Genomic DNA, 57,671 nt, shown 5'->3' with positions numbered 1-57,671 from the left:
CAAAGTTGAGCTTCTTTTTCCAGATCAGCGAATCGGGGTTTTGGGCAATGGTGGCGAGAGGCATAAGCAGGGCCACAAGCAAAAATGCCCTCAGGGACATACTACGTTTCATATCATTGGTTTAAAAAATCCCTAAAAAAGGAATACCACACCAACCTATGAAGCCTCAGATGTTATTCAGTTTGATCTCGTCCAGCGCAACCTCAGTGAGGGGTTTGGTAATGAACTTGATGACGTGATTGTTGTTGACGATCTTATCGATGTCGCGTTTGTTATCGGAGCTGGACAGGATGATCACCTTGCATTTATTCCTGACGAGCTCATTGAACTTTTCAAATTCATAGAGAAATACAAAACCATCCACAATGGGCATATTGATATCCAGGAATATCAGGCTCGGCAGATTCTCCGAGGTATTTTGATTTTCGCGCAGATAGTCCAGGGCGGCCTTCCCTGATCCTTTTACTTCCACCCTTTTGGCAAACTTGGTGATCTCGATAATACGCTTGCTGATAAAATTATCAGTGTCGTTATCATCAACAAGCATCACTAAGTCTATTGCTTTTGTATCAGTTTGCATTAACGTTCAGTAAATCGGGACCTCTCACATTCGATCGCAAGCCACAAAAATATTCTTTTTTATAAAATATGGTAATGTGGTCGTGAAATTTGGGCGTCTCCGGGTAATAAAATCGTCATAAAACGCCAAAAAACTTCATTGGCGCTGTTGAATTTTCAATTTTTCACCCACGGCCAGCGAAAAGTCCTTCTTTTCATTCCAGTCCATGATCTCTTTTATGGTGACTCCATATTGGCGGGCAATGCTGTAAAGGGTGTCTGACGATTTCACTTCGTGCACTACTTCCGAGGCGGTTTTTGAAGGCGCCGGCGTATTTTTAACCGGTTGATTTTCAGTCAGCTTTAGCACCTGGCCCGGTTTAATGCCCTGCTGGAGGTCAAGGTCATTCCAATTCACGAGGTCCATCACGCCAATATTGTACATCCTGGCGATGGCATACAGGGTTTCTTTGGGCTGAACAGTATGCGTCGTTTTCCTCACCACCTGAACCGGTTCCGTGTTTTGAGGTCTGGGATCTGCCTCTGCCAGCACAGAAGTGTCTGTAATTACAGGCTCCTGTAATATTTTAACTGAATCTAATGGTTTCTGAACTGGCTCCTCGGGTTCTGTAAGCACTACTGTCTTCACCGGAGGGGTCACCCGCTCTGCCGGAAGCGTGACGGTGTCTTTATGCTGAACGGGCGCTTTTGTTTCTTCGGCCTGCCAGTTGAACACCTCTTCATTGGTAACACTGACGGCATTCTCAACCGGTTTTTGAACCGACTCGGACCTCGGCCTGGTAGAAGCCAGCCAAAGCATGGTACCCGCGGCTGCTTCTTCATCCGCCGAAAGGCGATTATACTTGCGCAGCTTTTTTAACTGCACGCCATAACGCTGGCTTACCGACCATAGATCCTCATCCGCGGCAAGCTTGTGAAAGTTCTCAACGGCCCTTACCCTTTTACGCGCCAGGAAATAGAATTGTCCCGGTATGAGCGGCTGATTTTCCGAAAGGTCATTCCACTTTAAGAACTTCGAGACCTCCACACCCGCGCGCGAGGCCAGCGCTTCGGCACTTTCTCCCTGCTGCGCCTGAACGGTTTGAATGCCGTTCACTTTTTTCCTGACGGCGATGGCAGAAACACCACTTGCCGGCGGCGTGATGCGCGGCTCAGGTTTACCAGCATGGCTTGCGATGGCGGAGGGAAGGGTGATTTCAGTTTTATTTCCAGTGGTGAGCGGCACCAGCACCACATACGTTCTGTCTGCCGGTACGGTACCTTTTTTACACCACTTGTTGTAGTTGCGCAGTTCTTCCTCATCCACCGAGATCTCTTTGGCCAGCGAGGCGAGCGATTTGCCATTGTTATTCTGGTAAGCGAGCACCTCCACCATACCTTTGCCTTTTACGCCGGGCTCATAGGCGATCTTGTGCGCCAGGAATTTTTTCACATACCAATAAGTATGGCTGTTGATCTCCATACGTGTGGCTCCGCTTTGGTTGTCTTTCACGGTTTTCATTACACCGCCCGCACCCATCTGGTAAGCCTGGAGGGCATATACCCAGTTGTCGAAGAAGGTATTGTTCTTTTTGATATACCGCGCGGCGGCCCGTGACGAGGCAACGATGTTGAGGCGCTCGTCGATCTCTTTATCCACCCGCAGGCCCATCTCGATGGCGGTAAAATCCTTGAACTGCCAGAAACCTACGGCATTGGAAGAAGACACGGCGTCTGCGATGAGCGCGCTTTCCTGCAGCGACAGATATTTGAAGTCGTCCGGTACCTGCTCTTCGGCGAAGACCTTCTCGATGATGGGGAAGTATGTTTTGGCCCGCTCGGCTTTGATGTTGTAGTGCCGGGGCGACTGCGTGAGGGCATCCACGTCTTTCTGGATCTCGCGCCGGGCATCGTCGCGGATCACCAGCGTAATGCCCGCGAATTCCATCTTGTGTGGTACTTGCGGGTTTTGCGCGGCTGCCGGAAAAAGGGCAGCAAAAAATAGCGCAGCAAATATCTTTATCATATAAAAAAATGTTCTACTGTCTGATCTTGCGCATCATTGTAATGCCATCGCGCACGGGCAACAACACATTTTCAACACGCGGGTCTCCGTCTACTTTCTTGTTAAAGTCGAGGATGGCCCTGGTGTCCTTGTCCGGTTTCTCATCCAGCACCTTGCCGCTCCATAATACATTGTCGGCCAGGATAATACCGCCCAAAGTTACGCTATCTATCACCAAATCGAAGTAGCGGGCGTAGTTTTCTTTGTCGGCGTCGATGAATACGATGTCAAACTTCTCTTTCAGCGTTGGAATGATCTGCAGGGCATTGCCGATCCGGTAGTCGATCCGTTCCGTCAGCCCGGCTTTCGCGATGTATGCACGCACCGTACCTTCGAGCTCTTCGTTGACATCGAGGGTGATGAGCTTCCCACCTGGCTGAAGACCCTCGGCAAGACAGAGGGCGGAATAACCGGTGTAGGTGCCGATCTCGAGGATACACTTCGGTTTCACCATGTGGCTGATCATGGACAACAGGCGGCCCTGCAAATGCCCCGACAACATCCGCGGCCGCATCACCTTGGCGTGTGTTTCGCGGTTGATGTGCTTCAGAAGCTCGCTTTCCTGTGACGTATGCTTTTCGGCATACTGCTGAATTTCATCGTCTATAATATCCATGCACTAATAGTTTCAAATTGAAAGTTTAAGGTTGAAAGTTACCCGGCTCAACTTGAAACCTGAAACTTCAAACTTTAAACTTCTTTCCCGTTGCTGCCGTGACCGTTCATTTTATCGGGTTCCATGATCAGGTAGCTGAATGTCTTTTCGTCGAAGATCTCCTGCGCGATATCTCTCAGCTTTAACGAATCGGTTTCGTCTATCTGATAATAGATCTCCTCCAAAGTAGGCACTCTGCCGAGATCCAGGACGCTTCGTCCCATCATCAGCATCAGGCTCAGGTTATTTTCTTCCGCCATCGCCAGCTGTCCTTTGATCTGCTCTTTGGCCGAATCGAGCTGGCGGCGTGTGAGTGGTTTTTCGCAAAAACGGTTCAGCTCCTTTTTCACCAGTGAAATGCAGCGGTCGAGCTGCTTGGGCTCGGTGCCGAAGAACACAGCGAACATTCCCGTGTCGGTATACGGGATGTAGTGCGCATCGATCGAATAAACAAATCCATACTTCTCGCGCAGCGCCAGGTTCAGTCGTGAGTTCATGCCCGGGCCACCGAGCATGTTGGCCAGGATAAAAAGCGGGATCCGGTTCTCATGCCGCATCGGGTAAGCGTCACGGCCGATAGCACACTTGGCTTGTTTGATAGTGCGTTTGAGGATCTGCTCGTTCGCTTTATATTTCCTGAATCCTTTTCTGCGCACCAGCGCTTTCCGCGTTACGATGCCTTCAAAATATTTGCGCGCCAGCCGCTCAACCTGGTCTACCGAAATGTTGCCCACACAAGAGAAAACGATCTTGTCGGTGCTGAGCGTATTTTTGAAGAACGAGAGGAAGTCGCGCTTGCGGAATGACTTTACCGTTTCAGGTTTTCCCAGGATGTTCATTCCCATGGGATGGTCCTTATAGACGATGGCTTCGAACTCATCCTGCAATGACTCATCCGGGCTATCGTGATACATGGCCATTTCTTCCAGGATCACACCGCGTTCTTTTTCGATCTGGTTCTCGGGGAAAACGGAGTGAAAGGTAATGTCACTCAATATGTCTACAGCCTTTTCAAAGTACTCGTCACGAACCGACGCGTAGAACACTACCTTCTCTTTATCAGTATAGGCGTTCAGCTCGCCGCCAACTGAATCGAGGCTGTTGATAATATTGAAAGACCTTCTGCGCCTGGTTCCTTTAAAGGCCATGTGCTCCCAGAAATGTGCTATCCCCTGGTTTTCGGTATTTTCATCCCGGCTGCCAACATCTACGATGATCCCGCAATGCACGATCTTGGTAGTGGCCAGGTGCTGGTGCACTACTTTGATCCCATTAGACAGCTTGAATACCTTAATATTTCTCATCTCTGCTAAGTTATAAATTACTGTTTCAACTGCGAACAGTTTTGACCGAAGACGGGCAAACCCATTGCCAGTATATCTCTCTTTTACGTATAATTAAGTGAAATCAAATGGCATAACTATTGCAAATTTCTTACCGCTATGAGTACACAAAGAGTAAAAACCTGCTTTACCATCACATTTAGTAACGAACAGTATGATCATGCCCGTTCCTATGTGGAGGATATGAAAAGGCACCGCAACCGGGTATACTGGCGCGGCAAAGAAGGCAAAACCGATGAGGAACTGGTCATTGAACAGATCGCTCACCGGATCCTTTCAGGCTTCTATAACGATGACCCCTTCACAGCTGGTAAACACATTATCCGTATGGATAGTGCCGTAAACGGTTAATTCAGGGGGTAATGGGGAGAATTTTACCCCTTCGCAAGGCTCAGATTCTCTCCAGCACTTTTTTAATAAGGGCATCCACGACCTTATTAGGGTCTTTGGAGAATTTGCCTTTTATCCGGTTGGCGATAATAGCATTAACGCTTAAGATCTCGTGTCCGAGGAGCCTTCCCATGGCATAATAACCGGCTGTTTCCATTTCAAAATTCGTGAGCCAGAAATCACTGCTTTTATTGTGGTAATAATTGAGATCCTCAAGCAGGCGGGGGTATTTGGGCGATAACCGCAGCTCCCGGCCCTGCGGTCCATAAAACCCAGGCGTAGTTACTGTGTTGCCCACGATCATATCTCCCGCGATCTGTTTTCTCAGTATTTCCGAGCCCTTCACAACATAGGGAACGAAGGGCAGACCTGTTTTTTTCTGGATGTCTTCACCGATGGCGCGTTCAAAATCATCCTGCTTCAGGTCGTAAAAATTCATCAGGTTATCTAACCCAACAGCATAGTCTGTTACCAGGTGTGAGCCGATGGGGATATCTTCCTGCAGGGCCCCTGACGTACCGATGCGGATGATGCGGAGCTTTTTCTTCCTGCTTTTAGGTTCGCGTGTTTTAAGGTCGATGTTCACGAGGGCGTCGAGCTCGGTGAGAAAGATCTCCACATTGTCTGTGCCCATGCCCGTGCTCATCACGGTAACTTTCTTGCCGCGATAAGTGCCCACGTGTGTGATGAACTCGCGTTTGTTCATTTCAAACTCGATATCATCGAAATGTTCGCTGACGCGGTACACCCTGTTGGGATCTCCTACAGTAATGATGGTATCGGAGATCTGCTTCGGCAGCAGGCTCAGATGGTAGACGCTCCCATCTTCATTCAGGATCAGGTCGGCTTCAGATATCTTCGCCATGCGAGCATGTCAGGCATTAACCTTTTCAGCGGGATTTCCGAACACCGTTTCACCAGCTTTTACGGGAGCGATCACTACGGACCCTGCTCCCACCCTGGCACCCTTACCGATGGTAAGTCCCGAAACAATAACAACACCCGAACCGATGAAGGCTTCTTCTTCGACAGTCACGCCAGGATTGATAATGCTGCCGGCACCGATCTGTACAAAATCCGCTACCCGCACTTCGGCGCCAAGCACAACGTTGGCATGCACCAGGCAGTGATTGCCGATCTCGACACCGGCACCAGCCTTGACACCCACATCTATAAAATTGCCGTGGCCCATGGTGGCAGAGCTGGCCAGCAGCGCATTTTTGTGAATTGCATTTACCGGTTGAACATGGCGCACTTCCTGGATCATCTTCACCAGGTTTTTCCGCACCTTGTTGTCATCAACGGCAACAAACGCCTCGCACTTCTTGCCGATCAGCTTCAGGTAGCCGTCATCATCGGTAGCGCCGAGCACAGTAACATTATCGATCTCTGTGGCGTGGAGATTCTTGTTATCATCGAGGAAACCATAGACAACGTTACCGTTACCTTCAAAAATTTCCTTCGCCGCCCTACCCAGGAAGCTCGCGCCAAAAATGATCACAGGATTATCCATAATATGAGGTATCACGCAAAGGTAGATTTACCTTTTAAACAGAACAAGGCGATTAAATGAACTTTGCAGAATTCTTAGCACCGGGGGCGAACAAAGCAACAGAAATACGAAATAAGGAATGTACCCGCACCTGTATCGCGACAAAGTGCCGAAATTGGGAGTGGAAAGGGTGATAAAAACACAAAGCAACAGGATATACATTCCGGCGCTGAATACCAGCATTCGATGAGGAGATCTTCGGTGAGCCCAGGCTGAAGACAAGGCGATGCAGAACAACACGAACAGGAACAGGTTTTCAACCGCCGCGGCCATCTGAAGCACGTTGTGCGCTTCCCACAAGAACGGACGGAACAATCCGGAAAAAAGAGCCCAGGGAGCGTTGGCCACCATGCTGCCGGCGCCAGGAGAAAGTGTGCTGAAACGGATCAGGTCTTCCGAGGAAGAAATTTTACTGTAAGCATGGTAGTTCTCAACAATAACAGTGAAGATCCTGTCGGGATGAAAGTTCGGGCGCGACGCCATCACAATGCCAAGCGGTATGATAAAGACCACCAGCCAGACCAGCACTTGTGTGCCGAAGCGCGCGGGTCTGAGCACACGGGCCGCTACCTTATAAAGAAGGCCGGCTACGGCAACAGCAAAGAAGATCGCCGCAAAATAATACTTAAGGTTCCAAAGGATCCACGCAGCCAGCAATAGCACCAGCCATTGATAAACCGCCACTTTTTCACCGAACCAAAGTTTCAGGAAAATCCCAGTTAGGAAAAACAACGCTGCCAGGGCCAGGCTTTCCTTGATCACGCCCGAGCTCCAGAACACAGCAGAGGGAACGAACAGGAATGCCATGGAAGCTGCCGGCACCAGGGCAGGAAGCCGCAAGCCGATCTGCCGCACCAGGAACCATGCACCTAAAAAGGAGAGAAAGGAAAAATACAGCGCAATCGTCCAATAGTTGTTAAAGCAAACCAGGCTGAAAAGGCTGACGAGCTTGACCATGAACAGGGCCCGCGGCTCATTGGTCTGCAGCACAGGCCACGGTTGGGCTGGCTGCGACGTCCAGAGAAACTTCAGGTACGCGCCCGGATCATGCTTTGCCACGGCGGCCAGGGCCGCGCCATCCTGGGCGTATGCCAGGGTATCGCCCACGCCGTAATACAGCCAGTACACCAACCCCAGGGCTATACCAGAAATCAGCCTCACGGTGAGTGCTGGCCAGAAAACGCGTTGCAGGCCCGGTTCCTGCAGGCTGATGCGGTACGCGATCCAACCGATCAATAACATGTGGAGCAGCAGGGTGAAGACCGTCATGCGTGTGAAGGCTGAATGATGGAAAAGCCAATGTTACAGTCGAGGCATCTGCGTTTGAGACAGAAGCTATTGTGCAGCTCGATGAGCGCCTGCGAGTCGCCGGCAGAGGTGCTTTTGATGCCGAGCGCCTTCCAGCTCCTGATAATGGCATTGTCTTCGGTAGCCACCTGCTGGAGTATCTCCACGGCACGGTCAACAAGATCCTGCTCGTCTTTTTCTTTGCCATGCGCCACCAGCAACGGAACCACCGTGTTGATGATGATGTTGTCGATGCTCATGGTTCCCATAGACGGAACGGCTTCACTCACCGGTTTAAAGAACTGGTAATGATGCTGCCAGTATGAAGATTGTGCCACCGAGAAGAGGGCATGAAGGTCTGAATAAGAGGCAGCCTCCACTAACTGCGAAAAGATGTTCTTACGGTTGCCGATGAGCGCACTGAGCTGGGCAAGCCGGAGCGTAGGAAAATTGGCTGGTCTCAATCGCATGAATTTCCATTGCGCCCTGTTGAGGCGGCTTGTGTAAAGATTGAATTTTTTTCCCAGCAGCGCATACTCGCGCTTCAATAAAAGAAAATAATCGTCTTCGCCGCCACCATCCAGAAAACCGGCCTGTCCGAAGATCATAGCCTCCACCTGCACGGGCTGGTCGGCGTGCTTGAGCAACACCTTATACGGCAACGACTGCGCCAATTGCTCAAAGGGCTCAGCATTTACCTTAAAGCCAAAGTTCTTACAAAGCATCTGGTAAGTGGTTTCGTCCCAGTCGTTGTTGTTGCGGGCCAACGTGGCTTGAATGCGTGTAGCCTTTGCCTCGAGCCGCTGCATCAGGGCCTTGTCAAGCATGGAGAGCTGTGTGAGCGAAGCAATTCCTGGAAGAAAAGGCGCGCAGGGGATCTGCTGCGGATCGTTGACAAGCTTGCGGTATTGCAGCAGCAGCTTTTCACTGACCCTGTGCTTCAGCTCGATGGTGGGCAGCAATGAATGATCACTTCTTCTGATCTTCTTATCTTCATTCCATACTACATGAAGGATCACATTCTCGTACGCATCATCCTCATCGTGCCGGTGGTCGGTCCATCCAGAAGATTGGATATGGATCTCGGCGCTGCCTGCCCAGTCGATGCCACCGATCCTGACCTTGGCGTTGAAAAAATCCGGTCCGGCATGCGTGTTCCTGTATCCGGCGTTGAAGACAGACACCGGATCTCCATCGGTGGTGCGCAGGTCAGTTTTATCGAAATACTGAAACTGCCAGACGTAGTGAAGAAAAGCTTCGGTCATGGAATTTACGATTTCAGATTGACGACGGATAGTGCGTTTAACCCTTTGAGGGTTGTTCACGAGGTATGCTTGATAACATAGCGCACCAACTCCTGAAAAGCCCTCAAAGGGTTATTCAGCGACAGCCTCGACTGCTTCGTTAGTAAATATAATGCGTAGAAAGGCTTACAGGTACTGGTCGAGGCACTGCTTCATCACATCGTTCACCTTCCGTGCTTCTTCTTCCGCTTTCCGGGAGAAGTCGGTTCCTGAAGAAGCATAAATAATGGCGCGTGCGGAGTTTACCAGCAGTCCGCACTGTTTATTCATCCCATATTTGGATACAAGCTCGAGGTCACCGCCCTGCGCACCCACACCGGGCACCAGGAAAAAATGGTCGGGTACCAGCGCGCGGATGCTTTCGACCTTCTCGGCCTGTGTTGCACCTACAACGTACATCAGCTGGTCCGTTGATCCCCACTCCTTCGACTTCAGGATCACCTCTTCATACAGCTTTCTACCCGTCACCCGGGATTCCATCAGCTGAAAATCGCTGGCGCCGGGGTTGGAGGTATGGGCCAGCAGGATCACCCACTTGTCCTTGAACTTCAGGAACGGTTTCACAGAGTCTTCGCCCATGTACGGAGCAACCGTCACAGAGTCGAAATCCATCTGCTCGAAAAAAGCTTTGGCATATAGCGAGGAGGTGTTGCCAATGTCTCCGCGTTTTGCATCGGCGATGGTAAAAATATCGTCGGGAATATACTCAAGTGTTTTTTGCAGGCTCTCCCACCCTTTCGGCCCGAGCGCTTCATAAAAGGCGATGTTGGGTTTGTAAGCAACACAGAGCTTGTGGGTGGCATCGATGATCTGCTTGTTGAACTCAAAAACGGGATCGTGCAACGAACGCAGGTGGGCAGGGATTTTTTCAAGGTCGGTATCAAGACCGATGCAGAGGTAGGATTGTTTTTTCCGGATCTGACCGAAGAGCTGCTGGGAATTCATGCTTGCAAAAATAGTCGATGGGGTTTAACCGACGATGGCTGCAGCGAGGAAAATGTGGTGTGAATCCAGTCCACGGTCGACGGACCACAGTCCACGGCATGTCGTGTAAATGAGGCATTTTGCCTGCTGTTCATACGTCCCGATAGCTATCGGAATACGAAGTACGGACAGCTGACCTCACACGCTTCGCTGTGGACCGTCGACTGTGGTCTGTGGACTATATTTATCTCAGGTCGATCACTTCAACCCCGGGATATTTCTTCGGGTCGAAGGTAAAATAACTGTCAGCCGGGTTGGCGTTGGCGTTGAACTTGGTGAGCGTGTATTTATAACGGTTGCCACTCTTATCGAACATGGTGAAGCTCTGAACGCTTTTGTCTTTTTTGCTGATGAACATCTTGATCTTGAAATACTGGGCGTCCTTCTTCTCGGGCACCAGGTCAATTTCCTCGCAGAGAACACCGCCTTCTGTTTTATCCTGCAGGTAGAGATACTTGTATCCCTTTTTGTAGGTCTCGTAGATCTTCGAAGGATTGATCTCGTCGGAGTTGGGATCGTAGCTGTCGATGTTCACTTCCTTGGCTTCGGGCAGGTAGGTCCATACCGTGGTGCCGTTGTTGATCACCTCCTGCTCGGGCAGCACCAGCCTGTACTTGTCACCTTTCACGGTGATCTTACCTTTGAACTCTTCGTTTACTTTTTCGGTATCATTGGTCAGGGTGTAGGCGAGGTTGGCCTCAAAAGCGGGGATGCTCTTGTATTTTTTGCTCATGGCATCGAGTGTTTCCAGCGCCCGGGCGTCGTACTGGGCGAAGGTCATTTTAACGAAAACCAATAAAGCGATAGCTAAAAACAATTTTTTCATTATTCTGATGACTTAATTTTTATGCAAAGTTAAGACTGACTGTGCTTTTCCCGCAAACTACTCAATAATTGTTCCAAACTGAGCTCGTCCTTGATTAAAACTTCACGGGCCTTACTTCCTTCAAAAGGGCCAACAACGCCGGCCGCTTCGAGCTGATCAATGAGCCTTCCGGCCCGGTTATAACCCAGCTTCAGCTTGCGCTGGATCAGCGAGGTGCTTCCCTGCTGGTGCATCACAATAAGCTTGGCGGCATCTTCAAACAAGGCATCGCGATCCGAAAGATCGATCTCGTTTACGCCTCCCTCATCGTCACCTTCATACTCCGGAAGCATGTAAGCAGTATCATAACCACGCTGAGAGCCGATGAAATCGCAGACCTTTTCTATTTCAGGAGTATCTACAAAGGGACACTGAAGACGGATCACATCAGATCCCGATGAAAGCAGCATGTCGCCCTGGCCCACAAGCTGATCGGCGCCGCCGGCATCGAGGATGGTACGGGAGTCGACTTTGGAGGTCACCCTGAACGACAGACGGGCGGGGAAGTTGGCTTTGATCACACCGGTGATAACGTTCACGGAAGGGCGCTGGGTAGCCACCACCAGGTGAATGCCGATGGCACGGGCAAGCTGCGCCAGGCGGGCGATGGGTGTTTCCACTTCCTTGCCAGCGGTCATCATCAGGTCTGCAAGCTCGTCGATCACCAGCACGATGTAAGGCAAAAAGCGGTGGCCTTCTTTCGGGTTCAGCTTGCGCGCCACAAACTTGGCGTTGTATTCTTTCAGGTTGCGGGCACCGGCATCTTTCAATATCTCGTAGCGGTTCTCCATCTCTATACAGAGTGAGTTGAGGGTATGAACCACTTTTCTGGTATCGGTGATGATGGCTTCTTCGCTGTTGGGCAGTTTGGCCAGGTAATGCCGCTCCAGGGTACTGTACAGCGACATTTCCACCTTCTTCGGGTCTACCAGCACAAACTTGAGCTGCGAAGGGTGCCGCTTATAAATAAGAGAGGTCAGGATCACGTTCAGGCCCACAGACTTACCCTGGCCCGTAGCACCCGCCACCAGCAGGTGAGGCATTTTGGCAAGGTCGATGATAAGGCCTTCGTTTGAAATGGTCTTGCCCAGCGCAATGGGCAGTTCCTTGTCTGTTTTTGCAAAAGACGGCGTATTGAACATAGAGCGGATGCTCACCATCTCGCGGTTCTTGTTCGGCACTTCTATACCGATGGTGCCCTTGCCAGGGATGGGCGCGATGATACGGATGCCCAACGCTGACAAGCTCAGGGCGATATCGTCTTCCAGGTTCTTGATACGCGAGATCTTGATACCGGCATCCGGAACGATCTCGTAAAGGGTTACGGTAGGGCCGATGGTAGCTTTGATGCTCTGGATGCCAATCTTGAAATTGACGAGCGTGGCTACGATCTTGTCTTTGTTCTGGTTCAGCTCTTCCTGGCTTACCCCCGCCTTGCCACCGTCATATTCGTTCAATAGCTCGATGGGTGGAAATTTAAAACTGCTGAGCTCCAGCGTGGGGTCATACACGCCCTGCTCTTCCACAAGCTGTTCGGCAAGCTTATCGGTATCTACAACTGGTTCTTCAACCGTAAACGTGGGTTCAGCTTTGACCTCTTTTTTAACTGGTTTTTCAATTTCAAGCTTCAGCTCCTGTACCCCGGCGGCAACGGGCTCCGGCACAATGTCAGGTATTTTGGCGGCGATCACCGGCTCAGGGATGATCTCACCTCCTTTCACGATCTCCGGCCAGTTGTCTTTCTCGTCGTTATAAGCCGAGAAGAGCGGATCTTCTCCCTGCTTCGGATCCTCATCGCTTACAATGGCATCGGTGCCCATCGGTTTGGGGTCCTTCGGCTGGAAAGCGGGGATGGCCGTGATGTTGAAGTAAAAGATGATGAATATAAACAAGCTCAGGATCAGGATGAGGAACGTGCCCCAGCCAAACATGCCTTCGCTGAGCACAGCAAGCTGATAACCAAGGCCTCCGCCCAAGAAGCTCCATTCGCTGGTGCCATCATTGACCAGCGTCATGTATCCGAGGAGCAGGCAGAGCCACAGGCCAGAAAAAATGGAGAAGAGGCTAAAGGAAAATACCCGGAGCAGCTCGCGGCTGAACACAAGTTTAAATCCGATGACGAACAGCAGCGGCGGAATAAAGAAAGCGGCGATACCGAACCACTCGAAGATGAAATAATGCGACGTAACAGCGCCGTACAGCCCCAGCCAGTTCTCGGTTTCGCGGCCCGACTCCATCAACGATGAGTCAGACAACGCCTGTACAACGCTCTGGTCGGCTTTTCCTGTGAACAGATAGGATAAAAGTGCAAGGAAGAGATACAACCCCGCGATCATCAGGAAGAATCCACCCGCCAGCTTCAGCCGCGGATCTTTTAAAAACTCGAAATTGAATTTTGACTTAGACGACTTCCCCCGCTTCTCTTTCTCAGACTTTTTGAAGGTGTTAGACTTGTAGGTGTTTTGTGCCATACACTGCGTGCAAAACTAAATAAAAACATTGGAATACGCCCCCCTATAACGCATTTTCCGGCAGAAATTGTCTGACGGGAAAGTTACCGGTTTACCGGTAACAGTTTAAAGTTTAAAATTTAAAGTTTAAAGTTGCCAGCGGTCACTTTAACGGAACAACAATAAGTGGACTCCTTAACTTTAAACTTCTAACTTGAAACTAGAAACTACCTGGTCCCTATGAAAAAAACACTTTGGTCCGTACCACTGCTGGTGGTAACCCTCCTGTTGAGCGCCTGCAACCCCGGCGTGAAAAATGAGACTACCGATATTCAGCCTCCGTCACCCGAAAAAGTCCCGCACGAGCTTACAGCGCACGGCAACAAACGCGTGGACAACTATTACTGGATGAAGCTCACGGACGCACAGAAGAATGCGGAGAAAAAAGATGAGCAGACCCAAAAGGTGCTGGATTATCTGAATGCCGAAAACCAGTACCTCGAAGCGAAAATGAAGCACACCGAGGCCCTGCAAGAGAAGTTATACAAAGAGATCATCGGCCGCATCAAACAGACTGACGAATCGGTTCCCTACAAAGACAACGGCTACTGGTATTATAACCGGTATGAAGCAGGACAGGAGTATCCCATCTACTGCCGCAAGAAAGGTACGCTTGAAGCCCCGGAAGAGATCATGCTCAACGTCAACGACCTCGCCAAAGGCCATGAGTATTGCCAGGTGACCGGCCTCAGCGTAAGCGAAGACAACAACCTGCTGGCCTACGGTATGGATACCGTAAGCAGAAGGCGGTACACGGTCTACATCAAAGACCTTAAGACCGGCAAGATCGTTGACAAGCCCGTTCCCAACACCGAGGGCGATGTGACCTGGGCCAACAACAACAAGACCTTCTTCTACACCATGAAAGATTCCCTGACACTACGTTCGGACAAGATCTATCGCCACACGCTGAATACCGATCCTGCGAAAGATCCGCTGGTGTTTACAGAAAAGGACGCAACGTTCTATACGGGCATCTATAAAACCAAATCCAACAAATACCTGGTGATCTGGTCAGGCAGCACCCTCACCAACTACTACCAGATCCTCAATGCCGATACACCCGACGGCAAGTTCAGGGAGTTCAGTCCGCGCGAGCGTGGTATTGAATACTCCATCGATCACTATGGCGATAAGTTCTACGTGGTCACCAACCTCGATGCCCAGAATTTCAGGCTGATGGAAACACCGGAGACCAACACATCGAAGGAAAACTGGAAAGAAAAGATCGCACACCGCAAAGACACGCTGCTACAGGGCATAGAGATCTTCAAGAACCACCTGGTGCTGAGTGAACGCGCGCAGGCCAATACCCTTATGCGCATCATCGATCAAAAGACCGGCGAAAAACATTATCTGAACTTTGGCGAGCCCGCTTACACCACATTCCCTTCCATCAATACTGAATTCGACACAGAGCTGCTGCGTTACGGTTACTCTTCGCTTACAACCCCCAGCTCCACCTACGACTACAACATGCGCACGCGTGAGAAGAAGCTGCTGAAACAACAGGAGGTAGTAGGTGGTTACAACCCCGCCGACTATGAAACAGAAAGGTTATGGGCTACTGCCGATGACGGAACAAAAGTGCCCATGTCGCTGGTGTACAAAAAGGGAATCAAAAAAGACGGCAACAACAACACGCTGCTCTATGCTTACGGATCGTATGGCTCGAGCACAAATCCTTCTTTCTCTTCTACACGCCTGAGCCTGCTCGACCGTGGGTTCATCTTTGCCATTGCCCACATTCGCGGCGGACAGGAAATGGGAAGACAGTGGTATGAAGATGGGAAGATGTTCAAGAAGAAAAACACGTTCACTGACTTCGTAGACTGTGCCGAGTTCCTGATCGACGAAGGTTATACAAAACCGGAGAAACTTTTCGCTACCGGTGGAAGCGCCGGCGGGCTACTGATGGGCGCCGTTGTGAACATGGCACCACACCTTTTCAAAGGGGTGATTGCCGAAGTACCTTTCGTGGATGTGGTCACCACCATGCTTGATGACGATATTCCGCTCACCACCGGAGAATTTGATGAATGGGGAAACCCGGATGTGCAGGAATCTTATATGTACATGCTCGAATATTCTCCGTACGACCAGGTAAAAGCACAGCCCTATCCCAACATGATGGTCACCACAGGCCTGCACGACTCGCAAGTGCAATACTGGGAGCCGGCGAAATGGGTGGCCAAGCTCCGTGAAATGAAAACCGACAACAACACCCTGCTGCTGCGCACCAATATGGAAACAGGCCACGGAGGCACTACCGGCAGGTTTAAAGTGTACCGGGAAACGGCGCAGGAATATGCGTTCTTCCTGGACCTTGCGGGGATCGCGGAGTAGGGGTAATAGTCGTCGGACCACTGACAGCGCGCATGCCATCGCGCAGTGGTCTGACGACTAAAGGTTTCAAAACCGTGAAGCGGTCAGCTGTACATCCGCATTCTTCCATGCTTTGGAGAAGCGCTTCGTTGTGGCTGCGGCTTCTGTTCTCTTGCCCAGTTTTTCCTGGCAGAGAAGCAGTCCTTTGAGTGCCCATCCGTTCTCCGGATTTTTCTTCAGGTCTTCGAGGTAGATTTTTTCTGCCTCGTTGTACTGACCTGCTTCTAACAATGCCGCGCCGAGATAATGACGCACCGGTATCTTCCAGTCAGGGGGCTCGTTGTAACGAAGGGCATCCTCCGCTTCCATCGCTTTGTGCAGCGCGGCGATGCCATCGGCTACTTTGTTCTGTTTGATCAGCACCTCCCCTTTCAGCAGGTTCAACGGCACCTGTGCAATGGCCGACAACGGATTGAAGGAAAAATAGATCGAGCTCAGGGTATCGAGCTTGCAAAGTGAATCGAGCCTGTGCAATTCTTTTGATGCTGCGTTGACATTGCCGGTCCTCACAAAGGCCATTCCTTTTGCGAAGGAGGCGGCGAGCGTGGCGTAAACGAAGTTTGCATCTGGATCGGGCAAGGAGAGAATATCGTTCCATTTGCCAAACCGGACGAATGCATGCAGCGGCTCAACGGTGAAGTATTGTGCGAAGGCGGGATTGGAAGTTGTGATCAGGCTTCCTTTATAAGCAAGCTTCATCGCAGTTTCTATTCCGAGCTGGCTGCGGCCTCCCATGTATGCGCTGAAGCTAATGAAGTCCACATTGTGTGGGTAATACATCCACCGGTACATACCACGGTTACCGGATTCAGAAAGATAGGTCTCATCTACTACGGCGGCACGCTGGTTGAGCATGATAGACCGGTCATACTGCCCCACTCTCACATAGATATGCGCAGGCATATGCACGAGGTGACCCGCACCGGGCATGGCGGTTTCAAGGAACTGTGCGCTGGGCAGCGCGAGCTCAGGATTGGGCGAAGCTTCTACAAGGTGAATGTAAAGGTGATGCGCTCCCGGATGCTCAGGGAATTTTTTCAGTACACGCTCCAGCACCACCTTCGCTTCTTGTGTTGCAGGTCTCGGTAGTCCGTCTTTCAACCAGTAATCCCACGGCATAGTGTTCATGATGGCATCGGCACAAAGCGTTTGTGCTTCCGCATCGTCAGGGTATTTTTTCGGCACGGCACGCATAGCCGAAGCATAGGCAGCATTCAGCGTATCGCGCACAGCATGTGGCTTGCCATCATACCGTGTGGCCATGGCATCGATCAGGTCTTTTTCCACCGCGGTCAGTGTTGCTTTTTTGCTGATGGCTTTCTGAATAGCGTCGAAAGCGATGCGCTCACGGTCTGCGGGGTTTACATCGTTCAGGTTAGGGCCATACGCCAATGCTAATCCCCAATAAGCCATCGCACAGTCGGGGTCGAGTCGCGAAGCTTCGCGGAACGCCTGGATAGCTTCCCAGTGATTGAATCCATACACGAGCCTGAGGCCCTGCTCAAAAAATTCCTGCGCCTTCGGCGAACGCGTGGAGACCTTGTAGCGAAGGTTGCCAAGGCCTGGCAAGATCCTGGCCTGAGCGTACGTTGTGTCAAACCAGTTCGCAAGTAAAGAACCACACATGGTAACAGGCACTGCAACAGGTTTGGCAAAAGTCACCGGTGGTCTCTCATAGTTTTTCCACGACAATAGTGCTGCAACCGAAAGCAGGATCAAAAGCAAAGCAAGGATCAGTTTGATTGTTTTCATAGCGAGGTTTTTCTGCTTGCATAATACCGGGTCCCGCAAATTCCGCAGACAAGCGCAGATCAATGTGGTATTAAAATCAGCGTAATCAGCGGGAGTTGCATTTTACAGCAACAGTGGGCATCACATTCCGCGTGTGCAAATCCACCCGTGAAGGGCACGATTTTTTGCCTTCCATGCAAAACATGATAAAGATAGTATGAAAGCAATAAACTTATGTGTGGCAAGCCTGTTTTCATTGTTGCTGATCGTATCATGCGATGACAATGACGAAGTATCAGCGCCGATAACAGGTGTATGGAATGGCACTAAAGCCGATTTCAGACTCAATCCCAAAGGCCTTATTCCTCCGTTTACCATAACCGAAGACGACTTCTCCATACGGCTTGAGTTCAAAAGTGATGGCACACTGCTGCTGACCGACAACAGCAACCAGACAACCGCAGGAACCTATGCGCTCAATGGAAGGGACCTGGCCATTAATATCTCGTATGAGTATGAGTTCATAGGTATGGAAGGCACCTACAATGTTGAGGAGCTTACAACGTCTAGGCTAAGGGTGTCCATTGAAAAAGAAGGTACCTACGAGCATCCCGATACGGGCCAGCAGTTTGATGGTAAAGTGAAAGCCACGTTATACTTCGATCGGCAAGCCAATTAGCAGTAGGCAGTAGGCAATTCCCGATCGCAGGCGATCGGGACAGTAGGCAAAGATTGGTGTAATTATCAGCTATGTTCTCCGATCAGGGGAAAGGTCGTGGACGTTTGACTCTCATTGCCTACTGCCTACTATTCCTTTATTAATCGCTTTCGCGAAACCAGGGCCTTCGTAAATAAAACCGGTGTAAACCTGAACCAGGTCTGCTCCGGCGTTCAGTTTTTCAAGGGCATCCGCCGGCGACATGATACCTCCTACGCCGATGATGGGATACGTGGGACCTAATTTTGCGCGCAGGTACCGGATCACATCTTTTGAACGGGCCTCGAGCGGTTTGCCGCTGAGTCCTCCGTTACCGATGCGGTCTGTTTCCGCCTTGCTGGTGATCAGGTTCTCTCTCGAGATGGTGGTGTTGGTGGCGATAATACCATCGGTGCCTGTTGACTTCAGGATCTCCACAATGTCATTCAACTGATGCTCGGTGAGGTCAGGGGCGATCTTCAGCAGCACAGGTTTATGCTTCGGTTTGGCAAGGCTCAGCTGCTTCACATAGGCCAGGAGCTGCCGAAGCGGCTCTTTTTCCTGCAGTTCACGCAAACCAGGGGTGTTGGGCGAGCTTACGTTCACCACAAAGTAATCCACATGCTCATACAACGTTTCGAAGCAGGTGGCATAATCGTTCAACGCCTGATCATTGGGTGTGGCTTTATTCTTCCCGATATTACCACCGACAATAACGGAAGTATTTCTTTTTTTCAATCTTTCCACCGCGGCCAAGGCGCCCTCATTATTAAAGCCCATGCGGTTGATCAGCGCCTGGTCTGCCGGCAACCGAAACAGTCGTGGTTTATCGTTGCCAGGTTGCGGTTTGGGTGTGAGTGTACCGATCTCGATAAAACCAAACCCGAGACATGCGAGCTCGTCTATAAGCCTGGCATCCTTATCAAAACCTGCCGCAAGTCCAACAGGATTGGTGAAAGTAAGTCCAAAAAGCTGGCGGGAAAGAGAGGGGTTCTCATAATGAAAAATCGATCTCAAAAGCGCCTTGAATCCCGGTACGTATCCACCGATCTTCAAAAGCCTGAACACAAGGTGGTGTACGCGCTCTGCGTCGATTGAAAATAGAATTGGGCGAATAAAATGTTTATACATGGCGCAAAGATAACGTTGTTGCCATGGAAATGAAGCTTTCTCTTACATGCCCTTCCAAAGAGTATGGTTTTTTTATAAGTTCGCACGGAGAAATACTAAACTAAAGTTAACCATGAAAAAATTATTTTTACTGGCTACCGTTTCCTTACTGTTCTCGTTCGCATCCAATGGTCAACAGCAGAAAGGAAATTTTTTATTGAATGCAGGCTTTGGTGTCGGTTACTACTACGCCGGTGGTACGACACTGATGGTATCCGGTGAGTATTCTGTTACAGACAATCTGGGTATCGGTGGCTACGTTGGACACACCTCCTGGAATCGGGCTTACTCAGTGTATGATTACAAATACCGGTTCATTGACTTTGGTGCAAGAGCCTCTTATCACTTCAACGAGCTTTTTGGTATCACCAATGACAAGATGGACGTTTACGGTGGTGGTTTCCTGGGCTTCCTGGTTTCCAGCTACGATGGTCCCGGTTCTGGTTACGTAGATGCATATGACGGTGGCGTAAGAGCCGGTATCCACGCTGGTTTCCGCTACTACTTCGCACCCAAGGTTGCTGGTTACGGCGAATTGGGAGCAGGCTACGTACCGCTGTCACTGGGTCTTACCTTCAAATTTTAACAGGATTTTAATCTGCAAAGAAGGCGATGACAATCATCGCCTTTTTTATTTCTTTCTTTGCGCTTTTCTTACTTCATATTTTCTGCCCCCAAAACAATACATTACTCCAGAGGTTTTCTTGACTCCCCCCATTCTGACTCCTTACTCCTGGCTCCTTACTCCTTTTCCCCTCGGATGAAAATCAGTGATCACCTGTCTTAAATAGTCACGATCGAGATGTGTATAGATCTCCGTAGTAGTGATCGACTCATGGCCAAGCATCTCCTGCACGGCACGCAGGTCGGCACCACCTTCTATTAAATGTGTGGCGAAGGAATGCCTGAACGTATGAGGACTTATCGTTTTGTTTAACCCGATGGCCAGCGCCAGGTTTTTGATGATGGTGAAGATCATCACGCGGGTGAGCTTCCTTCCGTTGCGATTGAGAAAGGCATAAGGCTCAAAACCTTTCTGCGCAGGCTTATGTGGTGACCGGCCGCGGATCTCTTCGAGGTAAATGCGCAGGTATTTTAAAGCATCGCGCCCGATGGGAACCAGCCGCTCTTTGTTACCCTTCCCCACCACGCGCAGAAAACCTGTATCGAAATAGATGTTGGTAAGCTTGAGATCCACGAGCTCGGACACGCGCAGGCCGGAGCTGTAAAGCATCTCCAGCATTGCCCGGTTCCTGCCTCCTTCAGCGGTAGAAAGATCGATGGCTTTAAACAGCTCCTCAATTTCAATATAGCTCAGCGTATCAGGAAGCTTGCGCCCGAGGCGTGGCCCTTCGACCAGGGCTGTGGGGTCTTTGTCGATCAGCTCCTCGAACAACAGGTACTTGTAAAAAGCTTTAACGCCGGAAAGGATGCGGGCCTGGCTGTGGGCGCTCATGCCCAGCTCGTTGATGTACTCGATAAATCCCTGCAGGTGCTTCGACGAAGCTTTCACCGCGTTGATGCCCGGGTGTTTCATCTCCATGAACTGCCAGAACTTGTTCACATCGCGCACGTAAGCTTCAACGGAATTGCCTGACAACGAACGTTCCAGTTTCAGATAATTGTTAAAGTCCCTGATCTGCAGCTCCCACATAAAAAAATACGAAAGACGAGGTACGAGGTACGAAGTTAAGGGAAGTAACCGACTTAAAGCTCAACGCTTATTGTTATCTTTCAGTCATGAAAATCCAGATCATCAACGGCCCCAACCTCAACCTGTTAGGCAAGCGCGAAACTTCCATTTATGGCAGCCAGAGCTTTGAAGATTTTTTGGAGACGCTTAAAAAACGGTTCCCCGATGTTGAGCTTCATTACTATCAATCGAACGTAGAAGGAGAGCTGGTGAACAAGCTGCACGAAACGGGGTTCAGCTTCGATGGCATCATTCTGAATGCAGGCGCTTATACCCATACATCGGTAGCCCTCCACGATGCCATCGGTGGAATTAAAACACCAGTGATAGAAGTTCACATCTCGAATGTATACGCGCGGGAAGAGTTCAGGCACAAAAGCCTCATTACTTCCAAGTGTGCCGGCATGATGACCGGCTTTGGTATGGAAGGATACGCGCTGGCGCTGACATATCTCATTCACCGGAAATCAGAGACCACCCAGAAATCATAACCGGCCATGATCAGCTTTTATCCCGGTCCTTCGAGGATCCACGACGACATTCCGCGCTACGTAAAGGAGGCCGCTAAAAAAGGTATCCTCAGCATCAACCATCGCAGCGATGAGTTCATGCACATCTCTGAAAAGACAATCGGTTTGCTGAAAAAGAAGCTCAACATACCTGACGACTACACGCTCTTTTTTACCTCATCGGCCACCGAGTGCTGGGAGATCATCGCACAGTCGCTGGTTGCCAGGAGAAGTTATCACCTTTATAATGGATCCTTCGGCCAGAAATGGTACGACTACACGAAGCGGATCTGTTCAGGTGTGCGCCAGTATCCCTTTGAGCGTGAGGAGCTGGTGAATCCGAAAAAGTACCGCTTTGGCGCCGAAGGTGGTGTGATTTGCATTACCCAGAACGAGACCTCCAATGGCACGCAGGTGAGCAACGAAACGATCAGGCTCGTCAGCGAAAATAATCCCAACCACCTGGTGGCTGTAGATGCCACCTCGAGCATGGCCGGCATTGCGCTCGACTTCGCTGCGGCGGATATCTGGTTTGCTTCCGTACAAAAGTGTTTCGGGTTGCCTGCAGGTCTCGCCGTGATGGTGTGCTCCCCCAGGGCCATGGAGCGTGTTGAAAAGATCGGCGAAAGAGATCATTATAACAGCCTCACCTTCATGGCTGAGATGATGGGTAAATGGCAAACACCTTTCACGCCCAACGTGCTGGGCATTTACCTGCTCATGCGGGTGATGGAAGACTCCAAGTCCATTGAAGCCGTGGAGAAAAAGCTCGTGAAACGATACAACCGTTGGGTGGATTTTTTCGGCAACAGCAGCAACCTGACCCATCTTGTAAAAAATACGGCGGCGCATTCTTTTACCGTGATCCCGGTAGCGGCGCCGGCGGAGGTTGTCACGTCCATCAAGAAGGAAGCCAAAAAGAAGGGGCTTCTGCTGGGCGAAGGTTACGGCGAGCTCAAAGCCTCCACTTTCAGGATCGCCAATTTCCCGGCCATCAAAAAAGAGGAGATAGAAAAACTGCAACGATTTCTGAAATCGTTTGTTTAGTTCAAAAAAACGCCGTCTGTCGCTAATTATTGATTGTTTTTGACTTTTATCCGATTTTATTTAGATCTTTATCCATACGTCCACGCGCTTACTAATGCAGCCAAGAGTGTATAAAGGTCCGATGCGATTCATTCTCCTCCTGATCTCCATTCAGTTCCTTTCGCTCGCCCTCATTGCCGGCGATGGAGGCGAAGCAGCATCCAAAAACCAGCATTCACTCAAGGCCGAACATTCAAGGTCATTGTCGCTGGCAGTTTTTTTAGAAGAAACTAAAACTGCCAAAGAAGGTGAGAGCGAAGACGAAAAGCTTCTCCATTGCGTAGAGATCGCAGACCTTTCATACATCACGCTTGTTCTCAATAAAGTCCATACAGATTGGACTCCTGATCTGTCGATGGCGCAACTTTACGATCTGCGTCCAGCGCTCTTCAAGCTGCATCACACTTTCATTATCTGATCCATCATTCCTGCCAGGCTAATTCCGCCTGCACAAGCTACCGGGTAAACGGTAGTCCCTGACATTTTTATCAGCGCAGTTTATCCGAAGCGATCCGCGAATGCGATCAACAACGTTCCGGGTATTGGAAGATTAATAAGACAAATGAATTGTGTACAGCATTACAATAGAAATTAAACAAGGATACACAAAAGAAAATGAGCACCTGCCGCCTCAGGTCTCATTTTCTGTATCCCTTAAAATAGATATGAGAAAATACAGGGAATCGACCTAGTCTCATCCCGATAGCTATCGGGGCTCAAATCCAAATCCGATAACAAAGGCCGGTAGCGCTGCAGTACCAGGTCTTGTTTTAGCAAGTTAGGTTAAGTTAATGCAGACTAAATGCCGGATGAGAGTCCGGCATTTTTGTTTTAGTTTTGCACCTATGCTTAACCTCAAGGAAATATTTTCTGTAACACTGATCCTGTTCTCGGTCATCGATATCCTGGGATCCATTCCTTTTATTATCCTCATTCGCAGGCGCGAAGGAAAGATCCAGGCTGAAAAAGCCACATTGATCTCGGCTGCGCTGATGATCTCATTCCTTTACCTGGGGCAGTCCATCCTTCAGCTCTTCGGGCTCGATGTTGCTTCCTTCGCCGTGGCCGGTGCCATTGTGATCTTCATTGTTGCCATGGAAATGATCCTGGGCATCACACTCATCAAGGATGATCCGCACGCCAAAGGTTCGGGTTCGATCGTACCGCTGGCTTTCCCACTCATTGCTGGCGCCGGTGCGCTTACCACCATTCTCTCGCTGCGGGCCGTGTACGAGGAAGCAAACATCCTGGCGGGCATCGTGCTGAACCTCGTGATCGTATACATTGTGCTGCGGTCGAGCGCCTGGCTCGAACGGGTGATCGGCGAGTCGGGATTTGCCGTGCTGCGTCGCGTGTTCGGCGTCATCTTGCTGGCGATCGCCGTAAAGATCTTCAAGTCTAACGTTTTCCCCGGATGATCAGAATTTATACAGATGGCGCTGCCCAAGGCAACCCTGGCCCTGGCGGCTATGGCGTAGTGATGAAATACAACGACCTCGTGAAAGAGCTGTCGCAAGGTTTTCGCCGCACCACCAACAACCGCATGGAGCTGCTGGCCGTGATCGCAGGACTTGAAGCCATCAAGAAACAAGGCATCCCCGTCACCATCTATTCAGATTCCGAATATGTGGTGAATGCCGTGGAGAAAGGCTGGCTGTGGAACTGGGAGAAGCAAAACTTTAAAAAGAAAGCCAACGCCGACCTCTGGCAACGATATATCCCGCTGCACAAAAAATACAAGCCTAAGTTCATCTGGATCCGCGGTCATGCTGGCCATCCGGAGAACGAACGGTGCGACTACCTGGCCGTGAAGGCAGCTTCTGGCTTCGACCTCCTGGTGGATGAAGCGTATGAAAGAGAAAAAGGACTGTAAGCAAACAGTCCTTTTGAAGTTTATTCGTCATGTCTCCGGGTCACGGTGAACATCCGGCATCCTATAATTTATAATTTATAACAGACAATTTCCGCGGCGGTTGGCCTGTAATAAATGTAGTTGAAGATCTGGTCCACATCATACTCGGGCTCCTTATCGTTTTTGATATCCACGGCGCTGGCGACCTCGCCATTCGTTTTGTTCACCTGGATCAGCTGGTTGCCTTTCTTCTCCTGGGTGGTCATCATCATCACAAAATTCGGGGTGTTCTGCGAAGCCTTGTAACGCGCATTAAACTCTTTCAGCGCCCGTGACGAGTACGCAAAACCGGCTTGTCCCAACTGGCCGAACCCTTTCGAAAGCTCTTGTCCCATTGCCTTGCCGGCAGCATCGTTGGTCTGGGCCGATGCCTGGGCAAACGCTGCCGAGTAAGCTGACGCCGCAGCACCGATATAGGCCGCACGCACCGCCTCGGCCATCAGCAAGGCCCGCACCAGCGCCGGCTGACGGGGTGCCGGATAGTACTTGCTGTACTTCAGCAATCCATCGAAACCGAATTTCAAAACGTTCTGATCAGAATACAGCAGCACGCCATCAGCAACGACATCGATAGCCTTCGGCAGCTCCTTGCCACCGAATTCAACTTTCGTGCTGGTCATCTTCCTGAAAATACCGGTGGTCTTGTCGATCTCGAACAAACCGTCTTCTTTCGAAGAAAAGACATACAGCTTATCTCCCTTCGATCCGGTGGGGAACGGACGTACCTTTTCACCCGTAAGAGACGTACCCGCCTCGATCGAATTGCCCCACAGCAGGCTTCCCGTGTTGGTGTCAAGAATGTTCACTTCGCGTGTGGTGATGAACAGCAAACCCTTGGGCACCATCTCCGACCGCACCAGGTCACCTTTCAGCTTCACAGATTTTTCGAATTTCAACGTACCGGTGTTGGGATCGAGCAGGTTGAGGTAATACTCTTCGGCTTTGTTGTTCCACGCATTGTCGAAAGCTGTAGTGATGAGAATACCTTTCTCTGTGGTAATATAGCTCACCACGCTGCCTTGCGCTTTCACGCCTTTGCCTTTGTTACCCCACATGGTTTTTCCGGTCTCGTAATCTACCAGGTTGATGGTAGGCTTCTGCGATGAGCGAGGGCAGATGATGATCCCCTTCTCGTGCATGATCACCTGGTTCAGCTTGTCATTTTCCTTGGCGGGTTCTTTCCACAACGCATTGCCTGAAGCCAGATCAAACGCATAATAAAGATTGGTGTAAAATTTTTGCGGTTCCTTATTGTTGGATGAAGACGTTGTCGTGAATCCTGAACCTGTTTCCGACTCCACTTCCGTTCCTATATACACAACATTCTTCTTGAAAGGTGAAAAGTATACCTGGCCGCGTTTGGAAGGTTGTATGCTGTTCTTCCAGAGTACTTTGCCATCGCCTGAATTCAGCCTGATCACATAGTTCGGATGGGTGATGATCATACTCTGATCCTGGAGCTCAACGGGCTCGCTGGTGAGCGACTGAAGATTGCTGAGCTGTTGCCCCATGGCCTGGAGTTTTCCGAGCAATCCCTTGCCACCGGCCTGATCTGCCTTGAAGAGATCATCATTGGCCCACAACTGTTTGCCTGAAGCGATCTCGTACATGAAAAGCGAAGCCGATAACGTGTTGGGGCGTACGCCGATCACCAGCAACCTGCCGGACGAAGGCAACACGTGGCGGCTCAGCACACCGATCTGCTCTTTCTGCGAATCGAACAACACTTTGCCGCCCACCACTTCGATGATGGCCTGCATGGGGATGGTGGAGCTTTTGTCAGTCAGAAAAGAAATGGAGACGAACTCCGTGCCGTCCACTTCCTGAAAACGATCGGCGCTCAATGCCGGGTAATTTTTATTTTCCCAAAGGATTTTTCCATCGCCTGGATTCACACCATACAGTCCGTCATTGGTGCTTACAATGAGGTAACCGAGGGAATGAACCCGCTGCCAGTTGATCGGGCTTTTGAATTTTGCCGACCACGCCGGAGCAGTTTTGGGCTGTGCAAATACGGCAACGGCATACGTACACATCACCGCAAGCAGAAACGTTCGGGTAATTTTCTTCATATCACAACATTTGGTTAGTTAGACGGCTATTAAGCAGAAATGGGGCCAATGGAGGGTAAGTCAATTTACCTTTTTGAAACCGTCACAACAAGCAGATGTAAGATTTACCCCCTGTTCAGCAAGATTGTACAGGCAGCGTATTCCCGATATGTTTACTAGATTATTCTTCGCTGAACACAATGCCGAGCTGTTGCAGCTCAGCGAGCACCGGCTCGTAGAATTCACGCGTAGTGGGGATCACCACACCTTTCGCGGCGATCTTCTTTTGCATGAGCAACCTCGCTGCGATCGCCAGCGGCAGGCCTACTGTCTGTGCCATCGCTGTGTGAACTGAATCTGTACCGGTGGCCACGAGCGATGACTGGATCTGCTTCCGCTTGCCCTGGTGCTCATACACAAAACGATGCCACATCACGATCTGATCTTTATCGGCCGGGTCGAGCTTCCATTTTTTGTTGAGGATGTGCTCCAGCACCTGCGCCGGAGTTCCTTTGCTCAGGCCCACGGGCGCGTCGCTGAAAAGTCCTGACCAGCGCAGGTTTCGGATCTCGGCAGCATCGGCAGCGAGACCGAACCGTTCGCACAACTTCTGGTCTACCGGCACGGAACCGCGGTCTTCGAGGAATGAGTCGATGAAACTTCGGTGGGTCATCTTGTCCACGCCTTCCATCTCATAAGTATCGTCACAGCATCCGAGCTGCACAAACAAATTCCAGGAGGCACAAAAACCGCTGTTGCGCAGTGTTCCGCGCAGCATGGTCCTGATGTCTGCAAGTCCGTACGTATCGATGTATTTCAGTGAATCGCGGTTGGCGTAACCTTCGTAGTTTCCGTGGCCCGGCACCTGCACGGGCGTGATGCGTTTGAACAACTGCTGATAGGGAATGTACTTGTATTTTCCTTCCTGCAGGTATTTGGCAGTGCTCTGCCCGGCCATCACCACATTGCGCGGGTTCCAGGTGAACTTGTAACGCCACGGGTTGTCCGGGTCGGTTTCAGGGGCGATCAGTCCTCCGGTAAACGACTCAAAAGAAGTTAACCTGCCTCCTGTTTCGCGGATGCGATCAATCACCTGCATGGCGCTCATGTGATCGATGCCCGGATCGAGGCCACACTCATTGAGAAAAAGTAGTCCTTTGGAAACGGCTTCCGCATGAAAACCTTTCATCTCCGCCGACACATAGCTGGCATTGAGAAGATGTTTCCCCAGGGCGAGGCAGTGTGATGCTACGAGGGGATGCAGGTGTGCGGGCAGAAGCGAGACAACAACGTCGGCTTCCGCAATGGCAGCAGCGCTCGCCTCCACATCGTTGATATCGAAACGGATCGATCTGCCGCGGGCATGATTTTGTACTTTTTCTGCTGCGGCCTGCGCTGCAAAATCTCCGACGGTAACGTGCCAGTCACCTGCCTGTGCGTGGTTGAGCAGGTACGAGATCAGGGATGAGGATGAGCGGCCAGCTCCGAGCACCAGGATATTTCTCATGGCGGCAAAGTAAACGAAAACTTTTTCATGTAGAATCCCTCTGAAATGAATAACTTAGATTCCCTCACCGGGACCCTTTTTTATGAATAATTTCATCATTGTCGATCACCTGGAAGACCTTGACCTGGAGTCGAAATATCTTACCCACAAGGCCAAAGATGCCACCGGTCACGCCTATGCGCCCTACTCCAAGTTTTTAGTGGGCGCGGCGGTGCTGCTGGAAGACGGTACCATCGTTACGGGAACGAACCAGGAGAACGCAGCGTATCCATCGGGCATGTGCGCCGAACGTGTTGCGCTGTTTGCCGCGGCAGCATTGCATCCTGAGAAAAAGATCACCAAGATCGCCGTGGTAGCCAAACGCAAAGGAGGCAAAGAAACCCTGCCCGCCACCTCGTGCGGCCCCTGCCGGCAGGTGATGCTGGAGTTCGAGCAACGCCAGGAAAAACTGATCGAGGTGATCATGCAAAACCAGGAACACAAGTGGGTGAAAGCTCCCTCTGCCGAATCGCTTCTACCGTTCAGCTTCACCAAGGCCAGTCTTGAGCATCACGAAAAACATTGAAATCAGAAGTCACCCTCCTACGCTATCACCCGCGCCTCCTCCTTCGCTAGCTTCGGCGGGCAAAGGAAGTCAGAAGAAGGAGTAAGGAGTAAGAATTAAGTAGTAAGGATGGTGAGTCAATCCCGGCAATCCAGTAAATCCTTTAATCCTGCTCAATCCTGGTCAATCCTGGTCAAATACTTACGTCGATGAGGTTAGCGACAAAAAAGGCATCCAGTAAATCCTTAAATCCTGTAAATCATGGTCCAAATTTAAGTAGCTTGCTGAATTAAAGCTGCGCTGCTATAAACAAGCACAGGAGTCCTCAAATCGTCAATACTTTCATGATCCGGATCTTTAAAAACAGGTCATTAAAACGCTCAGCGCTTTACCTGCTGGCGGGCATGTTCTTCATTTTACTCGGCGAGTATGTGATCATCCGTTATAAGATCGAGGTGCTGGAAGAAGTCGAGGAGAAGAAAGACTATGCCCGGAGCGCCCAACTGGCCGGGCAGCAGATCGCGTTGCTCATGCAGGAATACCTGAGCGGCCAGCAGCACCTTGCTACCGAAATTGCGTCGAAGCTCGATGAGCAGGACCATGCGCTGAAGGTCCTGGGCGAAGGCGGAAGGATGGATGGCACCGATGTTTTCCTGAAACCCCTGTCGAGGCTTCCGAAGATCACGTACGATCAGCTGCAGGAGTCGTGGAAGAAATACCGCGGCGATGTGCTCACCGTGATCCTCGATCAGTCCACGGCAACAACCGACTCCGCAGCCCAGGTCACACAGGCAGACCAGGCAAAAGCTAAAATGCTCATACCCGCGCACTGGCTTACGCTGAGCAACTGGTATAAAAGACTCGAGATAGACCTGACCGATGAGGCCGACCGGAAAAAAGATTCCGTGGAGACCTGGGTGTTTGTCTTCATCTTCTCGGATCTCATATTGCTCGCCGGACTTTTCTACCTGTTCAACAGGTTTGTGCTGAAGCCTGTGAAACGTCTCGAACAAGATACGTTGAACCAACATCAGAATTTCACCTATCCGGCCAACGAGATCGGCAGCCTTACCCACGAAGTGAACGAGGTGCTCGAGCAGCTCAAAGACGCCACCGATTTTGTGGTGGCCATCGGCGAGGGCAAGCTCGATTTCGATTACAAGAACCTCGACAGCCAGTATGCCCAGGGCAGGAACAAGCTGGCCGACTCGCTCATCTCCATGCAGCAGAAGCTGAAAGACATGAACGTGGACGAGCAACGCAGACAGTGGGCCAACGAAGGGCTTACCAAATTCGTCGACATACTCCGTTCGTCCAATGACAACATCAGCACGCTGGGTGACAAGATCATTTCGGCGCTGGTGCAATACACCGGTTCCAACCAGGGCGGTTTGTACATTCTCAACGATGAGGACGAGCACAATAAATACCTGGAGCTGATCTCGCTCTTCGCTTTCGATAACAAGAAGTTCAACAAACAGAAGATCAGGCTGGGAGAAGGTATTCTCGGCCAGACCTTCCTCGAAAAAGAAACAACCCTGCTCACGGAAATACCCGAAGAGTACATCCGCATTACATCGGGTCTCGGCGATGCCAATCCCAACGCCCTGGTGATGGTTCCGCTCAAGGTAGACAAGCAGGTATACGGCATCGTGGAGCTGGCTTCGTTCAAAGCTTATCAGCAGCACGAGATCGCTTTTGTGGAGAAGCTCGCGGAAACAATAGCGTCAACGTTGGCCTCGGTGAAGGCGGCCCAGAAGAACCGCGACCTCATCGGACAATTCCAGATGCAGGCCGAGCAGATGAAGGCTCAGGAAGAGGAGATGCGGCAGAACATGGAAGAGCTGCAGGCAACACAAGAGGAGATGGCCCGCAAGGAGCGCGATTATATCTCGCGCATTCAGGATCTTGAACGCAATCAATCGCGGCCCGGAGAGGTGGAAGAGCTCCAACGCATCAAAGGAGAGCTTACACAGAAAGAGCACCACTACACGCAGCAGCTCAGGGACCTTGAAAGCAAGCTGGCACAGAAGCCCGCGAAGACCGGAGACTGGGCGCTGGCGGAAGAAGTTGAAAAAACACTGAGGTTCCAGTTAGAAGCGCTCCGCATTGCGCAGGAAGAATTCCCTGGCAAATAGACAATTCACAGACTCACCTTGCTATTGCCAGGTCTGCAAGAGGTTGACCACGGCATAAATGAACAGCATGATACTGAGCCAGCTCAGCGCTCCGAAGAGCTTATGCATTTTTTCATCACTTTGAAAAAAGAGGCATTGTACGATGAATTGCTTTACCATATTATGAACGAATATGTGTGAGCCATCAATCAGGCGGGCTTATCAGATCGATTGCAACTTGCCAAATATAATTTTAAGTGTTTGAACTTGCACCCCCCTGCCTGAAAAATTTTGGCAGGCCCCTGTGAGTTTATAATAATCCCGGGTTTAGTTGTTATAAATGCTTTTTTTTCAGCTATTTAGCACAAAATGCCTAAATTCATTTTCCTCGAAAATGAGCAGGGTACAAGGCGGATGAACATATGTAATATTTACGCCAAAATACCTTCAGAGACGGCAGATTGAAAATTAACTTTGGGTTTTTAAAATGCCCCCTTTCATGCAGGACATTGACATTGCTGATCTGAAACGTATTTCTGAACTCATCCACCAAAAGTACAATTATGACTTTCGGAACTATGCCATGTCATCCTTTAAAAGGCGTGTGCTGCGCATCATGGAGCTCAAGAAGCTCACGGTAGACACCCTGCTCAAAAAGCTTACGGATACTCCTGTATTCATCAATGAATTCCTCGACGAGCTTACGGTAAACGTTACGGAGATGTTCCGCGACCCCAGCTTCTGGCGGGTGATGCGGGAAGAGATCATTCCGGCCATCATGCTTAACCACAAACAGTTCAAGATCTGGCATGCGGGCTGCTCCTCGGGCGAGGAAGTGCTCACCATGTGCATCATGCTGAAAGAGATGGGGATCCTGCAGGATGTGACCCTGATCGCCACAGACCTTGACGTGAATATTCTCGAACGGGCGAAGACGGCGACGTATCCCATTAAAAATATGGAACTGAATGAAAAAAATTACATCCGGTTCCAGGGGTCGGCATCATCGCTGAAAGATTACTACCGGGAGGAGAACGGCAACGCCATCTTCAACCGCGAGCTGTTCGCCAACGTGTCGTTCAGGAAACATGACCTCGTGCTGGGTGAGATCTTCAATAAGTTCGACCTCGTGCTGTGCCGCAATGTGATGATCTACTTCAACCAGTCTTTGCAGAACGAGGTGCTCAAGAAATTCCACGAAAGCTTGTTCAAGTACGGCTACCTGGCCATCGGCTCGAAAGAGTCGCTGATCTGGTGCGATTATGCGAACCGCTTCATTGTGGTGAACAACGAAGAAAAAATTTATAAGAAAATAAAGGATTAAAGGGTAGCTGTCACGGCGCATGAACAAATACAACTTAAATAACAGCTTCAAAGCCGTTGTTATAGGAGGGTCAGCGGGCAGCTTCCAGGGTATGGTGAAGATCCTGTCGCAACTGCCAAAGGGTTTCCCGTTGCCCATTATCATGTGCCTGCACAGACTCAAGCACGTGCGTAATGGATTCGTGGAAGCGCTCTCCATCAAAAGCGTTGTGCAGGTGACCGAACCACACGATAAGGAAAATATAAAAAAGGGTGGTGTCTACCTGGCACCGGCCAACTATCATATGTCAGTAGAGCTCGGACATTATTTCGCACTGTCAACCGAAGAGATGGTCAACAACTCCAGGCCTGCTATTGACATCACCCTGAGCACCTGTGGCTTTGTGTACAAAGAAAAGCTGATCGGCATCCTGCTCTCAGGTGCCAACCGCGACGGCGCGCAAGGTATGAGGGCCATCCATGAGAAAGGCGGACTGACCATTGTTCAGGAGCCCACCGAATGTATGATCGATACCATGCCCAAGGCAGCGCTGGCCGCCACCAAGATCGACCATGTGCTGAGGGTAGACCAGATCGTTGAATTTTTCAAAGAACTTGACAAGCAATACAGATGATTGACCTGTTTAAAGATCGCTATAAGCTGAGCCTCCTCATGGCTGCGCTTTTCCTGGTAGGAATTATGGCTTCCATCTATCAGATCTACCGGCTGCCCTATAACCTCATGATCTCAGACGGGCATCCCGCATTGTTCAACGTCTATCTTGTTCCGGGCATCACCTTTTTGATCGGCGCCTTCACCGTGTGGCATGCGCTCACTTACAAGAACGAAGTGGTGGTGTTCCGCGATAAGCAGACCGACACAACCGATGCCGACGGAAACCGCAGCGACACCGACAAGGCTACCATCTCGCTAGACAACGTGAAAGACAGCCTCAGGCAGGGCGGCACCGAAAAGACGATCATCCAGGCAGGACTGCACGCCATCTGCAAGCAGCTCGACGCCGGGCAGGGTGCTGTTTATACGCTGAAAGAAGAAGAAGGCAAACGTACGTTCGAGCTCAAGGCAGGTTATGCCCTGGCCATCGCAGAAAGTACCGTGATCAGCTACGAGATCGGCGAAGGTCTCATCGGCCAGGCCGGCGCCTCAGGAAAAACATTGTACGTGGATGATATCCCCGAAGGATATGTGAAGATCATTTCAGGACTGGGCAGCGCCTCTCCGCGATACCTGCTCATCGTATCCCTCAAAAAGCAGGAGCAGGTGACCGGCGTGATGGAGATCGCTTCCTTCTCCCCGCTCAATGAACACCAGCGCAAGTTTGTAGAGGATTCCGCTCAATTGATAGCAGACAGAGTTTCAGGCAAGTAAGCATAAACCCCATTGGCGAGAAAGGTCATGATGAAAAGTATCAACATAAGCACAAAGATCACCCTCCTTATACTGCTCCTGTCGCTCGTGGCAGTGACAACCATAAGCTTTTTTACCTACGACTACATCAGGAAGGCTAACCAGGAGAAGTATGTTACCAACCTGGGCGTGGTGGCCGATAACCGCGCAGGATATTTCAGCACTTACCTTGAAAAGTATGTAGCCAAGATCCAGGTGCTGCAGGAGGCCGAGACGATCAAGTCAGGCGGCACCTCCACCCCTGCGCCGGCTGAAGGCGGAGACCTTATGGCGATGATGGTGGCAGACGCTCCCACGGAAAGCACTGAGGCAACATCGGGTGAAGCGCCCGATGAATCAGCGGAAGAAACAACTGGCGCAGCGCCGGAAGGTAATGGCGGCAATCCCCTGAAAGATTTCCTGGTAAAACAGAAAGACAACTTTGGATTTGAACAGATCCTGATCACTTCCCCCACCGGAAGCATCATTACCTCAACCGATGGCAAATCAGGCAACTTTCTCGATCCCGACGGCGCGCTCTTCGCTGAAGCCCAGAAAGGCATCTACTTCAGCACCATCCGCACCGACTCATTAGGATTCCATACATACGCAGGCGCTCCTATCACCACCGCCGCAGGCAACAAGCTGCTCATCGTGAGGCTGAACCTGAGCAAAGGTTTTGATGTGCTGAAAGACCGCCATGGCCTGGGTGAGACCGGTGAGGTGCTGCTGGCCCAATACAATCCGCTCAACGGCAACATCGCCTACGTGAGCCCGCTGCGCAAGAAGGCAACCGTTACCACCTTCAGCCAGAACGACAGAGTGGTTGCCAACATCAAAAGAGCCATTGATAACAAACCGCTGGCCCCCGAGGTAACAGACTATGCCAACACCTCGGTGCTGGAAGTAGCCAGAACCGTTGACCACGCCAACCTGGTGCTGGTAGCCAAAATAGACGCCGCCGAAGCCAATGGCGAGACCAACACGGTGATCAACACACTGACCTACGCAGGGCTTTGCATTGTAGCGCTCACCACGCTGTTGGCGATGACCCTCTCCCGCTCCATCACACGTCCGCTGTACGCCATGCGCAACAAGCTGAGCATGGTGGCCCAGGGCATGCTGCCGGAGAACTCGATCAAGCATACAAGCGACGAGTTCGGCCAGATGGGCTCTAAAGTGGACGAGCTGGTGTACACGCTGAAAGGAAACGCAGAGTTCGCCCAACGCATCGGCGAAGGCAAATATGATACAGCTTTCAAACCCGCCAGTGATAACGACCTGCTGGGGATGTCGCTGATCAACATGCGCAACAACCTCATCGAGAACGAGCGCAGGGACAAGGAACGCAACTGGATCGTACGCGGTGTGGCCGAGATCAGTGAGATCCTCAGGATGCACGACGCGATCGATGACCTGGGAGAAGACGTGATCAAATTCATCATCGACAAGATCGGCGCCATCCAGGGTGCATTCTATGTGGTGAATGAAGACGAGTATGGAAAGCAGCTCATCGAGATGCGCGCCAGCTATGCCTACGGACGTAGGAAATACCTGAAAGCGAAATTCAGGTTTGCCGAAGGCCTCGTGGGCCAGGCTGCTGCCGAAAAAGATACCGTGATGCGCACCGAGATCCCCGATGAATATGTTACCATCACCTCCGGTATTCTCGGCGATCAGCGCCCCAGCTGTATCCTCATCGTGCCGCTGATCACCAACGAAGAAGTTTACGGTGTGCTGGAGTTCGCAGGTTTCAAAAAGTTCGATCCTTCGCAGGTGAAATTCGTGCAGGAGTTGAGCTTGATCCTCGCCCGTACCATCTTCAACATCAAGGTGAACGAACGCACCCGCAGGCTGCTGGCAGAATCGCAGGAGATGAGTAACGAGCTCAAGGAAAAGCAGGAAGTACTGCGCCAGAATGCCGAAGAAATGCAGGCCACGCAGGAAGAGCTGCAACGCTCCAACCAGAAGCTCGAAGAACAGATCGAAGAAGTGAACAGGACCCAGAAACGTATGCAGCTCCTGCTGGAGAACGCCTCTGAGGTTATCACCATTTACGAAGAAGACGAAAGCATCCGCTACATGTCGCCGTCTGTGGAAAGCATTCTCGGCTACGGACAGAAAGAGCTGATCGGCAAGAGCGACATCGATAAAGTACACCCCGACTACCGCAACACGTACAAGGAGTTCTTCCGCAAGATGAAAGAAAGTCCTGATACGAAGATCACGGTACAATACGAATACAAGGCCAAAGACGGAAGTTACATCTGGATCGAATCGCTGGGTACCAACTTCATGTCTAACCGCGTCATTCACGGATACATCCTCAACTCACGCGACATCACCGAACGGAGAAGAGCAGAGCAGGAGCAGCGGATGCGAAGCAAGATGCAGGCGCTGTCAGAAAACTCGCCTGACCTCATCACCCGTCTCGAAGATGGCTCTATCTCTTACATCAACCCGGTGATCGAAGCGTATACGGGCAAGGCGCCGGAGAGCTTCCTCAACAAAAAAGCAAAAGAGACCGAGCTCGACAACGTGATCCTGGAAGGCTGGCTCAGCATCGTAGAGCAGGTGAACGCCACCAACGCCAAAGTTGCCACCGAGATGGACTTCCCTTCGGAGATGGGCAAACGTGTGATGCAGGTGAATGCGATCCCCGAGTTCGACGAATCGGAAAAGCTCGAATCCGTGCTGGTCGTATCGCACGACATCACCGAGCGCAAGATGATCGAGCTCGAGATCCAGAACAAGAACAAGAAGATCACAGAAAGTATCAACTACTCGAAACGGATCCAGACGGCGATCCTGCCCAACACACGGTTGATCAACCGCGCACTGCCCGATTCGTTCATCCTCTACAAACCCCGCGACGTGGTATCGGGTGACTTCCCCTGGTTTGTGCAGATCAAAGACGAGATCTTCATCGCGGCGGTGGATTGTACAGGTCACGGCGTTCCGGGCGCCATGCTTTCGCTCATCGGTTACTTCCTGCTCAACGATATCGTACGAAGCCGTAAGATCACCGAGCCCGGCAAAATCCTCGACCTGCTCGACGAAGGTGTTACTACCACCCTGCGCCAGGACGAAGACTCAACAACGAAAGACGGTATGGACATCGCGTTGTGTAAGATCAACGTGGCCACCTCAGAAGTTGAATACGCCGGCGCGCACAGGCCGCTGTACATTATGAAGAACGGCGCAATGGAAGAGGTGAAAGGAAATAAATTCCCCATCGGCGGAGGTATATTTAAGAACCAAACTAACTTTACCAACACGAAGATCAAGATGGGCAAAGGCGATTCGATCTACTTCAGCTCTGATGGTTTCCCCGATCAGTTCGGCGGTCCGGAAGGAAGGAAGTTCGGTCCTAAGAAGACACGTGAGATCATCGAACAGGTTCACACGTTGCCCATGCAGGAAGCCGTACGCATCTTCGATCAGGCATGGGAGAACTGGCGCGGCGAGACCAAACAAACAGATGATGTACTATTGATCGGAATTAAATTTTAACCCCACAACACTGGCTTTAGCCCCATGTGGTTTAGTTAAAAACTTATAACTTAGCAAACTACAAACTGTAAATCCCTTTTTGACACATGAAATTTATCTATGACCTGCACCGCACCATGATGTCACAGAACCTGATTCTGGTTTACCAGGGTGACTTCACCCAGGAGACCACGAAGTCGATTCTGGCCATGGCCGAGCGTAACATTGATTCATCGGGAGAAGAATCAAACATCAAGCGTAAGGTGTTTAATGTGATGGTTGAATCGCTTCAGAATATTGTGAAACACAGTGATGAATTGGTGGATGGCCAGACGCGGAGCCATGCAGCGATCTTTCTCATAGGCCGGGAAGCCAACAGGTACACCATCATGTCAGGCAACCCCATCCGCAAGGTGAACATCCCCAAGCTGAAAGAAAGCCTGGAGAAGATCAACGCACTTGACAAAGAGGGACTGAAAGAATTGTACAAGGAGATCATCAAGAACACCACGATCTCTGAAAAAGGCGGAGCAGGTTTAGGGTTTGTAGATATGGCAAGAAAATCAGGTGGCAAGCTGGAGTTCGAATTCCCCGAAATGTCAGCAGAGTACTGCTTTTTCAGCCTGAAGGTTAATGTACCCAGAGAGGCAACCGAATAAATTATAAATGTTGAAACAATAAAGCGTATAATACCATGGAAATCTTAAATCTCGAAGGAACAGAAGATACACCCAAAATAATCCTCGATAAAAAGAATGGGATCTTTGAGATCTCAGGACGATCACTGCCGGAAGATTCAGCGGAGTTTTACAGGCCCGTGCTGGAGTGGATTGCCAAATACGGCAGCGAAGCAAACCCTTCAACAGATTTCGTCTTCAAGCTTGAATATTTCAACACCGCGTCTTCCAAACTGATCCTCGATGTTCTCTCTGCACTGGAGGATATCAAAGGCATGAAGATCCATTGGTATTTTCATGAAGACGATGAAGATATGGAAGAAGCTGGCCAGGAATTTTCTGAACTCGTAGAAATACCTTTCGAGTTTAAAACGTACTAAGAAAAGGGATTCTCTTACACATTCGGTTACCTCCCGGTTTTATTAAGCAATAATAAATTGGAAGGTAACCGGCATTTTTTAATACCTTTATCAACTATTTTTAGCCCAACCTGCCTGAAACATGAGTGAGGAAATTCTCAAAGCCCTAACCCAGCTTTTTGCCATTATTACCAAGCAGGATGGCGGGGTTACCGCGAAAGAACGCCAGTATGTAATCACCTTTTTTCAAACAGAGCTCGACCAGGATTCTGTAAAAGAATACCTGGACCTCTATGACCAGTTCTCGGGTTACGGAAAGGCTGACGAAGACGATGGCAGGACCAAGCTCACCTCTGTAAAAGACTCCGTAAAAACCCTGGGGATCTGTAAAAAGATCAACAAGACCCTCACCCAGAAACAAAAAGTGGTTGTGCTGATCAAGCTGCTCGAGCTGGTAGGATCAGACAAGAACTTCTCTCCGCAGCGCAGGGAGATCATCAACACTGTCTCCACGGTGTTTAACATCATCAAAGACGAATACGACCTCATAGAAAGTTTTGTGATTGGCGACCAGGCCGGTACACTGAACTTCTCAGACATACTGCTGGTGAATGCTGCCGAGAAGGCGGGTGATGAGAAAGTGCACAAGCACGTGCACGGCCATATCCATGGCGACCTCATCTTCATGCGCGTGCAAAGCGTTGAAATGTATTTCACCAAGTACCTGGGCGACGAGCTCAACCTGCTCAATGGTTTTACCATGCAGATGAACAGGGTCTATCTGTTCTCGCACGGAAGCACCATCAAGACCCAGGCCGGTGACGCATTGTACTACAGCGACATCGTAGCCAACTTCAACGAAGAGCTCAAAACCACCAAGCTGTCGTTCAACGCTACCATAGACGAGCTGAAGTTTCCCAATGGTGGCATCGGTCTGCGCAACGTGAAGATCGCCGAAGGACCGGGCAAGCTCATTGGTATCATGGGGGCCAGCGGTGCAGGTAAAACTACCCTGCTCATGGTGCTGGCCGGTCTTGTGGAACCTACCCAGGGCCAGATCCTCATCAACGGCTTCGACCTGCACAAACAAAAAGACAAGATCCACGGTGTGATCGGTTATGTGTCGCAGGACGACCTTCTCATCGAAGAGCTTACTGTATACGAGAACCTCTATTACAACGCCAAGCTGTGCTTCGCCAACTTTACGGAGCAGCAGCTTCATGAGCGCGTGATGCAGGTGCTCGAGAACCTGGGCCTCGATCAGCGCAAAGACCTGCGCGTAGGAAATGCGCTTGACAAGACCATCTCCGGCGGCCAGCGCAAACGCCTGAACATCGCCCTGGAGCTGATCCGCGAGCCCGCCATCCTTTTCCTCGATGAACCTACATCAGGACTTTCGTCACGGGACTCAGAAAATGTAATCGACCTTCTGAAAGAGCTTTCCCTCAAAGGCAAGCTCATCTTTGTGGTGATCCACCAGCCTTCGTCAGACATCTACAAGATGTTCGATAAGATGGTGATCATGGATACCGGCGGATACCCTGCCTACTACGGGCCTCCCGTTGAAGCCGTGACCTACTTTAAAAAATCCACGCTCCAGGTAGACGCCAACCGCGGCCAGTGCGAGACCTGCGGTAACGTGAACCCGGAGCAGATCTTCAACATCATCGAGGCGAAGGTTGTGGATGAATACGGTCAGCCTACCAGCAAACGCAAGATCACGCCGCCGCAATGGTACGACCTCTACAAGGAAAGGTTCAAGATCACCAGCGTGGAAGACGTGCGCGAAGAGCCTCCGCACTCCCTCAACCTGCCGAACAAGGCCAGGCAAACGTGGATCTTCACCGTACGCGATACCCTGTCTAAGCTGAGTAACAAACAATACCTGCTCATCAACCTGCTGGAAGGTCCCATGCTGGCGCTGATCCTGGCACTGATCATCAAATACAAGAGCGCCCCCGGTGGCCACGAATACCTGTTCAGGTTCAACGAGAACATGCCCGCCTTCATGCTGATGAGCATCATCGTGGCGTTGTTCATGGGCCTTACCGTGAGTGCCGAAGAGATCATCCGCGACCGGAAGATCCTCAAGCGCGAATCGTTCCTCAACCTCAGCTGGAACAGTTACCTGCTCTCGAAGCTCATCATCTTGTTTGCCCTCTCCGCCATCCAGACCTTCAGCTTCGTGCTGCTGGGCAACCTGATCCTGGAAGTGGAGTGGAGCATGCTGTTGCCGTTCTGGTTTGTGCTGTTCACCACATCGTGTATGGCCAATGTGCTGGGACTGAACATCTCGTCGGCGTTCAATTCGGCCGTGACCGTGTATGTTTTAATACCACTTTTACTGATTCCGCAAATGATCCTGAGCGGTCTGCTGTTCAGCTTCGACAAGCTCAACAACGTGATCAGCACCAAGGGAAAAGTGCCTGTGGTGGCCGATATGATGGCGTCGCGCTGGGCCTACGAAGCCATGGCTGTGTACCAGTTCAAATACAATTCGTACGAGGAGCCCTATTTCGACCTGGACAAGATCGAAGCACAATCGGATTTCCGTTCGTCATTCCTCGTGGATGAGCTGGATAAAAGGCGCAAAACCATTGCCGAGAACATTACCGAAAAAGGTGATTCCGTGAGGGAAGGATTGCAGCAGCGACTGAGCATTATCCAGACCACCATTCAGGGCGACTTCTTTAAAAAAGGGCTGGAGGGTATAGACCTGGCAACCCCCTGGACACTGGAAAAATTCACCCCCGCGTTCGATAAGAAACTCGAGGCCTACTTCAACGGCTACCGGAAGTTCTACCAGGATATCTACAACAAGGCCGTGGCCACCCGTGAAAAGCTGATCGTATTCAAAGAAGCAGACAAGGATGCGGAGTACGACCTCAATTACTACAAAAACCACTATCACAACGAAAGCCTTGCCGACCTGGTAACCAATGTTTCGGAAAAGAACAGGATCATCGAATATAACGGGAAGCTTGTGCAACAGATCAACCCCATATTCCTTGACCCCCAGCCAGGCAATCTGCTGGATTACCGTGCGCACTTCTTTGCACCCCGCAAAAACCTGCTGGGAGCCATGATCAGCACGTATTGGTTCAATGTGCTGATGATCTGGATCATGACCCTGGTGCTTTATGTCACGTTATACTTCGAATTGCTTAAAAAGCTCGTGAATTCGTTCGGGAATATGCCCGGAAAAATGAGCCTACCGAAGGTAGGTTTGCCAAAAAAGAAATAACGCATTTACGTAACGTTTTGGCCGGGAATGCTGAATTTTTAACTTTGTATCCGTATAATTTTATGCTTATGAGAATTATTACTGCGGGGCTGGTCCTTTCGCTCTTCTTCGCTTGCAGTTCCAATAAAAAAACGGAAGAACAAGCTTTCCTGGAAGGCCTCGATACAACCAAAGCCGAAGGCCCCACCATATCAGAAGAAGTAATCGGAGATATTTTGCAAGGAATCCCGGCACCGCTGGAGATCTCTGTGCTTTTAAAGGAATCCGGTAAAAAATACAACGGAGCCTACCTCAACTCCGCCGATAACATCTCCAAGTACAACAGCAACTACAAAAAAGCGCTGAACCTTGGTATTTACGGCACTGACCTGGGCTACACCAACATCTACGAGCAGAACCAGGACGGTATCAAATACATGGCTTCCATCAAGGAGCTCGCCGACGGTCTGAATATCGGCCAGTTCTTCGAAATTGAAACCATCGGGCGTTTGGCTACCAACAGCAAAAATCTGGACTCTCTTTTGCTAATCACCACCCAGAACTTTAACAGGATCAACCATCACCTGCAAACACAGAGCCGGGCCAACCTGAGCGTTCTGTTGCTGACAGGCGGTTGGGTAGAAGCACTGCACATCCTGTGCGAAGTGGCGAAGCTCAATCCTGATAACAAGGAAATGAAAGAGACCATCGGCGAACAAAAGATCATCCTCGAGAATATTATGCTCCTGCTTTCCTTCTATAAAGAAAGCGATCCGAACATGGCAGCGTTATTGAATGATATGGAAGAACTGAAGAAGTCGTTCGACAAGGTGAACATCACGTACACGTATAAAGAATCGACCTTCGAAATTGTAGACGGTGTAATGGTGATCAAAGACAACAGCTCGAGCACCATCGAGATCACACCCAAAGATGTAGAAGACATCAGTTCAATTACGAAAAACATCAGAAGTAAGATCATCAGCTAATATTTTATCAATAGAAGCCACTATGAAAAAGTTACTCATTTTTATTTTTTCTGTCTCTGTTTTCAGTGCCCTTGATGTTATTGCGCAGTGCAATGCAGAAAATCTAAGTACTCAATGTATCCCCAAACTTGCGTCGGGTTTTAACTTCCTGAAAAGCTATAAGATCGAAAAAGGCGGAAAAGAATTTGTTGAATACTCATACGTGTTTACAAAAGGAACGCAATACATGATCAACATCTGCTCCGGCGGCGCCGATACAGATGGCATCGTTGTAAGCCTGTTCGATTCTAACCGCAACAAGGTAGCCAGCAGCAAAGTGAACGGACAGTTCATCTCTGCCATCGCCTACCCCTGCAATACCACAGGCATCTACTACATCCAGTACACCTTCGACGGCTCAACAAGCTACTGCGGAGGAAGCGCACTCGGATTCAAGAGATAATCAATTACCCTGGGCTTAAAGCCCGTGGCAATTGAAAAAGGCTCTCCATTCGAGAGCTTTTTTTATTCCTAAATTTCAGGATGATCGAAAAAGAAGTAAGCTTTTCATTCAGAGCCCGGTATTACAAGCTGGGTGAGATCAATACTTCCACCCGCCAGATCTGGTTCGTGCTGCATGGTTATGCTCAGCTTGCGCAGTACTTCGTGAGGAAATTCAAAGCGCTTGAAGAACACGGCATCTGTGTGATCGCACCGGAAGGACTATCGCGTTTTTACCTGGATGAGCTTCAACCCTCAGGACGTAAGAACGCACGTGTAGGCGCCACGTGGATGACCCGCGAGAACAGGCTCATGGACATCTCCAACTACATCTCCTATCTCAATGGAGTGTATGCAACAGAAGCTGGGCACACCAACATCCCGGTAACGGTGCTGGGATTTTCACAAGGTTCCGCCACCGCCTCCCGTTGGGTGATGAGCGGCCAGGTCACCTTCTCGCGACTCGTCCTCTGGGCCGGCATTTTCCCACCCGACATGGATCTGGAAACTGGCTCAAAGGCACTGCACGATAAGGAAGTTTACCTGGTGTATGGAAAGAAAGACCCGTTCCTGAACGATGAACGTTTTGCTGAAATGCAAACACTGACCCACAAACTAAACACCTCCGTGAAAACAGTCACCTTCGAAGGTGAGCATGAGATGGACGAGCAGACTCTGCTCAGCTTTGTTTAGTCGTCAGACCACTTCGCGCATGGCCTGCACACAATCAGTGGTCGGACGACGCTGCTAGCTTCTCTTCACCAAAGTGCTACTCGCCTGTGCCGTAGGAAACACAGTAATATCGGCCAGCACAACATGCTTGGGTGCAGAGAGCACGTAAAGGATAATGTCAGCAATATCAGCGCCCCTAAGCGGATCGATACCTTTGTATACCGTTGAAGCTTTTTCAGTATCGCCTTTGAATCTCACCATAGAGAACTCTGTTTCCACCAGGCCCGGGTTGATGGAAGTTACCTTGATACCAAAAACATTAAGGTCCATGCGGATGCCGCGCGTTAAAGCATCCACGGCGAATTTGCTGGCGCAGTATACGTTGCCATTGGGATATACTTCTTTTCCGGCGATGGATCCGATGTTGATGATGTGGCCGGCCTTTCTTTCGGTCATGGCGGGAATCACTTCGCGCGACACGTAAAGCAAACCTTTCACGTTGATATCCATCATGGCATCCCAGTCTTCAAGGCTGCCGGATTGAATGGGATCAAGACCGTGCGCATTGCCGGCATTGTTGATGAGCACGTCAATGTTTCTCCAATTTCCGGTAAGGGATTGGATCGCATTTTTGACAGCGTCTTTATCCCGCACATCGAAGGTGAGCGTGGTAACGAGCGTCTTTGCAGAGAGCTCCTGTTTTAATTTCAGAAGCCGGTCTTCCCTCCTGCCACAAAGTATGAGGTTGAAATTTCCGGAAGCCAGCAGTCGTGCCGTGGCCTCACCGATCCCCGAAGTTGCTCCGGTGATCAAAACATTTCTTTTATCCATATTACTGGAAGAGTAGATATACGGTGATGGTATTGGTGTTTAATCGATCAAGGGGTTGGCCGTATTTGTTGGTGCGGTTATCCAGCACATTAAGCATGCCGCGGGAGAAACGGATCTCCGGAGAAAATTTGAACAACGGGTAATAGATGTCAAGGCCGAAGCCGATGTCGAGGCTCAGGTTGGCGCTCGTTACCTCAAGGGTAGTGGTAACATTCTCGATATCTTTTTTGCCCGATGCCTCGATGGCAGGCTTCACACCGCCGATCATGTACATACGCAGGTTCTCCCTTCTTTCAGATTTGAATTTGATCAGCACGGGGAACTCCACCATGGTAGTCTCCACAGTTTGTTCATCGGTTGGAGTATCGTCTGTGTACAGGTAACGAAGCTTGTGCTCGTAAAAGGCAACCTGGGGTGTGAGCCGCAGATCCCAGAGCTCGTCCAGGCGGTAGTTGACAATGAACCCGAGTGCAAAACCGGGTGACCATTTGGGCTCAACGGCATATACCGTGTCGAAGCTTTGTGTTACAAAAGCGTCCGAATATTTAACCTGATAGGCCGTGCTGTGGATACCGATGAGAAATCCGTAGGTGAGTCTGCGGTTGTCGTAATTGGGATTGTTCTTTTTCACCCAGCTCAGTTGCTGGTGTTTCTGAGCCTGCGCCCCGCTGAAGCACAAAATCAGCGCCAGTATGGCCGTTATTTTCGCCCCGTGTAAATAGAGCTTATTCCAAATGTCAGCGGTTTGCATGTTGTATCTTTAAATCCTGTTCTTTTGAGGATGTTTTCAAAATCCGTACCGTCAGGGAAGGCCTCGACAGATTCAGGTAAATACGTGTAGGCCGACCTGTCCTTCGATACCAGCCTGCCTATTTTAGGCAAAATGGTCTTAAAATAAAAATTGTAGACCTGGCGGAAAGGGAACGTACGGGGCCTTGAAAATTCCAGGATCACCAGCAAACCTCCCGGCTTCAGTACGCGGTTGATCTCACGCAGCCCCTTCTCTAGATTCTCAAAATTCCTCACTCCAAAGCCAACGGTAACGGCATCAAATTTATTTTCCTCAAAATCCAGATTTTCGGAATCCCCTCTGTGAAGCTCTATTTTTGCCGACAAACCTCTTTTCTGCAGTTTTTTCCTGCCCGCTTCCAGCATGCCCTCCGAAATATCCACGCCGATAACTTTGTCCGGGTTCAGCACGAGCGCCTGAATGGCAAAGTCGCCGGTGCCGGTAGCTACATCCAGCATTAAACGGGGTTTCTGTGGCGCCAGGAGCCTGATCGCCTTTTTACGCCATAAGCGATCTATACCCAGGCTCAAAAAATGATTGAGGAAATCATAGTGACGGCTGATGTTATTGAACATTTGAGCCACCTGCGCCTTTTTTCCGGCTTCTTCTTCCTTATAAGGTAATACGGTCATCTCCGGGTATTGTCAAAAAACCGGGGCCAAGTTAGAGGGTTTAGCCTTAGCAAAGAAATCTAAGTTAGCCTACTTTGGAAGTCATTCGGGTAACAGTTTCAAGCTGCAGGCTTCGAGGATTTCCCGCAAAGCTCAAAGGCTCAAAACTCATAGCTAATTTGAAAGCACCTTGAATTCCACGCGCCTGTTGAGCTCACGGCCGTCGTCTTCATCGTCGTTGCTGGCCAGCGGCTTGGTTTCGCCATAACCCACGGCCTTGATCCTGCGCGCATCGATGCCCTTTTTGGTGAGGTAATCTTTAACAGCTTCTGCCCGCTTCTGAGACAGGTTCTTGTTGTAATCCCATCGGCCATAAGCGTCTGTATGACCGCTGATCTCAACTTTTATAGACTGGTTCTGGCGAAGCATGGATTCGAGCTTGTTGAGCTCCGTATAAGATTCGGTCTTGAACCGCGCCTTGTCATAATCGAAGTAGATATTCCTGAGAATAGAGCTCACGCCCACGGCAAGCTTGCGCATTTCGATGGTACGCGTTAACGTTTTGTCTTGTGCACCTTGCAGCTTCAGATTCTGGTTGAGGAACACATAACCGTCTATCTCTACAGAAAGCCTGTAATCTTTCGCCGTGGGATTGGTGATCCTGAACTCATACACGCCAGGGCCACCTGACGAAACGGGTACAATGATGTTATCACGCTGCCCCTGAAGCCTTACCTTGGCCGACATGGGTGCCTTGCTTTGCGCATCCACCACCGTGATCACATACTTCAACGGTACAACCTCTTTCTTGGGCTCTTTCTTCGGTTCGGTTTTGGTCACCACCGGGTCTTTCTTCGGCTCAGTCTTAGGTGGATCGTTCTTCGTCACCACAGGATCTTTTTTGGGCGGATCCACTTTGGGTGGATCGTTCTTAGGCTCCGTCTTGGGTGGGTCGTTCTTCACCACGGCCGTGGCAGCCGTATCTTTTTTGGTCTCGGTTACCGGAGGTTTGGCAACCACTGGTGTTGTTTTTTTGATGTCTTCAGACGATGTGATCACATAGATATCGGTATATCCCATCCCGTCTTCACGCACCGAAGAATAGTAGGCGCGTTTGCCATCGGCGGACGTGATGAAATACACTTCGTTATCAGGTGTGTTGATAGGATAACCCATGTTCTGGGGCTCGCTCCAGTCGTTATTTTTTTCGTCGTACTTGCACTTGTAGATGTCGTATCCACCCATGCCGTTGTGACCCTGGCTACTGAAGTAAAGTGTTACGCCGTCGTAGTCGATGAAAGGGCCGTCGTCGTTGAGCGGGGTGTTGATGCGCGGGCCGAGGTTCTTCACGTTAGCCCACTGCCCCTTGGTGTCTTTGGTGGCCTTGTAGATATCCGTGCCACCCAATCCCCCGGGGCGGTTACTGGTGAAATACAAAGTTTTTTCGTCTTTGGATATGGAGATGGACTTTTCCTGGAAGCTCGAGTTGATGATACCTGGCAGGGGCACAGGTTCTCCCCAGCTACCATCAGGCTTGCGTTCGCAGAAAAGAATATCGCCGCCACCTACGTCGTTGTAGATGAACAACGTGTTACCATCGGCAGACAAGGCGAGGCTCGATTCGTGATAAAGGGTGTTGACCACGGGGCCAATGTTGGTGGCGAAGGCCCAGCCATTGCCCGACTTCTTGGCCGTGAAAATATCTTCGTAGGGCAAGTTGTCTTCGAACACGTTTTGGTTCAAGTTGTCGTCACGGCGCCTGGTAGTGAACACGATCTCATCTTCACGTTCACTGAACACGGGGCCATAGTCATCGAATTCGGAGTTGATCTCGCGGCCGATATTGACGATGGAAAAGTTCTGCGGATTGGAAACATACATTTTGCCGTTCTCACATTCCTGGATAGCGCGGGTCAGCGTGTTGGCGTCGATCTTGTCTTTTCCCTGGTAGTTGGGCTTGCGGGCCAGCTTATCCTTGTACAGTCCGTAGTACAGCAACGCCTTGTCGAACTCAAGACCGTACTGGTAACTTTTAGCGATCCAGTATTCGATGTCGAAGCGGTAGTCGGGATCCTGGCGGTATACGCGCATGAAATATTTTACAGCCAACTCCTTTCCGATGGTTCGGATGTGGATGTGACCTGCTTCAAAGTTAGCTTTGACAAAAGTTGTATCGGTTTCAGCGGCCAGCACGTAAAGATCGCGGGCCTGGTCCAACGCTTTTGTAGCTTCAAGGGTTGATTCGGCGAGATCGAAATAATCACGCGCCAGCTGTTTGGGATCCTCCTGAGCAAACCCTTGTATTGAAAACGCGAGCAGAGTCAAAAAAATCAGTACACTCCTGATACTGGACATCGCCTTAAAAAGTTTTAAAAAAATAAAGTTAGGTAAAAAAGTAGTAAACACCGGATGCTAATATAGTAAAAATGCCCCATTTCAGCACAAATTCTAACATCATAAGGTACGCGAAACTTACATTCTTAGTATTTTGCCCTTAAATCTTTACTTTAAGACAACCGATGGAGATCACCCAGGCCGAATTCGTTTCAAGTTATGCTGATGTTAGAAAGTGCCCCGCCCCCGACAAGCCCGAATTTGCCTTCATAGGTCGTTCGAACGTTGGAAAGTCGTCATTGCTCAACATGCTTACCCAGCGCAAGCAGCTCGCCAAAACCTCGGTGAAGCCGGGCAAGACCCAGACCATCAACCACTTCATCATCAACAATGCGTGGTACCTGGTAGACCTTCCAGGCTATGGCTACGCCAGCGTGAGCAAAGACAAGCGGGCCGGTTTTGGCAAGATCATCGAGCAGTACGTGCTGAAGCGGGAGAACCTTTATTGCCTTTTTATACTGATCGACTCACGGCTCGAGCCACAAAAGATCGACCTGGAGTTTATACAGTGGAGCGGCTCGAAGGGGGTGCCCATCGCACTGGTCTTCACCAAAGCCGACAAGCTCAAAAAGAACGAGCTGCAAAAAAATCTTTCCCGTTACGAATCAACCCTGCTGCAGACCTGGGAAGAACTGCCGCCGATCGTGGTCACTTCAGCTACAGAAAAAACGGGAAGGTCTGAGCTATTGACATTTATCGGAAATGCGCTGGCAGAACAGCGATAAAATTGTTTAGTTTTGTCCGCCAACTTTTTAAGCGTATGACTTTAGCAGAAATAGCCACGGTATCGGGTAAGGGAGGATTGTTCAAGGTAGTAGCCCCCACAAAATCAGGTGTAATACTCGAGTCGCTGGATGAAGCGAAAACCAAAATGATCGCCACCACCAGCCACCGCCTGTCGCTGCTGAACGAGATCTCCATCTACACCACCACAAAAGAAGGTACCGTTTCTTTGGAAGACATCATCAAAAAGATCCACAAGGAATTCGGCAACGACCTCGGTGTAGATGCCAACTCCGACCCTGCAGAGCTGCGGTCGTTCATGAAATCAGTGCTGCCCGAATATGACGAAGACCGCGTCTATATTTCTGACATCAAGAAGCTGGTGAAGTGGTATGACGTGATGTTCAAACACGCACCTGAAATATTCACCGCAAAAGAAGAAGCGAAAGAAACAAAAGCAGAAGCTGCGCCTGCAGAAGAAGCTAAAGCAGAGCCTAAGAAAGAATCTAAGCCTAAGGCGAAGAAGAGCAAGTAGAAATGCTTCTTAACCGCAGAGTACGCGGAGAAGGCGCAGAGGGCCGCAGAGTTTTTTGAGGTTGCTTCTACGCCACGCTTGGCATAGCGATTCTTTGTGACTTTACATAAGTAAATATCTGACGAACTTTAATCTGCTCTAAGACGGCTGAGGTCGCTTATATTATTTGCGGTCTTCGCGTTCCTCAGCGTTCTCTGCGTTTATGCATTTGGCATTTCAGAAACTCTCCGCTTTCGTTACCATATTTTTCGATCCTACATAAAAGGGCGTGCGCTCATGCAGATGACGCGGCTCGAGATCGAGAATACGTGCTTTTCCTGACGAAGCTTTGCCCCCGGCCTGTTCTGCGATGAACGCAAGCGCATTGCACTCATACATCAGGCGGAGCTTGCCTTGCGGATCTTTGGCTGTAGCCGGATAGATATAGATGCCGCCCTTCAACAGGTTCCTGTGAAAGTCAGCCACCAGCGACCCGATGTAACGCGCCGTGTAGTTGTTGTCTTTGCAGTGTTGGATGTAATCCTTCACCGGCTTCTCAAATGAATTAGCCGACCCTTCGTTAATGGAGTAGATCTTGCCATCTGCCGGCATCTGCATATCGGGATGTGAGAGAAAATATTCGCCGAGGCTGGGCTCGTAAGTAAATCCGTTCACGCCATGCCCTGTGGTATAAACGAGCATGGTCGACGATCCATACAGGATGTATCCTGCCGCCACCTGATCAGATCCTTTCTGTAAAATATCCTCCTCCTGGATAGGCATTCCTGCGATGCTTTTTCTTCTGTAAATCGAGAAGATGGTTCCGATCGAAACGTTCACATCAATGTTAGAAGAACCGTCCAGCGGATCGATGGCGATAACATATTTGCCTTCGTTGTTGAGATCAACATAAGATTCTGATTCTTCAGAGACCAGCGCACAAACCTCACCACCTTTCATCAGCGCTCGGGTGAACCGGATGTTGGCCAGCACATCGAGCTTCTGCTGCTGATCGCCGGTATTGTTGGTTGAGCCCGCGGCACCCATGATATCGATGAGGCCGGCCTTATTCACCTCACGGTTCACTACTTTTGAAGCGAGGGCAATGTCGCGCAGCAACTGTGAAAGTTCGCCGCTGGCAAAGGCAAACTGGTCCTGGTGGTTTTTGATGAACCGGTCCAGCGCCGTGCCGATAGGCTGAGCGATCCTTGAAGTTTCTATGCTTGTCGAGTAAGCATTATTAATGGATCTTTGCATACTTGTAAAATATTGTTGTAAAGTTAATCCGCAAACGATTTAGTTTATAAAAATGAAGGTTTTTAAATTCGGTGGTGCTTCTGTCAAAGACTCAAAAGGGATAAAAAACGTAGCCTTAATTCTACATTCTCATAGCCGCGGGAATCTTGTTGTTGTTGTTTCTGCCATGGGTCAGACCACCAACGCCCTGGAACGCATCGTAAGCCGCTATCAGTCGCACCAGGACTACACTGCCGAATTTAACCTATTAAAGGAATACCATAGCGGCATTATGCGTGATCTTTTTCCGGAAGGTCACCCTGCATGGAATGTTGTAGCATCGTCGTGGGAAACACTCGCGCAACAATTGCACAAAAGTTACAGCAGCCCTGATCAGCTTTACGACCAGGTGGTATGCTTCGGCGAGATCGTATCCACACAGATCGTATGTCATTACCTCATAGAACAGGAGCTCAAAGCCCAGTGGCTGGATGCGCGCGACTACATTGCCACCGATGATAACTACCGCGAAGGAAAAGTAGACTGGACAACTACGTGCAACAACATCCAGCAGATCAAAAAACTGCAGGAGCAGAAAAACATTGTGATCACGCAGGGATTCCTGGGCCGCACCAAAGACGGATATACAACTACGCTGGGCAGAGACGGCTCTGATTTTTCCGCCGCCATCTTCGCATCATGCCTGCGCGCCGAGTCGGTCACCATCTGGAAAGATGTTCCCGGCATTATGAACGCCGACCCCAAGCGGATGAAAGCTGTTACCGTGTTTGAAGAATTGCCGTTCAGTGAAGCTGCGGAGATGACCTACTACGGTGCCTCAGTGATCCATCCGAAAACCATCAAGCCCCTGGCCACAAAAGGGATCCCGCTGTATGTAAAGAATTTTGATGACCCCGCGCTGCCCGGCACCAAGATCCACGAGTGCCGCGTGGAAAACCTTCCGCCGCTTTTCGTGTTCAAAGACAATCAGTGTTTGATCTCGTGCAAGGTAACGGACTATACGTTCGTCACCGAAGAGCATATGAGCACCATCTTCCATGTGCTTACCGAGCTCAACATCCACATCAACGTGATGCAGAACTCAGCCATCTCATTTTCGTTTTGTATCGATTTTCGTGAGAGCAGGGTAAAGGCGCTCATCGAACGGCTGCAGCAGCAATTTGAAGTGTACTACAACACAGGACTTACGCTGGTCACTATTAAAAATTACGATGCAAAGAGCTTCGATACTTTCCGGAGCAAACCCGGTGTATTGCTAGAGCAGTCATCGCGTTCAACACTCCAGCTTCTCATAAGGCCGTAAATTGGTAATCGGTATTCGGTGACCGGTAATCGGTGGTGCAGTGCATTTTACTGATTACTGATTACCGACTACTTGATTACCATTTCCTATCTGTTTTTCTCAAGCTGATCTAAAAATTTCTCCATGGTGCGGTCGAGGATGTCGAAAACTTCCTGAAATCCTTTTTCGCCGCCGTAGTACGGATCGGGAACTTCTCCTTTGCCTGCAGGGTCGAAGTTGCGCATGAGTTGTACTTTATGCGCGTACGCCTCGCTGCCGGGCAACCTCAGGATGTTATTGTAGTTGCTGTTGTCCATGGCCAGGATATGATCGAAGTCGTTCAGGTCTTCTATGCTTAGTTGTCGTCCGCAGTGGTCGATCACAACACCGTTCTTCGAAGCATTGGCGATGGTGCGCGGATCAGGTGAGTCGCCGATGTGATAATTGGAAGTGCCGCACGAGTCGGCTTCAATCCATTGCTCCCAGCCCCGCGCTTTTACTTTGTGCTTAAAAATGGCTTCGGCCAACGGCGACCTGCAGATATTACCCAGGCAGACAAACAAAACCCTTACTTTTCCCATATCCGGTTTAAATGCTGTATAGACCTTTAAAAGGCCGTAAAGAAAGATAAATTCAGGTTACAAGGCTGAAAAGAATGCTATTAATTGTCGCATAAGCACCAATAAAAACCAGTAGGTTTTTGAAAAGCCTGTCTCACCGCCTTGGGAAGGCTTTTCTTTTTTGACCTTGATTAAAGGATTTACAGGATTAACTGGATTTAATACCTCTGCTACTTTTAAATCCTGCTAATCCTGTAAATCCTGATCAATCCTGGCCCATCTTGTTTATCCTGCTAAATCCTGCTAATCTTGTTAATCTGTATAGTCAGGGTCTAATCTTGTATTGATTATGGAGTACATTCTTGTCACGGAACAACACGAGCCCTTTGTTGCATTGGTGCAGCTGAACCGTCCGAAAGATCTCAATGCTTTGAATCTTCAACTGATGCAGGAGCTCAGTGAAGCGCTGCATCAGCTGGATAAGAATGAGCGCGTACGGGCCATTATCATCACCGGCAATGAGCAGGCTTTCGCGGCGGGCGCTGACATCAAGCAGATGGCCGACCGTTCGGCGGTTGATATGCTTCGCATCGATCAGTTCAGCACCTGGGACCAGATCCGTAAAACTAAGAAGCCCCTGATCGCGGCGGTCTCCGGTTTTGCCCTTGGTGGCGGATGTGAGCTGGCCATGACCTGCGATATGATCATTGCGTCAGAGACAGCGAAGTTCGGTCAGCCTGAGATCAAAATCGGTGTGATGCCTGGTGCAGGTGGAACACAACGACTCACCAAGGCAATCGGCAAAGCAAAGGCCATGGAGCTCGTGCTCACAGGCAGGTTCCTGTCAGCCGAAGAAGCGATGGGTTACGGCCTGGTAAACAAAGTGGTACCGGTAGAGATGTACCTGCGTGAAGCGGTGCAGCTTGGCAGGGAGATCGCGCAGATGGCACCCATTGCAGCGCAGCTCGCCAAAGAAGCTGTGAACCGATCGTTCGAGACACACCTCGACGAAGGATTGCATTTTGAAAGGAAGAATTTTTATCTCGCGTTTGCTTCTGAAGATCAGAAGGAAGGTATGAAAGCCTTTATTGAAAAGAGAAAGGCGGACTATAAAGGAAGGTAAGAGATACGAAGTACGAGGTACGATACAGGATCGTAGCCCGTACTTCGAATGATATTTTATCTTACACTAAGACCTACACCTGCGGTGAGGCACTTGTATTTCTGCATGGTATAATCTGCATGAAACGTAAGTATCGCCAGCTTGAGGCGCATACCAACGGTAGCACGTGGGCCGGATGCAGCAAACTTCAGATCGATAGGATCTACTTCGTTCTGATCTCTTGTGTTATCTTCATCAACATCGTACCAACCTTTCATAGACAGGTTAGACTTGGCAATGTTGTAGCCAATGCCGCCATAGAATGTCACTACAGAGAATTTTTTGGAGATCAATCCCTGAATGGTGGTGGCATTCATTTCAAATATACCTTTTTGATTGCTTCCCTGGATGTCACCTTCGAAGCTCGATTCCAGTTTGAACTTGGTGTATCCAACAAAACCAGAGAGATCAAAAGGCAGAAGCTTTATTCCGGGGATCCATTGTTTGATGTCGTGCATCACACCGAAACCGATGATCTTGATGCTGCCTTCATCACCGATGTCTACTGTAGGTGAGTATCTGATCTTAAGATCTGTGCCCTTGGGTAATCCGATACCCACGTGCGCCATGGGAACAGGCACCCAGTTCTTACCGATGTTGCCTTTCAGGTCGAGGCCGGGAGGGCCGCTGAAGGTTGCATTCGGATCGCTCGGATCAGGATTCTTAAGGCGATAGCTAGTGGAGATATCAGGACCGGCAAGGGTGGGCGCATATCCGTTATACTGTCCGGATGTAGGCACCAATTCTACTTTCTGAAGGTTAAGATCAGCAGGTTTGAAGAGCAGGTCGCCGCTGGGAATAGTCATGGCGTTGCCTGTTATAGTGATATCGATACCGGCGATCTTGTGTGCTTTGGCTGTGTTGTACCAGCCCTGGTTCAAGCCTGAGCTCACGCTCTTGATAACGGGTGCAATGTAGGCACCGATCAGCTTCTCACCATCTTCTATGCCTTCCTTAAGCAGTTGGTCAATGTCCTCCTGCGCGAACGATGGTACGGACGCACTGGCAACAAGTGCTGCCAAAAACAGTACACGGGTAAAAAATCTCATAGTTGGGGAATTATGTGTATAATTAAGAATACAAAAGTAAAAGATTTTACAGCTTTATTCTGCTATCGCCAAAAAAATAAATATGCAGCAAAGGTTAAGTTGTATTTTTGTGATGCCATGATCATCGTATACAATTTTTCGATTCGTCTGCTGGGTTTTTTGTTCTGGCTCGCAAGTTTCTTTCATCCCAAAGCCAAAGCTTTTGTCAAAGGACGTGAGGGAGGGCTTAAAAAAATTCAAAATACCTTTCAAAATAATACATCAGCCATAGTTTGGGTGCATTGTGCTTCTTTAGGAGAATTTGAGCAAGGCAGGCCCATTATCGAAGTCGTCAAAAAGGAGTATCCCGACCACAAGATCTTTCTTACGTTCTTCTCTCCTTCGGGTTTTGAGATACGGAAGAACTACGCGCAGGCCGATTTTGTGCACTACCTTCCCTGGGATACACCCGGCAATGCCAGGAAGCTGATCAGCATCGTAAAACCTTCGCTGGCCATTTTTGTGAAGTATGAATTCTGGTATCACTACAGCGCGGAGCTCAAAAGGAAAAACATTCCACTGCTTTCTATCTCCAGCATTTTCAGAAAAGACCAGTTGTTCTTTCACGGTACGGGTGGATTCTTCCGCAGGATCCTGCGCAACTTCACGCACTTCTTTGTGCAGAACCATGAATCGGTAAAGCTGCTGCACGGTATCGGCATCACCAACTGCAGCCAGGCCGGTGACACTCGCTTCGACAGGGTGAACCAGATCGTGCGGCAGCATGAGCCCATCCCTGTTGCCACCAATTTTAAAAACGATCAGAAGGTATTTGTGGTGGGAAGCTGCTGGCCCGAAGATCTCGATGTGCTGATCCCGCTCATCAACGAGAACAGGCTGAAGTTCATCCTAGCGCCGCATGAGATCACCGAGTCTTTTATCTCGGAGCTGGAAAAGGCTTTGCAGGTAAGATCGGTACGTTTTTCACAGGCAGAAGGCAAGAACCTGGATGAATATTCTGTGCTGATCATTGACAACATCGGCATGCTGAGCCGGTTATATCGCTACGGAGAGTTTGCTTATATCGGCGGTGCTTTTGGTAAAGGACTTCACAACATCCTGGAAGCGGCCTGCTACGGGGTGCCTATCCTTTTCGGGAATAAAAATTATGAAAAGTTTCAGGAGGCCGTAGACCTGATCAACCGGGGTGGCGCTTTTGCCGTTGCCGATTACCCCGACCTGAAAGAAAAATACGAAATGCTGAATGTGCCCGAGAGCTTTTTGTTAGCTTGTGAAGTAACACGGCAATACGTGGAAGAGAACCTGGGCGCAACCGAGAAGATCATGCGGTATTGCCGCAATGTATTGGAAAAAAGATCGTGATGACTTTTGCAGACCATTCGCGCATAGTGTGCACGCAAACCAACTGACCATGGAAGGATTGGTGCTACGTTCAACCGGCTCGTTCTACGATGTGCTGGCAGCAGACGGCCAGAAATACGTGTGTAAAGTGCGTGGCAAGATCAGGCTTGAAGGTATCAAGGAAACCAACCCTGTGGCTGTTGGCGACCGCGTGACCTTTGAAATGACAAACGATGTGGGTGCCATCACTGATATTCTGCCCCGCAAGAATCACATGCTCCGGCAGTCGGTCAAAAAAACAGCGCATGCCCACGTGCTGGCCGCCAACGTAGACCAGGTGATGCTTATCGCCACCGTTGCCTATCCGCGCACCTCGCTTGGCTTCATCGATCGTTTCCTGGTATCGGCGGAGTCGTTCCGCATACCACAAGTGCTTGTGTTCAATAAAAAAGATCTGCTCAAAGATGACGAGTTGCAGCTCCAGCAAAAGCTGACCGCGCTTTATGAAAAAACCGGTGTGACGGCCTTAACTGTTTCGGCCTTGCAGGAGTCACAACCCGATGTGCTCGCCCTGCTGCAAGGTAAGATCACGCTGATAGCCGGCCACTCGGGTGTAGGCAAGTCAACACTGCTCAACAAGCTCGCCCCGCACATCAACCAGAAAACGGGTGAGATCTCGGGCTTCTCCGAAAAGGGAATGCACACCACCACGTTTGCCGAAATGTTTGCTATCAATAACAACTCCTTTGTGATCGATACACCAGGCATCAAAGAGTGGGGCCTTGTTGACATGAACCACCAGGAGCTCTCGGACTACTTTCCGGAGATGCGCGACGTGCGACTCGATTGCAAGTTCGGTTCGCGTTGCATTCACGTGAACGAACCCCAATGCGCCGTCATCGCCGCCGTAGAAGCGGGCACCATCGCATTAAGCCGTTATGAAAGTTACCTCAGCATGATCGCCGGAGAGGATAATCGTAAGTAAAAGGAACCATGCAGTACACGGTCAACAACAGAACACTTTCATATACTGCAGAAGGAAACACCCATCGCGGAACAGAAGAGGTGCTGCTCAACAAAGCTGTTGACCTTACCGCCGGCACATCATGGCATAACAAAGGATTTACTGTTGAAGCACTTTTCCCTGAAAGCTTATACGAAACGTTTGCCCGTGACGCACACAACCTGCTGATAGCACTGTGGCGCGAAGCGGGGCTGACCATACCAGATGGGCTTGAGCTTTGGCAATATCACCACCTCGCCGCCGATACCCGAACACACCTCGCGGCAGTTGAAAAGACCAAGCTGCTCCCGGTAGAAAAGTTTCCATCGGGGATCGAAACGATCGAAAAACGGATCGCAGCCATCTGCGGCGCACCACTGAAAGCAACAAATCCGTTCGATGGTCAGTCCATATTTCACTTCCGGGTGATCCGTCCTGAAAGAGCCGACAACAATCCGCTGCACCGCGACGTGTGGCTCGAAGATTATGCTGATTGTATCAATCTCTATATCCCGGTAACGGGAAGCAACCACTTATCGTCACTGATCATTTTACCCGGTAGTCATCTCTGGGCAGAGTCGAAAATTGAAAGAACGGCTGGCGGCGCCATCATCAACGGTGTCAGGTTCAATGTGCC

53 protein-coding genes (2 of these 53 running past the window's edge) are annotated in these 57,671 nt (G+C 50.1%); 28 read left to right on the top strand and 25 right to left on the bottom strand.

Annotation, left to right across the window (positions count from 1 at the left end; all coding sequences use genetic code 11):
• The 5 genes from KK083_RS05650 to KK083_RS05630 all read right to left on the bottom strand — a co-directional run.
• Positions 1–112 carry the beginning of a DUF3078 domain-containing protein gene (locus KK083_RS05650; protein ID WP_254161591.1) on the bottom strand. The gene continues 794 nt to the left of window position 1, outside the view, so the window shows 112 of its 906 coding nt (coding positions 1–112); its start codon is at positions 110–112; its stop codon lies off the left edge, out of view.
• Between the two features lie 54 nt (positions 113–166).
• Entirely contained in the window at positions 167–580 is a 414-nt protein-coding gene (locus tag KK083_RS05645) for a response regulator (RefSeq protein WP_254161589.1), read from the bottom strand.
• Positions 581–715: 135 nt separating this feature from the next.
• Entirely contained in the window at positions 716–2,584 is a 1,869-nt protein-coding gene (locus KK083_RS05640; RefSeq protein ID WP_254161587.1) for a LysM peptidoglycan-binding domain-containing protein, read from the bottom strand.
• A gap of 13 nt (positions 2,585–2,597) precedes the next feature.
• Complete coding sequence (locus tag KK083_RS05635) at positions 2,598–3,239, bottom strand: O-methyltransferase (RefSeq protein ID WP_254161585.1); 642 nt, start codon at positions 3,237–3,239, stop codon at positions 2,598–2,600.
• 74 nt (positions 3,240–3,313) lie between these two features.
• The gene (locus tag KK083_RS05630; protein WP_254161583.1) at positions 3,314–4,582 is read right to left on the bottom strand and encodes a M16 family metallopeptidase; all 1,269 of its coding nucleotides are present in this window, start codon (positions 4,580–4,582) and stop codon (positions 3,314–3,316) included.
• A gap of 138 nt (positions 4,583–4,720) precedes the next feature.
• Between KK083_RS05630 and KK083_RS05625 the strand changes: the two genes are divergently transcribed.
• Positions 4,721–4,972 (top strand): hypothetical protein, encoded by a 252-nt coding sequence (locus KK083_RS05625; protein WP_254161581.1) that lies wholly within the window; start codon positions 4,721–4,723, stop codon positions 4,970–4,972.
• Between the two features lie 40 nt (positions 4,973–5,012).
• Here KK083_RS05625 and KK083_RS05620 read toward each other — a convergent pair whose 3' ends face one another.
• From KK083_RS05620 to KK083_RS05590, 7 genes are all read right to left on the bottom strand, one after another.
• Positions 5,013–5,876 carry a nucleoside phosphorylase gene (locus KK083_RS05620; protein ID WP_254161579.1) on the bottom strand — a complete coding sequence of 288 codons (864 nt, stop codon included), beginning with the start codon at positions 5,874–5,876 and terminating at the stop codon, positions 5,013–5,015.
• 9 nt (positions 5,877–5,885) lie between these two features.
• Positions 5,886–6,524 carry a NeuD/PglB/VioB family sugar acetyltransferase gene (locus tag KK083_RS05615; protein ID WP_254161753.1) on the bottom strand — a complete coding sequence of 213 codons (639 nt, stop codon included), beginning with the start codon at positions 6,522–6,524 and terminating at the stop codon, positions 5,886–5,888.
• A gap of 27 nt (positions 6,525–6,551) precedes the next feature.
• The gene (locus tag KK083_RS05610) at positions 6,552–7,832 is read right to left on the bottom strand and encodes a hypothetical protein (RefSeq protein ID WP_254161577.1); all 1,281 of its coding nucleotides are present in this window, start codon (positions 7,830–7,832) and stop codon (positions 6,552–6,554) included.
• Complete coding sequence (locus KK083_RS05605) at positions 7,829–9,115, bottom strand: DUF2851 family protein (RefSeq protein WP_254161575.1); 1,287 nt, start codon at positions 9,113–9,115, stop codon at positions 7,829–7,831. Before KK083_RS05605 ends, KK083_RS05610 begins: the two co-directional genes overlap by 4 nt.
• Positions 9,116–9,280: 165 nt before the next feature.
• The gene (pyrF, locus tag KK083_RS05600) at positions 9,281–10,099 is read right to left on the bottom strand and encodes an orotidine-5'-phosphate decarboxylase (RefSeq protein WP_254161573.1); all 819 of its coding nucleotides are present in this window, start codon (positions 10,097–10,099) and stop codon (positions 9,281–9,283) included.
• A gap of 223 nt (positions 10,100–10,322) precedes the next feature.
• On the bottom strand, positions 10,323–10,964 hold the full coding sequence (gene lolA1 / locus KK083_RS05595; protein WP_254161571.1) for an outer membrane lipoprotein periplasmic chaperone LolA1: 642 nt from the start codon (positions 10,962–10,964) through the stop codon (positions 10,323–10,325).
• A gap of 29 nt (positions 10,965–10,993) precedes the next feature.
• Positions 10,994–13,474 carry an FtsK/SpoIIIE family DNA translocase gene (locus tag KK083_RS05590; protein ID WP_254161569.1) on the bottom strand — a complete coding sequence of 827 codons (2,481 nt, stop codon included), beginning with the start codon at positions 13,472–13,474 and terminating at the stop codon, positions 10,994–10,996.
• Between the two features lie 219 nt (positions 13,475–13,693).
• Here KK083_RS05590 and KK083_RS05585 point away from each other — a divergent pair, with 219 nt between their 5' ends.
• Entirely contained in the window at positions 13,694–15,859 is a 2,166-nt protein-coding gene (locus KK083_RS05585; RefSeq protein WP_254161567.1) for a S9 family peptidase, read from the top strand.
• 66 nt (positions 15,860–15,925) lie between these two features.
• On the opposite strand, the gene KK083_RS05580 is transcribed toward KK083_RS05585, so the two are convergent.
• Positions 15,926–17,650, bottom strand: coding sequence for a tetratricopeptide repeat protein (locus KK083_RS05580; RefSeq protein ID WP_254161565.1), 1,725 nt, complete (start codon positions 17,648–17,650; stop codon positions 15,926–15,928).
• A 196-nt stretch (positions 17,651–17,846) separates the two neighbouring features.
• Here KK083_RS05580 and KK083_RS05575 point away from each other — a divergent pair, with 196 nt between their 5' ends.
• Complete coding sequence (locus tag KK083_RS05575; protein WP_254161563.1) at positions 17,847–18,308, top strand: lipocalin family protein; 462 nt, start codon at positions 17,847–17,849, stop codon at positions 18,306–18,308.
• A gap of 111 nt (positions 18,309–18,419) precedes the next feature.
• On the opposite strand, the gene KK083_RS05570 is transcribed toward KK083_RS05575, so the two are convergent.
• Entirely contained in the window at positions 18,420–19,457 is a 1,038-nt protein-coding gene (locus KK083_RS05570; RefSeq protein ID WP_254161561.1) for a quinone-dependent dihydroorotate dehydrogenase, read from the bottom strand.
• Positions 19,458–19,569: 112 nt separating this feature from the next.
• On the opposite strand from KK083_RS05570, the gene KK083_RS05565 reads away from it, so the two are divergent.
• Positions 19,570–20,082: a hypothetical protein gene (locus KK083_RS05565; protein ID WP_254161559.1), complete on the top strand. Its 513-nt coding sequence runs from the start codon at positions 19,570–19,572 to the stop codon at positions 20,080–20,082.
• A 141-nt stretch (positions 20,083–20,223) separates the two neighbouring features.
• Here KK083_RS05565 and xerD read toward each other — a convergent pair whose 3' ends face one another.
• On the bottom strand, positions 20,224–21,150 hold the full coding sequence (gene xerD / locus KK083_RS05560) for a site-specific tyrosine recombinase XerD (RefSeq protein ID WP_254161557.1): 927 nt from the start codon (positions 21,148–21,150) through the stop codon (positions 20,224–20,226).
• Between the two features lie 86 nt (positions 21,151–21,236).
• Here xerD and aroQ point away from each other — a divergent pair, with 86 nt between their 5' ends.
• The 5 genes from aroQ to rnhA all read left to right on the top strand — a co-directional run bounded on the left by aroQ (position 21,237) and on the right by rnhA (position 24,657).
• Positions 21,237–21,680: a type II 3-dehydroquinate dehydratase gene (gene aroQ, locus KK083_RS05555; RefSeq protein ID WP_254161555.1), complete on the top strand. Its 444-nt coding sequence runs from the start codon at positions 21,237–21,239 to the stop codon at positions 21,678–21,680.
• A 6-nt stretch (positions 21,681–21,686) separates the two neighbouring features.
• A complete protein-coding gene (locus KK083_RS05550; RefSeq protein WP_254161553.1) occupies positions 21,687–22,745 on the top strand; it encodes an aminotransferase class V-fold PLP-dependent enzyme in 1,059 nt (352 codons plus the stop codon).
• 121 nt (positions 22,746–22,866) lie between these two features.
• A complete protein-coding gene (locus KK083_RS05545) occupies positions 22,867–23,202 on the top strand; it encodes a hypothetical protein (RefSeq protein WP_254161551.1) in 336 nt (111 codons plus the stop codon).
• A gap of 427 nt (positions 23,203–23,629) precedes the next feature.
• Positions 23,630–24,202, top strand: coding sequence for a MarC family protein (locus KK083_RS05540; protein ID WP_254161549.1), 573 nt, complete (start codon positions 23,630–23,632; stop codon positions 24,200–24,202).
• Positions 24,199–24,657 carry a ribonuclease HI gene (gene rnhA / locus KK083_RS05535; protein WP_254161547.1) on the top strand — a complete coding sequence of 153 codons (459 nt, stop codon included), beginning with the start codon at positions 24,199–24,201 and terminating at the stop codon, positions 24,655–24,657. Before KK083_RS05540 ends, rnhA begins: the two co-directional genes overlap by 4 nt.
• Before the next feature lie 68 nt (positions 24,658–24,725).
• Here rnhA and KK083_RS05530 read toward each other — a convergent pair whose 3' ends face one another.
• Positions 24,726–26,768, bottom strand: a complete 2,043-nt coding sequence (locus KK083_RS05530) for an outer membrane protein assembly factor BamB family protein (RefSeq protein WP_254161546.1) — start codon at positions 26,766–26,768, stop codon at positions 24,726–24,728.
• Between the two features lie 160 nt (positions 26,769–26,928).
• Positions 26,929–28,254, bottom strand: coding sequence for a saccharopine dehydrogenase family protein (locus KK083_RS05525; protein WP_254161544.1), 1,326 nt, complete (start codon positions 28,252–28,254; stop codon positions 26,929–26,931).
• An 82-nt stretch (positions 28,255–28,336) separates the two neighbouring features.
• On the opposite strand from KK083_RS05525, the gene cdd reads away from it, so the two are divergent.
• Together cdd and KK083_RS05515 are read left to right on the top strand one after the other, a co-directional pair.
• Positions 28,337–28,819: a cytidine deaminase gene (cdd, locus tag KK083_RS05520; RefSeq protein ID WP_254161543.1), complete on the top strand. Its 483-nt coding sequence runs from the start codon at positions 28,337–28,339 to the stop codon at positions 28,817–28,819.
• Positions 28,820–29,142: 323 nt separating this feature from the next.
• Positions 29,143–30,936 carry a GAF domain-containing protein gene (locus tag KK083_RS05515; protein WP_254161541.1) on the top strand — a complete coding sequence of 598 codons (1,794 nt, stop codon included), beginning with the start codon at positions 29,143–29,145 and terminating at the stop codon, positions 30,934–30,936.
• 21 nt (positions 30,937–30,957) lie between these two features.
• On the opposite strand, the gene KK083_RS05510 is transcribed toward KK083_RS05515, so the two are convergent.
• Positions 30,958–31,095: a hypothetical protein gene (locus KK083_RS05510; RefSeq protein ID WP_254161540.1), complete on the bottom strand. Its 138-nt coding sequence runs from the start codon at positions 31,093–31,095 to the stop codon at positions 30,958–30,960.
• Between the two features lie 319 nt (positions 31,096–31,414).
• Between KK083_RS05510 and KK083_RS05505 the strand changes: the two genes are divergently transcribed.
• The 10 genes from KK083_RS05505 (at position 31,415) to KK083_RS05460 (ending at position 43,538) form a co-directional block, all read left to right on the top strand.
• Positions 31,415–32,239, top strand: coding sequence for a CheR family methyltransferase (locus KK083_RS05505; RefSeq protein ID WP_254161538.1), 825 nt, complete (start codon positions 31,415–31,417; stop codon positions 32,237–32,239).
• A 19-nt stretch (positions 32,240–32,258) separates the two neighbouring features.
• The gene (locus tag KK083_RS05500) at positions 32,259–32,852 is read left to right on the top strand and encodes a chemotaxis protein CheB (RefSeq protein WP_254161536.1); all 594 of its coding nucleotides are present in this window, start codon (positions 32,259–32,261) and stop codon (positions 32,850–32,852) included.
• Positions 32,849–33,607 (top strand): GAF domain-containing protein, encoded by a 759-nt coding sequence (locus KK083_RS05495; protein ID WP_254161534.1) that lies wholly within the window; start codon positions 32,849–32,851, stop codon positions 33,605–33,607. Before KK083_RS05500 ends, KK083_RS05495 begins: the two co-directional genes overlap by 4 nt.
• 12 nt (positions 33,608–33,619) lie before the next feature.
• Entirely contained in the window at positions 33,620–37,138 is a 3,519-nt protein-coding gene (locus KK083_RS05490) for a PAS domain S-box protein (RefSeq protein WP_254161532.1), read from the top strand.
• A gap of 86 nt (positions 37,139–37,224) precedes the next feature.
• Positions 37,225–37,776 carry a SiaB family protein kinase gene (locus KK083_RS05485; RefSeq protein ID WP_254161530.1) on the top strand — a complete coding sequence of 184 codons (552 nt, stop codon included), beginning with the start codon at positions 37,225–37,227 and terminating at the stop codon, positions 37,774–37,776.
• Positions 37,777–37,811: 35 nt separating this feature from the next.
• Complete coding sequence (locus tag KK083_RS05480) at positions 37,812–38,174, top strand: DUF1987 domain-containing protein (protein ID WP_254161520.1); 363 nt, start codon at positions 37,812–37,814, stop codon at positions 38,172–38,174.
• Between the two features lie 121 nt (positions 38,175–38,295).
• On the top strand, positions 38,296–41,397 hold the full coding sequence (locus KK083_RS05475) for an ATP-binding cassette domain-containing protein (protein WP_254161518.1): 3,102 nt from the start codon (positions 38,296–38,298) through the stop codon (positions 41,395–41,397).
• Between the two features lie 68 nt (positions 41,398–41,465).
• Positions 41,466–42,365, top strand: a complete 900-nt coding sequence (locus KK083_RS05470) for a hypothetical protein (protein WP_254161516.1) — start codon at positions 41,466–41,468, stop codon at positions 42,363–42,365.
• A 22-nt stretch (positions 42,366–42,387) separates the two neighbouring features.
• Entirely contained in the window at positions 42,388–42,807 is a 420-nt protein-coding gene (locus KK083_RS05465) for a hypothetical protein (protein ID WP_254161514.1), read from the top strand.
• Between the two features lie 80 nt (positions 42,808–42,887).
• A complete protein-coding gene (locus KK083_RS05460) occupies positions 42,888–43,538 on the top strand; it encodes an alpha/beta hydrolase (protein ID WP_254161512.1) in 651 nt (216 codons plus the stop codon).
• A gap of 54 nt (positions 43,539–43,592) precedes the next feature.
• Here the strand turns inward: KK083_RS05460 and KK083_RS05455 are convergent, their stop codons facing one another.
• From KK083_RS05455 to KK083_RS05440, 4 genes are all read right to left on the bottom strand, one after another.
• On the bottom strand, positions 43,593–44,348 hold the full coding sequence (locus KK083_RS05455; RefSeq protein ID WP_254161510.1) for an SDR family NAD(P)-dependent oxidoreductase: 756 nt from the start codon (positions 44,346–44,348) through the stop codon (positions 43,593–43,595).
• Between the two features lies 1 nt (position 44,349).
• A complete protein-coding gene (gene porT, locus KK083_RS05450) occupies positions 44,350–45,099 on the bottom strand; it encodes a type IX secretion/gliding motility protein PorT/SprT (RefSeq protein ID WP_254161508.1) in 750 nt (249 codons plus the stop codon).
• The gene (gene ubiE / locus KK083_RS05445) at positions 45,048–45,770 is read right to left on the bottom strand and encodes a bifunctional demethylmenaquinone methyltransferase/2-methoxy-6-polyprenyl-1,4-benzoquinol methylase UbiE (RefSeq protein WP_254161506.1); all 723 of its coding nucleotides are present in this window, start codon (positions 45,768–45,770) and stop codon (positions 45,048–45,050) included. Before ubiE ends, porT begins: the two co-directional genes overlap by 52 nt.
• A 153-nt stretch (positions 45,771–45,923) precedes the next feature.
• Entirely contained in the window at positions 45,924–48,074 is a 2,151-nt protein-coding gene (locus KK083_RS05440) for an OmpA family protein (protein ID WP_254161505.1), read from the bottom strand.
• Between the two features lie 194 nt (positions 48,075–48,268).
• Here KK083_RS05440 and yihA point away from each other — a divergent pair, with 194 nt between their 5' ends.
• On the top strand, positions 48,269–48,868 hold the full coding sequence (yihA, locus tag KK083_RS05435; RefSeq protein ID WP_254161503.1) for a ribosome biogenesis GTP-binding protein YihA/YsxC: 600 nt from the start codon (positions 48,269–48,271) through the stop codon (positions 48,866–48,868).
• Positions 48,869–48,903: 35 nt separating this feature from the next.
• Entirely contained in the window at positions 48,904–49,401 is a 498-nt protein-coding gene (locus KK083_RS05430; protein ID WP_254161493.1) for a DUF5606 family protein, read from the top strand.
• A 216-nt stretch (positions 49,402–49,617) separates the two neighbouring features.
• Here KK083_RS05430 and fbp read toward each other — a convergent pair whose 3' ends face one another.
• Complete coding sequence (gene fbp / locus KK083_RS05425) at positions 49,618–50,637, bottom strand: class 1 fructose-bisphosphatase (protein WP_254161492.1); 1,020 nt, start codon at positions 50,635–50,637, stop codon at positions 49,618–49,620.
• A gap of 52 nt (positions 50,638–50,689) precedes the next feature.
• On the opposite strand from fbp, the gene KK083_RS05420 reads away from it, so the two are divergent.
• Complete coding sequence (locus KK083_RS05420) at positions 50,690–51,940, top strand: aspartate kinase (RefSeq protein ID WP_254161490.1); 1,251 nt, start codon at positions 50,690–50,692, stop codon at positions 51,938–51,940.
• Positions 51,941–52,026: 86 nt separating this feature from the next.
• Here KK083_RS05420 and KK083_RS05415 read toward each other — a convergent pair whose 3' ends face one another.
• The gene (locus KK083_RS05415; protein ID WP_254161488.1) at positions 52,027–52,500 is read right to left on the bottom strand and encodes a low molecular weight protein-tyrosine-phosphatase; all 474 of its coding nucleotides are present in this window, start codon (positions 52,498–52,500) and stop codon (positions 52,027–52,029) included.
• Between the two features lie 328 nt (positions 52,501–52,828).
• Between KK083_RS05415 and KK083_RS05410 the strand changes: the two genes are divergently transcribed.
• Complete coding sequence (locus KK083_RS05410; RefSeq protein WP_254161486.1) at positions 52,829–53,602, top strand: enoyl-CoA hydratase-related protein; 774 nt, start codon at positions 52,829–52,831, stop codon at positions 53,600–53,602.
• Between the two features lie 56 nt (positions 53,603–53,658).
• On the opposite strand, the gene KK083_RS05405 is transcribed toward KK083_RS05410, so the two are convergent.
• Positions 53,659–54,690 (bottom strand): DUF6588 family protein, encoded by a 1,032-nt coding sequence (locus tag KK083_RS05405; RefSeq protein ID WP_254161484.1) that lies wholly within the window; start codon positions 54,688–54,690, stop codon positions 53,659–53,661.
• A gap of 117 nt (positions 54,691–54,807) precedes the next feature.
• Between KK083_RS05405 and KK083_RS05400 the strand changes: the two genes are divergently transcribed.
• The 3 genes in view from KK083_RS05400 to KK083_RS05390 are tightly spaced (at most 49 nt apart) and all read left to right on the top strand, a layout consistent with a single transcriptional unit that may run on beyond the window.
• On the top strand, positions 54,808–56,052 hold the full coding sequence (locus KK083_RS05400; protein WP_254161482.1) for a 3-deoxy-D-manno-octulosonic acid transferase: 1,245 nt from the start codon (positions 54,808–54,810) through the stop codon (positions 56,050–56,052).
• Positions 56,053–56,101: 49 nt separating this feature from the next.
• Positions 56,102–57,016, top strand: coding sequence for a ribosome small subunit-dependent GTPase A (rsgA, locus tag KK083_RS05395; protein ID WP_254161480.1), 915 nt, complete (start codon positions 56,102–56,104; stop codon positions 57,014–57,016).
• A gap of 8 nt (positions 57,017–57,024) precedes the next feature.
• A protein-coding gene (locus KK083_RS05390) for a 2OG-Fe(II) oxygenase family protein (protein WP_254161478.1) crosses the window boundary here: on the top strand, positions 57,025–57,671 show its 5' portion. The gene runs 160 nt beyond the window's last position; 647 of the gene's 807 nt are visible here — the first part of the coding sequence; it begins with the start codon at positions 57,025–57,027; the stop codon falls past the right edge of the window.

The sequence above is a fragment of the Chryseosolibacter histidinae genome, assembly GCF_018598225.1.
GTDB classification, from domain to species: domain Bacteria; phylum Bacteroidota; class Bacteroidia; order Cytophagales; family Cyclobacteriaceae; genus Chryseosolibacter; species Chryseosolibacter histidini.
The sequence above is the reverse complement of the archived record's forward strand: the minus strand, read 5'-3'. Positions and strand labels throughout refer to the sequence as shown.

Coding starts and splice junctions, on each gene's coding strand:
- KK083_RS05645 (WP_254161589.1), bottom strand. CDS start 580: ATGCAAACTGATACAAAAGCAATAGACTTAGTGATGCTTGTTGATGAT.
- KK083_RS05640 (WP_254161587.1), bottom strand. CDS start 2,584: ATGATAAAGATATTTGCTGCGCTATTTTTTGCTGCCCTTTTTCCGGCA.
- KK083_RS05635 (WP_254161585.1), bottom strand. CDS start 3,239: ATGGATATTATAGACGATGAAATTCAGCAGTATGCCGAAAAGCATACG.
- KK083_RS05630 (WP_254161583.1), bottom strand. CDS start 4,582: ATGAGAAATATTAAGGTATTCAAGCTGTCTAATGGGATCAAAGTAGTG.
- KK083_RS05625 (WP_254161581.1), top strand. CDS start 4,721: ATGAGTACACAAAGAGTAAAAACCTGCTTTACCATCACATTTAGTAAC.
- KK083_RS05620 (WP_254161579.1), bottom strand. CDS start 5,876: ATGGCGAAGATATCTGAAGCCGACCTGATCCTGAATGAAGATGGGAGC.
- KK083_RS05615 (WP_254161753.1), bottom strand. CDS start 6,524: ATGGATAATCCTGTGATCATTTTTGGCGCGAGCTTCCTGGGTAGGGCG.
- KK083_RS05610 (WP_254161577.1), bottom strand. CDS start 7,832: ATGACGGTCTTCACCCTGCTGCTCCACATGTTATTGATCGGTTGGATC.
- KK083_RS05605 (WP_254161575.1), bottom strand. CDS start 9,115: ATGACCGAAGCTTTTCTTCACTACGTCTGGCAGTTTCAGTATTTCGAT.
- pyrF (WP_254161573.1), bottom strand. CDS start 10,099: ATGAATTCCCAGCAGCTCTTCGGTCAGATCCGGAAAAAACAATCCTAC.
- lolA1 (WP_254161571.1), bottom strand. CDS start 10,964: ATGAAAAAATTGTTTTTAGCTATCGCTTTATTGGTTTTCGTTAAAATG.
- KK083_RS05590 (WP_254161569.1), bottom strand. CDS start 13,474: ATGGCACAAAACACCTACAAGTCTAACACCTTCAAAAAGTCTGAGAAA.
- KK083_RS05585 (WP_254161567.1), top strand. CDS start 13,694: ATGAAAAAAACACTTTGGTCCGTACCACTGCTGGTGGTAACCCTCCTG.
- KK083_RS05580 (WP_254161565.1), bottom strand. CDS start 17,650: ATGAAAACAATCAAACTGATCCTTGCTTTGCTTTTGATCCTGCTTTCG.
- KK083_RS05575 (WP_254161563.1), top strand. CDS start 17,847: ATGAAAGCAATAAACTTATGTGTGGCAAGCCTGTTTTCATTGTTGCTG.
- KK083_RS05570 (WP_254161561.1), bottom strand. CDS start 19,457: ATGTATAAACATTTTATTCGCCCAATTCTATTTTCAATCGACGCAGAG.
- KK083_RS05565 (WP_254161559.1), top strand. CDS start 19,570: ATGAAAAAATTATTTTTACTGGCTACCGTTTCCTTACTGTTCTCGTTC.
- xerD (WP_254161557.1), bottom strand. CDS start 21,150: ATGTGGGAGCTGCAGATCAGGGACTTTAACAATTATCTGAAACTGGAA.
- aroQ (WP_254161555.1), top strand. CDS start 21,237: ATGAAAATCCAGATCATCAACGGCCCCAACCTCAACCTGTTAGGCAAG.
- KK083_RS05550 (WP_254161553.1), top strand. CDS start 21,687: ATGATCAGCTTTTATCCCGGTCCTTCGAGGATCCACGACGACATTCCG.
- KK083_RS05545 (WP_254161551.1), top strand. CDS start 22,867: ATGCGATTCATTCTCCTCCTGATCTCCATTCAGTTCCTTTCGCTCGCC.
- KK083_RS05540 (WP_254161549.1), top strand. CDS start 23,630: ATGCTTAACCTCAAGGAAATATTTTCTGTAACACTGATCCTGTTCTCG.
- rnhA (WP_254161547.1), top strand. CDS start 24,199: ATGATCAGAATTTATACAGATGGCGCTGCCCAAGGCAACCCTGGCCCT.
- KK083_RS05530 (WP_254161546.1), bottom strand. CDS start 26,768: ATGAAGAAAATTACCCGAACGTTTCTGCTTGCGGTGATGTGTACGTAT.
- KK083_RS05525 (WP_254161544.1), bottom strand. CDS start 28,254: ATGAGAAATATCCTGGTGCTCGGAGCTGGCCGCTCATCCTCATCCCTG.
- cdd (WP_254161543.1), top strand. CDS start 28,337: ATGAATAATTTCATCATTGTCGATCACCTGGAAGACCTTGACCTGGAG.
- KK083_RS05515 (WP_254161541.1), top strand. CDS start 29,143: ATGATCCGGATCTTTAAAAACAGGTCATTAAAACGCTCAGCGCTTTAC.
- KK083_RS05510 (WP_254161540.1), bottom strand. CDS start 31,095: ATGGTAAAGCAATTCATCGTACAATGCCTCTTTTTTCAAAGTGATGAA.
- KK083_RS05505 (WP_254161538.1), top strand. CDS start 31,415: ATGCAGGACATTGACATTGCTGATCTGAAACGTATTTCTGAACTCATC.
- KK083_RS05500 (WP_254161536.1), top strand. CDS start 32,259: ATGAACAAATACAACTTAAATAACAGCTTCAAAGCCGTTGTTATAGGA.
- KK083_RS05495 (WP_254161534.1), top strand. CDS start 32,849: ATGATTGACCTGTTTAAAGATCGCTATAAGCTGAGCCTCCTCATGGCT.
- KK083_RS05485 (WP_254161530.1), top strand. CDS start 37,225: ATGAAATTTATCTATGACCTGCACCGCACCATGATGTCACAGAACCTG.
- KK083_RS05480 (WP_254161520.1), top strand. CDS start 37,812: ATGGAAATCTTAAATCTCGAAGGAACAGAAGATACACCCAAAATAATC.
- KK083_RS05475 (WP_254161518.1), top strand. CDS start 38,296: ATGAGTGAGGAAATTCTCAAAGCCCTAACCCAGCTTTTTGCCATTATT.
- KK083_RS05470 (WP_254161516.1), top strand. CDS start 41,466: ATGAGAATTATTACTGCGGGGCTGGTCCTTTCGCTCTTCTTCGCTTGC.
- KK083_RS05465 (WP_254161514.1), top strand. CDS start 42,388: ATGAAAAAGTTACTCATTTTTATTTTTTCTGTCTCTGTTTTCAGTGCC.
- KK083_RS05460 (WP_254161512.1), top strand. CDS start 42,888: ATGATCGAAAAAGAAGTAAGCTTTTCATTCAGAGCCCGGTATTACAAG.
- KK083_RS05455 (WP_254161510.1), bottom strand. CDS start 44,348: ATGGATAAAAGAAATGTTTTGATCACCGGAGCAACTTCGGGGATCGGT.
- porT (WP_254161508.1), bottom strand. CDS start 45,099: ATGCAAACCGCTGACATTTGGAATAAGCTCTATTTACACGGGGCGAAA.
- ubiE (WP_254161506.1), bottom strand. CDS start 45,770: ATGACCGTATTACCTTATAAGGAAGAAGAAGCCGGAAAAAAGGCGCAG.
- yihA (WP_254161503.1), top strand. CDS start 48,269: ATGGAGATCACCCAGGCCGAATTCGTTTCAAGTTATGCTGATGTTAGA.
- KK083_RS05430 (WP_254161493.1), top strand. CDS start 48,904: ATGACTTTAGCAGAAATAGCCACGGTATCGGGTAAGGGAGGATTGTTC.
- fbp (WP_254161492.1), bottom strand. CDS start 50,637: ATGCAAAGATCCATTAATAATGCTTACTCGACAAGCATAGAAACTTCA.
- KK083_RS05420 (WP_254161490.1), top strand. CDS start 50,690: ATGAAGGTTTTTAAATTCGGTGGTGCTTCTGTCAAAGACTCAAAAGGG.
- KK083_RS05415 (WP_254161488.1), bottom strand. CDS start 52,500: ATGGGAAAAGTAAGGGTTTTGTTTGTCTGCCTGGGTAATATCTGCAGG.
- KK083_RS05410 (WP_254161486.1), top strand. CDS start 52,829: ATGGAGTACATTCTTGTCACGGAACAACACGAGCCCTTTGTTGCATTG.
- KK083_RS05405 (WP_254161484.1), bottom strand. CDS start 54,690: ATGAGATTTTTTACCCGTGTACTGTTTTTGGCAGCACTTGTTGCCAGT.
- KK083_RS05400 (WP_254161482.1), top strand. CDS start 54,808: ATGATCATCGTATACAATTTTTCGATTCGTCTGCTGGGTTTTTTGTTC.
- rsgA (WP_254161480.1), top strand. CDS start 56,102: ATGGAAGGATTGGTGCTACGTTCAACCGGCTCGTTCTACGATGTGCTG.